The sequence below is a fragment of the Micromonospora echinospora genome (assembly GCF_900091495.1).
GTDB lineage: Bacteria > Actinomycetota > Actinomycetes > Mycobacteriales > Micromonosporaceae > Micromonospora > Micromonospora echinospora.
This window is the reverse complement of sequence record NZ_LT607413.1, coordinates 3735001-3792289: the sequence shown is the minus strand read 5'-3', so window position 1 is coordinate 3792289 and position 57289 is coordinate 3735001. Positions and strand designations below refer to the sequence as shown.

At 72.5% G+C, this 57289-nt stretch carries 49 protein-coding genes and 2 rRNA genes (2 of these 51 running past the window's edge); 13 read left to right on the top strand and 38 right to left on the bottom strand.

Features of this window, described 5'->3' with window-relative positions:
* From GA0070618_RS17265 to GA0070618_RS17255, 3 genes are all read left to right on the top strand, one after another.
* A protein-coding gene (locus GA0070618_RS17265; RefSeq protein WP_088982556.1) for an ABC transporter permease subunit crosses the window boundary here: on the top strand, positions 1–555 show its 3' portion. 234 nt of this gene lie to the left of the window's left edge; the window shows 555 of its 789 coding nt (coding positions 235–789); its start codon lies off the left edge, out of view; the stop codon is at positions 553–555.
* Positions 548–1666, top strand: coding sequence for a PucR family transcriptional regulator (locus GA0070618_RS17260; RefSeq protein WP_088982555.1), 1119 nt, complete (start codon positions 548–550; stop codon positions 1664–1666). Before GA0070618_RS17265 ends, GA0070618_RS17260 begins: the two co-directional genes overlap by 8 nt.
* 187 nt (positions 1667–1853) lie before the next feature.
* Entirely contained in the window at positions 1854–2627 is a 774-nt protein-coding gene (locus GA0070618_RS17255; RefSeq protein ID WP_094977928.1) for a hypothetical protein, read from the top strand.
* A gap of 140 nt (positions 2628–2767) precedes the next feature.
* On the opposite strand, the gene GA0070618_RS17250 is transcribed toward GA0070618_RS17255, so the two are convergent.
* The 7 genes from GA0070618_RS17250 to GA0070618_RS17220 all read right to left on the bottom strand — a co-directional run bounded on the left by GA0070618_RS17250 (position 2768) and on the right by GA0070618_RS17220 (position 9891).
* Positions 2768–3613 (bottom strand): carbohydrate ABC transporter permease, encoded by an 846-nt coding sequence (locus GA0070618_RS17250; RefSeq protein ID WP_088982553.1) that lies wholly within the window; start codon positions 3611–3613, stop codon positions 2768–2770.
* Positions 3613–4596 carry a carbohydrate ABC transporter permease gene (locus GA0070618_RS17245; protein WP_088982552.1) on the bottom strand — a complete coding sequence of 328 codons (984 nt, stop codon included), beginning with the start codon at positions 4594–4596 and terminating at the stop codon, positions 3613–3615. The genes GA0070618_RS17250 and GA0070618_RS17245 overlap by 1 nt, the downstream gene beginning before the upstream one ends.
* Entirely contained in the window at positions 4593–5882 is a 1290-nt protein-coding gene (locus GA0070618_RS17240) for a sugar ABC transporter substrate-binding protein (RefSeq protein ID WP_088982551.1), read from the bottom strand. Before GA0070618_RS17240 ends, GA0070618_RS17245 begins: the two co-directional genes overlap by 4 nt.
* Positions 5883–6040: 158 nt before the next feature.
* Positions 6041–6325: a GlsB/YeaQ/YmgE family stress response membrane protein gene (locus tag GA0070618_RS17235; protein ID WP_088982550.1), complete on the bottom strand. Its 285-nt coding sequence runs from the start codon at positions 6323–6325 to the stop codon at positions 6041–6043.
* 314 nt (positions 6326–6639) lie between these two features.
* On the bottom strand, positions 6640–8520 hold the full coding sequence (gene lepA / locus GA0070618_RS17230) for a translation elongation factor 4 (protein WP_088982549.1): 1881 nt from the start codon (positions 8518–8520) through the stop codon (positions 6640–6642).
* Positions 8521–8747: 227 nt separating this feature from the next.
* Positions 8748–9281, bottom strand: a complete 534-nt coding sequence (locus GA0070618_RS17225; RefSeq protein ID WP_088982548.1) for a DUF4240 domain-containing protein — start codon at positions 9279–9281, stop codon at positions 8748–8750.
* A gap of 28 nt (positions 9282–9309) precedes the next feature.
* A complete protein-coding gene (locus GA0070618_RS17220; protein ID WP_197701766.1) occupies positions 9310–9891 on the bottom strand; it encodes a DUF4240 domain-containing protein in 582 nt (193 codons plus the stop codon).
* Positions 9892–9943: 52 nt separating this feature from the next.
* Between GA0070618_RS17220 and GA0070618_RS17215 the strand changes: the two genes are divergently transcribed.
* Together GA0070618_RS17215 and rpsT are read left to right on the top strand one after the other, a co-directional pair.
* Positions 9944–10948 (top strand): phosphotransferase, encoded by a 1005-nt coding sequence (locus GA0070618_RS17215; protein WP_088982547.1) that lies wholly within the window; start codon positions 9944–9946, stop codon positions 10946–10948.
* A 185-nt stretch (positions 10949–11133) separates the two neighbouring features.
* Positions 11134–11400, top strand: coding sequence for a 30S ribosomal protein S20 (gene rpsT, locus GA0070618_RS17210; RefSeq protein ID WP_088982546.1), 267 nt, complete (start codon positions 11134–11136; stop codon positions 11398–11400).
* Between the two features lie 146 nt (positions 11401–11546).
* On the opposite strand, the gene GA0070618_RS34705 is transcribed toward rpsT, so the two are convergent.
* The 10 genes from GA0070618_RS34705 to pepN form a co-directional block, all read right to left on the bottom strand.
* Positions 11547–12092 carry a hypothetical protein gene (locus tag GA0070618_RS34705; RefSeq protein ID WP_231931773.1) on the bottom strand — a complete coding sequence of 182 codons (546 nt, stop codon included), beginning with the start codon at positions 12090–12092 and terminating at the stop codon, positions 11547–11549.
* Positions 12089–13069: a DNA polymerase III subunit delta gene (gene holA, locus GA0070618_RS17200; protein ID WP_088982545.1), complete on the bottom strand. Its 981-nt coding sequence runs from the start codon at positions 13067–13069 to the stop codon at positions 12089–12091. Before holA ends, GA0070618_RS34705 begins: the two co-directional genes overlap by 4 nt.
* A 147-nt stretch (positions 13070–13216) precedes the next feature.
* A complete protein-coding gene (locus GA0070618_RS17195; protein ID WP_088982544.1) occupies positions 13217–15619 on the bottom strand; it encodes a ComEC/Rec2 family competence protein in 2403 nt (800 codons plus the stop codon).
* Positions 15616–16494: a ComEA family DNA-binding protein gene (locus GA0070618_RS17190; protein ID WP_088982543.1), complete on the bottom strand. Its 879-nt coding sequence runs from the start codon at positions 16492–16494 to the stop codon at positions 15616–15618. Before GA0070618_RS17190 ends, GA0070618_RS17195 begins: the two co-directional genes overlap by 4 nt.
* 164 nt (positions 16495–16658) lie before the next feature.
* Positions 16659–17507, bottom strand: coding sequence for a DegV family protein (locus GA0070618_RS17185; RefSeq protein WP_088982542.1), 849 nt, complete (start codon positions 17505–17507; stop codon positions 16659–16661).
* Positions 17508–17674: 167 nt separating this feature from the next.
* Positions 17675–18343, bottom strand: coding sequence for a histidine phosphatase family protein (locus tag GA0070618_RS17180; RefSeq protein ID WP_088982541.1), 669 nt, complete (start codon positions 18341–18343; stop codon positions 17675–17677).
* Positions 18340–18753 carry a ribosome silencing factor gene (rsfS, locus tag GA0070618_RS17175; protein ID WP_088982540.1) on the bottom strand — a complete coding sequence of 138 codons (414 nt, stop codon included), beginning with the start codon at positions 18751–18753 and terminating at the stop codon, positions 18340–18342. The genes GA0070618_RS17180 and rsfS overlap by 4 nt, the downstream gene beginning before the upstream one ends.
* A gap of 77 nt (positions 18754–18830) precedes the next feature.
* Positions 18831–19460, bottom strand: a complete 630-nt coding sequence (gene nadD / locus GA0070618_RS17170; protein ID WP_088982539.1) for a nicotinate-nucleotide adenylyltransferase — start codon at positions 19458–19460, stop codon at positions 18831–18833.
* Between the two features lie 81 nt (positions 19461–19541).
* The gene (locus GA0070618_RS17165; protein WP_088982538.1) at positions 19542–20573 is read right to left on the bottom strand and encodes a threonine/serine dehydratase; all 1032 of its coding nucleotides are present in this window, start codon (positions 20571–20573) and stop codon (positions 19542–19544) included.
* The gene (gene pepN, locus GA0070618_RS17160) at positions 20570–23083 is read right to left on the bottom strand and encodes an aminopeptidase N (protein WP_088982537.1); all 2514 of its coding nucleotides are present in this window, start codon (positions 23081–23083) and stop codon (positions 20570–20572) included. The genes GA0070618_RS17165 and pepN overlap by 4 nt, the downstream gene beginning before the upstream one ends.
* A gap of 67 nt (positions 23084–23150) precedes the next feature.
* Between pepN and GA0070618_RS17155 the strand changes: the two genes are divergently transcribed.
* Positions 23151–23369 (top strand): DUF397 domain-containing protein, encoded by a 219-nt coding sequence (locus tag GA0070618_RS17155; protein WP_067312494.1) that lies wholly within the window; start codon positions 23151–23153, stop codon positions 23367–23369.
* Between the two features lie 84 nt (positions 23370–23453).
* On the opposite strand, the gene GA0070618_RS17150 is transcribed toward GA0070618_RS17155, so the two are convergent.
* Complete coding sequence (locus GA0070618_RS17150) at positions 23454–23801, bottom strand: hypothetical protein (RefSeq protein WP_231931772.1); 348 nt, start codon at positions 23799–23801, stop codon at positions 23454–23456.
* Between the two features lie 234 nt (positions 23802–24035).
* On the opposite strand from GA0070618_RS17150, the gene GA0070618_RS17145 reads away from it, so the two are divergent.
* Positions 24036–25274, top strand: a complete 1239-nt coding sequence (locus GA0070618_RS17145) for a cytochrome P450 (RefSeq protein ID WP_231931771.1) — start codon at positions 24036–24038, stop codon at positions 25272–25274.
* A gap of 135 nt (positions 25275–25409) precedes the next feature.
* Here GA0070618_RS17145 and GA0070618_RS17140 read toward each other — a convergent pair whose 3' ends face one another.
* Both GA0070618_RS17140 and GA0070618_RS17135 read right to left on the bottom strand, forming a co-directional pair.
* Positions 25410–26585 carry a zinc-dependent alcohol dehydrogenase gene (locus GA0070618_RS17140; protein ID WP_088982535.1) on the bottom strand — a complete coding sequence of 392 codons (1176 nt, stop codon included), beginning with the start codon at positions 26583–26585 and terminating at the stop codon, positions 25410–25412.
* Complete coding sequence (locus GA0070618_RS17135) at positions 26582–27232, bottom strand: SRPBCC family protein (RefSeq protein WP_088982534.1); 651 nt, start codon at positions 27230–27232, stop codon at positions 26582–26584. Before GA0070618_RS17135 ends, GA0070618_RS17140 begins: the two co-directional genes overlap by 4 nt.
* Positions 27233–27492: 260 nt before the next feature.
* Between GA0070618_RS17135 and GA0070618_RS17130 the strand changes: the two genes are divergently transcribed.
* Positions 27493–28233, top strand: coding sequence for a class I SAM-dependent DNA methyltransferase (locus GA0070618_RS17130; RefSeq protein WP_088982533.1), 741 nt, complete (start codon positions 27493–27495; stop codon positions 28231–28233).
* A complete protein-coding gene (locus GA0070618_RS17125; RefSeq protein ID WP_197701765.1) occupies positions 28230–29261 on the top strand; it encodes a glycosyltransferase family 2 protein in 1032 nt (343 codons plus the stop codon). The genes GA0070618_RS17130 and GA0070618_RS17125 overlap by 4 nt, the downstream gene beginning before the upstream one ends.
* 214 nt (positions 29262–29475) lie before the next feature.
* On the opposite strand, the gene GA0070618_RS17120 is transcribed toward GA0070618_RS17125, so the two are convergent.
* The 10 genes from GA0070618_RS17120 to GA0070618_RS17075 form a co-directional block, all read right to left on the bottom strand.
* Entirely contained in the window at positions 29476–30159 is a 684-nt protein-coding gene (locus GA0070618_RS17120) for a DUF3618 domain-containing protein (protein ID WP_088982532.1), read from the bottom strand.
* Positions 30156–30656: a phage holin family protein gene (locus tag GA0070618_RS17115; protein ID WP_414467588.1), complete on the bottom strand. Its 501-nt coding sequence runs from the start codon at positions 30654–30656 to the stop codon at positions 30156–30158. The genes GA0070618_RS17120 and GA0070618_RS17115 overlap by 4 nt, the downstream gene beginning before the upstream one ends.
* A gap of 70 nt (positions 30657–30726) precedes the next feature.
* Positions 30727–31617, bottom strand: coding sequence for a hypothetical protein (locus tag GA0070618_RS17110; RefSeq protein ID WP_231931770.1), 891 nt, complete (start codon positions 31615–31617; stop codon positions 30727–30729).
* Between the two features lie 249 nt (positions 31618–31866).
* Positions 31867–32316, bottom strand: coding sequence for a GNAT family N-acetyltransferase (locus GA0070618_RS17105; protein ID WP_088985596.1), 450 nt, complete (start codon positions 32314–32316; stop codon positions 31867–31869).
* A 70-nt stretch (positions 32317–32386) separates the two neighbouring features.
* Positions 32387–33886 carry a GTPase ObgE gene (gene obgE / locus GA0070618_RS17100; protein WP_088982531.1) on the bottom strand — a complete coding sequence of 500 codons (1500 nt, stop codon included), beginning with the start codon at positions 33884–33886 and terminating at the stop codon, positions 32387–32389.
* Positions 33887–33988: 102 nt separating this feature from the next.
* Positions 33989–34246 (bottom strand): 50S ribosomal protein L27, encoded by a 258-nt coding sequence (gene rpmA, locus GA0070618_RS17095; protein ID WP_088982530.1) that lies wholly within the window; start codon positions 34244–34246, stop codon positions 33989–33991.
* Between the two features lie 11 nt (positions 34247–34257).
* Positions 34258–34572, bottom strand: coding sequence for a 50S ribosomal protein L21 (rplU, locus tag GA0070618_RS17090; protein WP_088982529.1), 315 nt, complete (start codon positions 34570–34572; stop codon positions 34258–34260).
* 316 nt (positions 34573–34888) lie between these two features.
* Positions 34889–37849, bottom strand: coding sequence for an Rne/Rng family ribonuclease (locus GA0070618_RS17085; RefSeq protein ID WP_088982528.1), 2961 nt, complete (start codon positions 37847–37849; stop codon positions 34889–34891).
* A 135-nt stretch (positions 37850–37984) separates the two neighbouring features.
* Positions 37985–38791, bottom strand: a complete 807-nt coding sequence (locus GA0070618_RS17080) for a TIGR03936 family radical SAM-associated protein (protein WP_088982527.1) — start codon at positions 38789–38791, stop codon at positions 37985–37987.
* 97 nt (positions 38792–38888) lie between these two features.
* The gene (locus GA0070618_RS17075; protein ID WP_088982526.1) at positions 38889–40934 is read right to left on the bottom strand and encodes a TIGR03960 family B12-binding radical SAM protein; all 2046 of its coding nucleotides are present in this window, start codon (positions 40932–40934) and stop codon (positions 38889–38891) included.
* Positions 40935–41151: 217 nt separating this feature from the next.
* Here GA0070618_RS17075 and GA0070618_RS35195 point away from each other — a divergent pair, with 217 nt between their 5' ends.
* Entirely contained in the window at positions 41152–42876 is a 1725-nt protein-coding gene (locus tag GA0070618_RS35195; protein WP_269148498.1) for a hypothetical protein, read from the top strand.
* 39 nt (positions 42877–42915) lie between these two features.
* Here GA0070618_RS35195 and GA0070618_RS17065 read toward each other — a convergent pair whose 3' ends face one another.
* Positions 42916–43593 (bottom strand): lysophospholipid acyltransferase family protein, encoded by a 678-nt coding sequence (locus tag GA0070618_RS17065; RefSeq protein ID WP_088982525.1) that lies wholly within the window; start codon positions 43591–43593, stop codon positions 42916–42918.
* A gap of 163 nt (positions 43594–43756) precedes the next feature.
* Positions 43757–46903 carry an isoleucine--tRNA ligase gene (gene ileS, locus GA0070618_RS17060; RefSeq protein ID WP_088982524.1) on the bottom strand — a complete coding sequence of 1049 codons (3147 nt, stop codon included), beginning with the start codon at positions 46901–46903 and terminating at the stop codon, positions 43757–43759.
* Between the two features lie 392 nt (positions 46904–47295).
* Between ileS and GA0070618_RS17055 the strand changes: the two genes are divergently transcribed.
* Complete coding sequence (locus GA0070618_RS17055) at positions 47296–47736, top strand: carboxymuconolactone decarboxylase family protein (RefSeq protein WP_088982523.1); 441 nt, start codon at positions 47296–47298, stop codon at positions 47734–47736.
* 77 nt (positions 47737–47813) lie between these two features.
* On the opposite strand, the gene ndk is transcribed toward GA0070618_RS17055, so the two are convergent.
* Positions 47814–48239 (bottom strand): nucleoside-diphosphate kinase, encoded by a 426-nt coding sequence (ndk, locus tag GA0070618_RS17050; protein ID WP_088982522.1) that lies wholly within the window; start codon positions 48237–48239, stop codon positions 47814–47816.
* 143 nt (positions 48240–48382) lie between these two features.
* Between ndk and GA0070618_RS17045 the strand changes: the two genes are divergently transcribed.
* Entirely contained in the window at positions 48383–50155 is a 1773-nt protein-coding gene (locus GA0070618_RS17045) for a VOC family protein (protein WP_231931769.1), read from the top strand.
* 18 nt (positions 50156–50173) lie between these two features.
* On the opposite strand, the gene GA0070618_RS17040 is transcribed toward GA0070618_RS17045, so the two are convergent.
* The 3 genes from GA0070618_RS17040 to GA0070618_RS17030 form a co-directional block, all read right to left on the bottom strand.
* Positions 50174–50584, bottom strand: a complete 411-nt coding sequence (locus GA0070618_RS17040; protein ID WP_088985593.1) for a DUF4233 domain-containing protein — start codon at positions 50582–50584, stop codon at positions 50174–50176.
* Between the two features lie 65 nt (positions 50585–50649).
* A complete protein-coding gene (locus GA0070618_RS17035; RefSeq protein WP_088985592.1) occupies positions 50650–51921 on the bottom strand; it encodes a bifunctional folylpolyglutamate synthase/dihydrofolate synthase in 1272 nt (423 codons plus the stop codon).
* An 86-nt stretch (positions 51922–52007) separates the two neighbouring features.
* Entirely contained in the window at positions 52008–54626 is a 2619-nt protein-coding gene (locus GA0070618_RS17030) for a valine--tRNA ligase (protein WP_088982521.1), read from the bottom strand.
* 70 nt (positions 54627–54696) lie between these two features.
* Between GA0070618_RS17030 and GA0070618_RS17025 the strand changes: the two genes are divergently transcribed.
* Positions 54697–55383 carry a hypothetical protein gene (locus GA0070618_RS17025; protein ID WP_088985591.1) on the top strand — a complete coding sequence of 229 codons (687 nt, stop codon included), beginning with the start codon at positions 54697–54699 and terminating at the stop codon, positions 55381–55383.
* 165 nt (positions 55384–55548) lie between these two features.
* Here GA0070618_RS17025 and rrf read toward each other — a convergent pair.
* Positions 55549–55665 (bottom strand): 5S ribosomal RNA (gene rrf / locus GA0070618_RS17020).
* Positions 55666–55742: 77 nt separating this feature from the next.
* Positions 55743–57289 (bottom strand): 23S ribosomal RNA (locus GA0070618_RS17015) (it continues 1562 nt past the right edge of the window).

Sequence of the window (57289 nt, the reverse complement as noted above, 5' to 3'; positions counted from 1 at the left end):
CCGCTGCTGGTGCTCATGTGCGCGGTGACCCTGACCGCGCGGACGATCGCCCGGCCCGAGGAGGACGGCAGCATGGAACTGCTGCTGGCCAACCCGCTCTCCCGTACGGCGTTCGCCCGGCAGCGCCTGACCGCCGCCAGCGCGGCTGTCACCGCGGTCGCCGCCATCCCGTTGCTGGTGCTCATGCTCGTCGTCCCCGCAGTCGGCATGGACATCCCGCTGTCCAACGTCGCAGCCGCGTGCGCCGGGCTGGTCGCGCTGGTGTGGTGTTTCACCGGCATCGCGTTCCTCATCGGTGCGGCCACCGGCCGACGCGGCACCGTCCTGGCGGTCACCGGTGTCATCGCCGTGGCGACCTACATGGTCAACGCCATCGGCGGCATGCTCGACGGCTGGGGATGGCTGCGCTGGCTGTCGCCGTTTCACTACTTCATCGGCACCGACCCGCTGCACACCGGCTGGCACCCGGCCGAACTGCTCGGCCTCGCCGCCGTCGGCGCCCTCAGCGCGGCCGCCGGGGTGATCCTCTTCGACCGTCGCGACGTCGGTGTCTGAAACGCGCACCGGTGGCCGCCCGCCCGCGGCGGCCACCGGGGAGACCGCGACCGGCGAACACCTGTGGCTCACCCAGGCATGCCGGGCGCTGCTGGACGACCCGGCAGGTGACCGGCGTGCGCAGGCCGCCGCCCAGCTCGGCGCGCGGGCCGCAGACACCGGCCTGCAACTGCCCGACCTGGTCGGCACCATGCTGCGTGCCGCCGCCGACCGCTGGCAGTACACCGCCGTCGGCCCAGATGACACCGCGACCAGCGTCCATGCGCATGCAGCGGCTGTCCTCGAGACGGCACGGTCGCTGCTCGACGCTCTCCTCGACGGCTACGCCCATCAGACCCACGCCGAACTCGCCCGCCACGACCACGACCGCACCGCCTTCGTCAACGATCTGCTCACCGGCCGCGCCGACCCCGGACGCCTCGCCGAGCGGGCCCACCGCTACGGCATCCGCCTCTCCGCAGCCCACGTCGTGCTCGTCGCCCGAGCAGCCGGCCTCACCGCCGAGGTCGTCCATCGCGTCGACGCCGCGCTGGCCGGCCGGTTCGGCGAAGGCAACATCCTCACTACCCTGCGCGACGGCGACCTTGTCTGCATCAGCGCAGGCGGCCTACGCGGCATCACCGCCGAGCTCGCCCACCGGCTCATCGCCGAACTCGGCGCCGACGGCTGGCAACTCGCGGTCGGCCGCGCCCACCCCGGCCTGGCCGGCCTCGCCACCTCGCTCGACGAGGCCCGCAACACCCTCGACCACGCCACGAAGCTCGGCTTCACCACACCGGTGCTCAACGCCGCCGACCTGCTCGTCTTCCCTGTACTGCTACGCGACCGCGATGCCATCACCGACCTGGTCACCACTGTCCTCGGCCCGCTGACCACCGCCCGCGGCGGCGCCCAGCCCTACCTCGACACCCTTACCGTCCTGTTCGACAACCAAGGCAACTACACCGCCACCGCCCGCCACATGCACCTATCCGTCCGTGCCGTCACCTACCGCCTCGACCGGATCCACGACCTCACCGGTTACCACCCCGGCGAACCTACCCAACGCTTCACGCTGCACGCCGCCGTCCTGGGTGCCCGCCTTCTCGGCTGGCCCTCACTCCAGCCATGACGTCACCGAGGCGGCGCACCGTCCTGAGCCTCACGACCTGCCCACGCGCAACGCAGACCGCCGAGACCAGCGGCCCGGTAACACTGTCGCGCTCACCAGGCGACTGCTCGGAGTTGCGCTCTGGAGGTCAGGGCGCGCCGGCTGCCTACGTCCTTGGCATCTGCATATTGTGGTCGAGAATGCGTACATGGCGATGTCCCGTACCGGAGGCGACGGCGCGGCCGGCCCGCCGCCGGCGCCGGTCCGACGGCCCCGGCCCACCGCGCCGGCGCTGGACTACTACCTGGTCCGCCCCCGGCCGTCGGACGACCGGCCGGCCGCGCCGCCCGAGGGCATCGTCGTCGAGGAGTTCCTGTTCGGCGCGGACCACACGGTGCTCCGGGTGGACAGCGCAGCGTGGACGCCGGGCGGACCGGGATGGTGGACGGCGCCCGCGCTGAGCCGGAACATCCGGGCCGACCCCGAGCTGCGCGGACGGGTCGTCGGGGTGCCTCGCCACCGGGCCGAGGTCGTCTACCGCCAGCTCGGCGGGGCCACGCTCCCGGACGAGGCGACCCTGCGCGGTCACCTGCGGGCGGGAGACACCCGTGCGACGTCGGCTCCGCTGCTGCTGTCCCCGGAGCGGGTCACCCCCGGTTTCCACAGCACCCGGGTCTACCGGGTGCTGTTCGCCAACGAGCTGGGGCCCGACGACCTCGTCGAACTGTCATCGGTGTGGCAGATGGCCGGCACCGATCCGCCCCGCCCGGGCGGGGTGGTCGGCACCGCCCGCCGTCGGGTCGGGGCGGACGTCTTCCGCTGGGAGCTGCGCCGGATCGGCGTGGTCGGAGCGTACTGCCTGGACCTGACCGTCGACCTGGCGACCGGACGGGACGACGGCGTACGGCCGGTGCTGCGTGAGCTGACCACCACGCTGCGCCTGCGGGGCCTGATCCCGGTCACCGTCGAGCGCTTCTCCTGAGTCCGTCCGGGCTTGTCTGCCGTCTGGCTGGCCGGGCAGCCGGACGCTCGCAGTGGGTGGGCGGCGGTTGAGGTGTTTGCAGGGGTCCCCTGCTCCGCAAGAAGCGGTAACAAGGGTCCCCTGCTACCAACCCACCAACCTCAGCCCTTGACCGCGCCCGCGACCAGGCCGGAGACCATCCGGCGCTGGACCACCAGAAAGAAGATGATCACCGGCAGGGTGAAGATCGTGGAGGCGGCCATCACCGGACCCCACGCCGTGTCGTCGCGGCCGAAGAAGAACGTCATCGCCACCGGAAGGGTGTACCGGTCCTGGTCGTTGATGAAGGTCAACGCGAAGATCAGTTCGTTCCAGGCGGTGATGAAGGAGAAGATGCTGGTCGCCACCAGGCCGGGGGCGACCAGCGGGAAGAGGACCTTCCGGAAGATCTGCGCCCGGGTGGCCCCGTCGATCGCCGCCGCCTCCTCCAGTTCCTTCGGTACGGCGGCCACGAAGCCGCGCAGCATCCAGACCGCGAACGGCAGCGAGAAGCCGAGGTAGGTGAGGATCAGGCTGGGCAGCGTGTTGTAGAGGCCGAGCCGCTGGATCATCAGGAACAGCGGGATGACCAACGCCTCCAGCGGGATCATCTGGACGATCAGCAGCATGATCAGGAAGCTGGTCCGCAGCTTGAACCGGAACCGGGCCACGGCCGTGGCGGCGAGCAGCGCCACCAGGCCGCTGAGCAGCACGGTCGCCCCGGCCACCAGGACGCTGTTGAGGAAGAAGTCCGCGAAGCTGACGCCGGGGATCAGGTTGCCGGTGAGGATGCTCTTGTAGTGGGCGAGCGTCGGCTCGGTCGGCACCGGTCGCGGCGTCGAGGAGAAGATCTCCCGGTTCGGCTTCAGCGAGGTCGCGATCATCCAGTAGACGGGGAAGGCCGCGAAGAGCGCCACCAGCAGCCCGGCGCCGTTGAGGGCGATCCGCTTCACGAGCGTGCCGCGCATCACTCCTCCTCCTGCTTGAGCACCATGCGGACGTAGAGGCCGGTCACCACGAGCAGGATCAGGGTGAGGATCACCGCGATCGCCGCGCCGAGGCCGTACTTCGGCGGTGGCGAGAACGCCTCCGCGTACGAGTAGATGGAGAGCATGAACGTCGGCCGGTCCTGGGTGCCGCCGGCCAGCACGAACTGCTGGGTGAAGACCTTGAAGTCCCAGATGGTGGAGAGCACGATCAGGATGCCGAAGACCGGGCGCAGCAGCGGGAAGGTGACCTTCCAGAAGACCCGCCACGGACCGGCCCCGTCCACCCGGGCCGCCTCGTGCAGCTCACTCGGCACGCTCTTCAGCCCGGCGAGCACGCTGACCGCGATGAACGGGAACGAGTGCCAGACCACCACCAGGGTGAGGATGGCGAAGAAGAGCAGCGGGGAGTTGAACCAGCCGTAGCCGGTCCAGTCGGTGCGGCCGAAGAGCGCCTGGGACAGCCCGTCCGGCAGCGCGTTGAACAGCCAGGTCACCAGACCGCTGGTGTCGTCGAAGATCCACTTCCAGACGATGGTGCCGGTCAGTGCCGGGGTGGCCCAGGCGAGCATCACGCAGCTGCCGACGAAGGTCGCCATCCGCTTGCCGAGCCGGTTGAGCAGGAGCCCGACCAGCGTGCCCAGGATCATCGTCAGCGCCACGTTGGCCACCGCGAAGAGCACGGTGTTGCGCAGCACCGTCCGGAAGAAGGGGTCGCTGAGGATCTGGACGTAGTTCTCCAGCCCGATCCACGGCCACTCCCGGTCGCCGCGCAGCTGGCGGACGTTGTTCAGCCGGTGGAACGACATCCACACCACCTGGCCGAGCGGCCAGAGCAGCAGCACGGCGATGATCGCCAGGCAGGGCAGGAGCAGCAGGTACGGGAGGCGGTCCACCCGGGGCCGCCGCCGCGCGGGCTTCTCCCGTCCGGCGGCGGCCTTCGGTGTGTCGGTCAGGGTGCTCACTTGGCGTTGAGGATGCTTTCCATCTCGGCCGCCGCGTCGGCGGTGGCCTGCTCCACCGTCTTCTGGCCCTTCATCACCGAGCTGTTCATCGCCTGGGTCGTCGTCTTGGTCCGGCTGACCTCCACCCACTTCGGGGTGAGAGGCGTGAGCTTGGTGTTCTGGAGGGTGGTGGCGAACGCCGCCATGACCTTGTCGTTGGCGTACTCACCGCCGGCGACCAGGTCCTGGTAGACCGGGAAGAAGCCCAGACTGTCGGCGAAGGTCTTGGCGTTCTTCTTGTTCAGCAGCACGGTGAGGTAGTCCCAGGCGAGGTCCTTGCGCTCGCTGTCCTCCCAGATGCCCAGGTCGGAGCCGCCCGCGAAGGCCGGGGCCGGCTTGCCGTCCGGGCCGGGGATGGGGAAGGTGCCCCAGACCTTCTCGATCTCGGGGTTGTCCTTCTTGATCGCGCCCTGCTGCCAACTGCCGGCGAACGCCATCGCCGCCTTGCCGGTGGCGAACTGGGTGCGGGCGTCGATCTCGTTCCACCCGGCGGCAGCCGGCGGGGCCACCTTGTGCACGGTCACCATGTCGGTCCAGAACTTGACCGCCTTCTGGGCCTCCGGGGTGTTGTAGCCGGACTTCCAGGTGTCGCCCTGCTTGGTGGCGATTTCGGCCCCGGCGCTCCAGAGGAACGAGTAGAAGGGCAGCTCGGAGTTGCCCGGCAGGGCGATGCCGTAGGTGCCCGGCTTCTTCGCCTGGACTGCCTTGGCAGCGGCGACGAGCTGGTCCCAGGTCGTCGGCGGCTGCACGCCGGCCTCGGCGAACCAGTCGGTGCGGTAGTACATCGCCCGCACGCCCGCGTACCAGGGCAGGCCGTACTGCTTACCGTCGAGCTGCGCGTTCTTCACCAGGTCGGGCAGGATGTCCTTGCCGTCGGCCCAGCCGTCCATCCGACCACTCAGGTCGGCCAGCGCCTCCTGCGCGGCCCAGCCCTGCGTCTCGGTGTTGCCCAGCTCGGTGATGTCCGGCCCTTCGCCGCCGGCGAGCGCGGCCTGGAACTTCTTCGGCGCCTCGAGCCACGGGATGTACTGGACCACCACGTCCGTCTCGGGGTGCTTCTTCTTGAACTCGGCCTCGACGCCGTCGAGGAAGGCGGTCTGCGCCTCGCTTCCCTCGCCCATCATCCAGACCGTCAACTTGCTGTTATCAGCTGACTGACCCTCGTCGGAGCCACCACAGCCGGCGATCAACATCGCGGCCGAGGCCACGACGGCGGTGACCGGGGCCAGCCGTTTCCACCTGTTCACGCCACTTCTCCCTCGCGCCGTCTGGCACAAACCTTCTCCGCCGCACCATAGTCGGTAAAATTCCTTTACGACAGGGGTGGCGGCGGAGCGAACGTACAACAGACGGAAGGGGCGCCCGGCCTGGTGGCCGGGCGCCCCTCGTGGGTACGCGGAGATCGTTACCGGTGCGTGACGTGGCGACGACGGCCGACGCCCGACACCAGCGCGACACCGATGGCGGCGAAGGCGATCTGGAGCAGCAGCTCCCGCCAGTCGACACCGGCAGTGGTGGCGAACCCGGCGGCACGGGCCACGATCGTGCCCAGCAGCGCGGCGCCGACACCGATCAGCATGTGCAGCCAGATCGGCATGTTCTGCCGGCCCGGGACGACCAGACGGCCGAGCGCGCCGACGATGAGACCAACGATGAGCGCAGTGATGATTCCCCAGACGGTGAGCTCCACGGTCGCCCTCCTCCAATGTGTTGTCACAAGGTGTGTCGTTCCTGTCGTGACCGCTAAGTTCCCGGGGCGCCGAAATCTCAAACCGGCACAACCGGACATCCGGCACCGAGGCCCGACCGAGGACAACCTGAGAGCGACCTGAGAGCTCGACGAAACCCCAGGTCAGAGCGGAAAAAGGCCGCTCGACCCCGCGCGTCCGCCCACCGGAAAATTCCTTCCGGTACGCGGACCACGGAGTCGAGCGGCCCGTGGGAGCGCTCGACGCGGGTCGATCCGACCCGCCAGTCCGATACGGAGAGTGACTGCCTTCGGCGCTACTTCTTCCCCGCGCCCTTGCCGTCGCCGCCGCTGTCGGAGGAGAGCGCGGCGATGAACGCCTCCTGGGGGACCTCCACCCGGCCGACCATCTTCATCCGCTTCTTGCCCTCCTTCTGCTTCTCCAGCAGCTTGCGCTTCCGGCTGATGTCACCGCCGTAGCACTTGGCGAGCACGTCCTTGCGGATCGCCCGGATGGTCTCCCGGGCGATGACCCGGCTGCCGATGGCCGCCTGGATCGGCACCTCGAACTGCTGGCGCGGGATGAGGGTGCGCAGCTTCGCGGCGATCGTGGTGCCGTAGTTGTACGCCTTGTCCTTGTGCACGATCGCGCTGAACGCGTCGACCGGCTCGCCGTGCAGGAGGATATCCACCTTGACCAGGTCGGACGACTGCTCGCCGGAGGGCTCGTAGTCGAGCGAGGCGTACCCCTTCGTCCGGCTCTTGAGCTGGTCGAAGAAGTCGAAGATGATCTCCGCGAGGGGAAGCGTGTAACGCAGCTCCACCCGGTCGGCGGAGAGGTAGTCCATGCCGAGCAGGTTGCCGCGCCGCCCCTGGCACAACTCCATCACCGCGCCGACGTAGTCGTTCGGGGTGAGCACGGTGGCCCGCACCGTCGGCTCGTACACCTCGGCGATCTTGCCGGTCGGGTACTCGCTCGGGTTGGTGACCACCACCTCCTCGCCGTCCTCCTGGATGGCCCGGTAGACCACGTTCGGGGCGGTGGAGATCAGGTCCAGGTTGAACTCCCGCTCCAGCCGCTCCCGGATGATCTCCAGGTGCAGCAGGCCGAGGAAGCCGCAGCGGAAGCCGAAGCCGAGCGCCCCCGAGGTCTCCGGCTCGTACGTCAGGGCGGCGTCGTTGAGCTTGAGCTTGTCCAGGGCGTCACGGAGGTTCGGGTAGTCCGAGCCGTCGATCGGGTAGAGACCCGAGTAGACCATCGGCTTCGGGTCCTTGTAGCCGCCGAGTGCCTCGGACGCCGGCCGGGAGTTGATGGTGACCGTGTCACCCACCCGGGACTGGCGGACGTCCTTCACGCCGGTGATCAGATAACCCACCTCGCCGACGCCGAGCGCGTCGGCCTTCTTCATCTCCGGGGAGATGACGCCGATCTCCAGCAGCTCGTGCACCGCGCCGGTGGACATCATCTTGATCCGGTCGCGGGCGCTGATCCGCCCGTCGATCACCCGGACGTAGGTGACCACGCCCCGGTAGACGTCGTACACCGAGTCGAAGATCATCGCGCGGGCCGGGGCCTCGGCCTCGCCGACCGGCGGGATGAACTGCCGGACGATCTCGTCCAGCAGGTACGGCACGCCCTCGCCGGTCTTGCCGGAGACCCGGATGCAGTCCTCCGGTTGGCAGCCGATCAGGTGGGCCAACTCCTCGGCGTACTTCTCCGGCTGGGCGGCCGGCAGGTCGATCTTGTTGAGCACCGGGATGACGTGCAGGTCGTTCTCGAGCGCGAGGTAGAGGTTCGCCAGAGTCTGCGCCTCGATGCCCTGCGCGGCGTCGACCAGCAGCACCGCACCCTCGCAGGCGGCGAGCGACCGGGACACCTCGTAGGTGAAGTCGACGTGCCCGGGAGTGTCGATCATGTTCAGGACGGCGTGCTCGCCCTTGCGCTCGCCCTCCCGGACGGTCCACGGCATCCGGACCGCCTGGCTCTTGATGGTGATGCCGCGCTCCCGCTCGATGTCCATCCGGTCGAGGTACTGCGCGCGCATCTGCCGGGGATCCACCACCTCGGTGAGCTGGAGCATCCGGTCGGCCAGGGTCGACTTCCCGTGGTCGATGTGGGCGATGATGCAGAAGTTCCTGATGCGCCCCGGGTCGGTGGCACCAGGAGCGTTCGCGCCGGAGTCGAGCATCGGTGGCACAGCGGTCCGTTCTGGTCGGCGTGACGTGAGCAGGCCGGCGTGACGCCGGCCCCCCTCTATGTTCCCACGTCCTCCCCGACACGGTCGGAGCGCTCCTCCACGCCCTCCCCTCGCGTGGTAGCAGTCGTGGTAGCAGGGGTCCCCTGTTACCGCTTCTTGATGAGCAGGGGTCCCCTGCTACCACCTCAGCCGCCGGCGGCGTCACCGGCGAGCGGGGCGCGGGGACGTCACTCGGCGGGAGGTTCCGTGAAGAGGGCGGCCAGCCGGGGCAGCCGCCGCCGGGCCTCCTCCTCGTCGTCGAAGTCCCAGAAGTCGTTCAGGTCGGGCTGGGCGACCGGGTCCCGGTCCGCCGGCAGCTCCGTCGCGGTGGCCTTCCGGTACGCGTCCCACGGCACCGCCAGCATGTCCTCGCACTCGAACTCCTCGCCGCTGAGCGCGGCGGCCCGCACCCGGGGCAGTTCGGCCAGCGAGTCCGGGTCGGTGACCGCCCGGGCGAACACCGCCCGGCCCTGGGTCATCAGCCAGCCCCGGAAGTACTCGAACCCGTCGTCCGAGGCACCGCCGTTGATCAGGTAGGCCGCGCCCCAGAGGTCGACTCGGTACGAGGCGGCCAGCACCCGCCGCTGGTGGTGCGCGTACCCGACGATCTCTTCTGGGGTCCGCTCGGCGAGCAGCGCGACCGCCCGTGCGGCGACCGCCCCGGGCTCCCCGGCGCCCGCCCGGGCCCGGTCGATCAGCTGCCAGAAGTCGTCGGTCCTCATGGAGTGGCAGTCTGACAGAGCCGCGCCCTCACCTGCCGGTCGCCGGGAACAGCTCGGCGAGCCGGGGGTACCGGCGGGCGAACTCGGCCGGGTCACCCAGGTCCTCCTGCTCGTCCCGCGGGTCCGGGGAGAAGCTGCGCTCCCGGCCGCGCGCCTCGATCGCCTCGTCCAGCCCCTCGTGGACGCCGGTGATCCGCTCGTACGCCTCGCCGGCCACGTAGTCCAGGCTCTCCCAGTCCGGCCACTCGTCGTCGGCCCAGTCCCCGACCGACCGACCGGCGAGGCGGCGCACCTGCGGCACGTCGGCGAGCGTGTCCGGGTCGGCGACCACCCGGTCGAAGGTCTCCCGGCCGAGCCCGACGAGCCAGACCTGGAAGTAGTGGAAACCGTCGTCGGAGCAGTACCCGTCGCAGATCCGCGACGCGGCGGCCCAGAGCCGCCAGGTGTCGGCCCGGCGGCGGGTCTCGTCCAGCCGGAGGGCGAAGTCCACCACCTCGGCGGGGGTGCGCCCGGCGAGGTGGTCGGTGAGCCAGGCCAGCCGTTCGTCGGGCTGCCCGGTGACCGTGGCGGAACCCTCGATCAGGGCCCAGAAGTCGTCGACATCCAGCACGGGGGCAGTGTGCGGGTGCGGTACGACACGATCGCGCGGCACCATGGACGCCATGCGCGCGGTCTCGCTACCCCCGATGTCGTACGCCGTCACCGCCGAACGTCCGTCCTGGGCGGACCTGCCGGCCGGGCTGCGCGGCGCGGTGGCCACGCGGCTCGGCGCGCCGGTGCGGTCGGTCCGGGTCGCGTCGGCCGGCTTCACCCGGGGCTTCGCCGGGGTGCTGGAGACCGCCGACGGCGGACGGGTCTTCGTCAAGGCGGCGTCAACGGCCGACCAGCCCCACCTGGTCTCCTGGTACGCCCGGGAGGCCGCCATCCTCGACCGGCTCCCGGCCGGGCTGCCGGTGCCCCGGCCCCGGTGGACCCTGGAGGCGGCCGGCTGGTTCGCGCTGGGGCTGACCGCGGTGGACGGACGGGTGCCGGAGTTGCCCTGGTCCGCCGCCGACCTCACCGCCACCCTGGCGGGGTACGCGGAGGTCGCCGCCGCGCTCGCCGTGCCCCCGGCCGACCTGGTCGCGGTGGGCCTGCCCCGCCTCGCCGACCTGGCCTACGAGGACCTCACCTGGTGGCGGGAGGTGGCCACCGGGCGGGAGGCCAGGCCGGGCCCCTGCCCCGTTGCCGGCGGCTGGGAGGAGATCCTGCCCGAACTGGTCCGGCTGGAGTCGCTGCTGCCCGGGTACGCCCTGACCGGCGGCCTGGCCCACGGCGACCTCCGCCTGGACAACGTGCTGGTCGACCGGTCCGGCCGGGCGTGGTTCTGCGACTGGACGTGGCTCTGCCAGGGGCCGGCCTGGTTCGACCTGGCCGGGCTGCTGCTCACCGCGTACGGCAGCGGCCTGGACGCGGACGCCCTCTTCGCCGACCACCCGGTGACGGCCGGGGCGCCGCCGGACGCGCTGGACGCCACCCTGGCGGCCCTGTCCGGCTACTACCTCACCGGTGCCAACGCGGCGCCGGGCACCGCCTCGCCGCACATCCGGGCGCACCGCCTCTTCAGCGGCGGTCTCGCCCTCGACTGGCTCGCCGACCGGCGCGGCTGGCCCCGGCCCGCCCGTTGACCCCTGCACCGACCAGCGCGCCGACCACGCAGCGGAACGGGCGTCGGTGCGGGTCGACGGGTGGGATCGCCGCCCGTTTTGGCGCGTCCCGGCGGACCTGGTAGCCTGGCTTTTCGCGCAGCGATGACGCATGCTCGTCGCGCGTAAAGCAGACCGTAACCCGAGTTCTAAGACGAGGCTGTCGCGTGGCGAACATCAAGTCCCAGATCAAGCGCAACCGGCAGAACGAGAAGCGCCGGCTGCGTAACAAGTCGGTCAAGTCGTCGCTGAAGACTGCCGTCCGCAAGTTCCACGAGGCCGTTGCGGCCGGCGACACCGAGAAGGCCACCGTGCTCATGCGGGACGCCTCCCGCAAGCTGGACAAGGCCGTCAGCAAGGGTGTGATCCACGCCAACCAGGCCGCGAACCGCAAGTCCGCGATCGCCCAGCGCGTGCACTCCCTCTCCGCCTGATCCGGCGAGCGTCGATCTGACCGGAAACCCCCGGGCCGAACGGCCCCGGGGGTTTCGGCTTTCCGGGGCACGCCCACACCGATCGACCTGCTCTTTCGTCGCGGTCGACCCGGTGCGCCGGTGCCACGGCGACCAGGTACGCCGGCTCAGGGTCGGGTCGGGCGGTTGTCCGGCTCCACGTGCCACCGGTCGGGTTCGACCGCCGGCCGGCGCGAATCGACCTTCTTCCGGCCGGTCGGCTCGACTCGGTGGACCGACACCACCTCAGCGGGGATCCAGGATGCCCGGCCGGTGGCCGGGTCGACGGGGTGTCCGGCCGGGGTCCTGCCCCGACGGTCCGCCGCGCGGGCGGGCACCGGCGCCCGCCCCACCGCCGGTTCGATCTGCCGACGGAACCGGTCCCGCTCCTGCTCGGGGACGAGGGCGGCGGTGCGGACCACCGAGGCCGCCACGATGTCGTTCAGCTTGACCATCACCGCCACGGCGGCCGGCAGCAGCAGCACCGCCCACCAACTGACCAGTTCGGCGAGGGCGAGCAGGGCGGCGAGCGCCACCGCGCCCTCGAAGAAGAGAAAGCAGAGCACCCCGCCGGGGTTGACGAACCGCAATCCGAGGACCCGCGCGTACAGCGGACGGTACCGCTCCTCGTCCGCCGCGAGGGTCGCCCATCCGGTCCGCGTCGGCCCGGTCACCGGGTACTGCCCTGCCGGGCCGCCGCCACCGAGAAGACCGCTCGTTCCAGCGCGTACGCCCGGTCGTCCGCACCTCCCTTGACCGCCGCGTTGCACTCGGCGGCCACCTGCATCGCGCGTACCAGTCCCTCCGGCGTCCAGCCCCGGGCCCGCTGCTGGGCGGTCCTGATCTTCCAGGCGGGCATGCCGAGGGTGCTGGCGAGCTGGTACGGGTCCCCGCGACCGGCCGAGGCGACCCGGGCCACCGTCCGCACCCCGTCGGCGAGCGCGTCGGCGATCGGGACCGGGTCGACGCCGACGTGCAGGGCCCAGCGCAGGGCTTCCAGGGCGGCGGGCACGTCACCGACCATGACGGCGTCGGCCACGGTGAAACCGCTCACCTCGGCCCGCCCCCGGTAGTAGCGGGCCACCGTGTCGGCGTCGATCCGCCCGTCGGTGTCGGCCATGAGCTGGGAGCAGGCCGCGGCCAGTTCACGCAGGTCGTTGCCGACGGCGGCGAGCAACGCGTGGGCGGCGTCGTCGGTGCACCTGCCCCCGGCGCGCCGGATCTCGTCGCGGACGAAGGCCACCCGTTCCCGGTCGCCCTTCAGCTTCGCCGCCGGGACCACCGTGGCCCCGGCGGCCCGCAGCCCGTCGGCGAACGCCTTGCCCTTGGCTCCGCCCACGTGCAGCACGACCAGGCAGACCTCCGGGTCCGGGTCCTTCGCGTACGCCAGCAGCGCGGTCACCAGGTCCTTGCGGGCGTCCTGGCCGGCACGGAGGATCAGCACCCGCCGCCCGCCGAAGAGGGACGGGCTGAGCATCTCGGCGATCTCGCCGACGGTGAGACTGCCGGCCTGGTACTCCCGGACGTCCACGTCGGGGTCGACGGCGCGGGTCTCGGCGACGGCCTGGGAAACGGCGCGCGTGGCGAGCAGTTCCTCGTCGCCGAGGACGAGCAGAATGGGAGCGAGGCTGGCGGGGGTCACGCCGCCCATATTCGCACGCTCCGGAAGCACATCGTGCCTGCTCGCCGCCGCCGCGACGGCGGAGCCCGCACTCAGCGCAAATCCAGACATATAACTCGATCCGCATCTTTTTCGGGCAATGCATCTGGTGTCGGTGAGGACCGACGGGGATGCGTCCTACCGACGGCGGCCCGGCTCCACGCCCCGTGCCACCACCGCCAGGCGCCCGTCCACGGTCACCACCGCCAGGTCCCCCTCGGTGTCGGTCCGCAGCACCCGGGCACCGCCCCGGGCCAGCCTGGACAACACGGCCGGATTCGGATGCCCGTAGTCGTTGTCGACGCCGACCGGCACCAGCGCCACCGCCGGACGGGTCGCGTCGAGAAAGGCCGGATCCTGGTAGGCGGAGCCGTGGTGGGCCACCTTCAGCACGTCGACCCGGAGCGTTCCGGACGGTGCCCGGTCCAGCATCGCCCGCTGCTCCTCGGTCTCGGCGTCGCCGGCGAGCAGGATCCGCACCCCGTCCACCCGGGCGAGCAGCACCACCGAGTTGTTGTTCGGGTCGGACCGGGTGCCCCGGATCGGGTACGGCGGGCCGAGCAGGTCCAGCGCCACCCGGCCGGCACGGAACGTCCACCCGGCACCGACCGGCGCCACCGGTGCCCCGCCCACCGTCGCCGCCGACCGGACGAGGTCCCGCCCGGCCTCCGGCTCCGGCCATCGTGGGGTCACCACCGCCGACACCCGCCGCGACCGGAACACCCCGCCGACACCGGCGGTGTGGTCGGCGTGGAAGTGGCTGACCACGAGCAGCGACACCTGCCGGACGCCCAGCCGGCGAAGGCAGCCGTCGGCGGCGGCCGGGTCGGGGCCGGCGTCCACCACCACGGCCCGGCCCGCCGCCACCGGGAGCACGACCAGGTCGCCCTGGCCGACCGCGCACACCGCCACCACCCAGCCCGCCGGCGGCCACCCGCTCGCCACCAGGCGCACCGGTAACGCGCCCAGCACGGCGGCGACCCCCACCACGGCGACCGCCCGCCGGACCACCGTCCGCCGGGCGGCCACCAGCAACGCGACGGTCAGCGCCGCCAGCAGCAGCCCGCCGGCGACCCCGCCCGGCCAGGGCAGCGTGCCCGCCGGCAACCGCGCGCCGTACTGGGCGACGCTGACCAGCCACCACGCCGGCCAGCTCGCCAGCCAGGCGACGAACTCGGCGGCGGCCGGCCAGACCGGGGAGAGCACCGCGGACACCACGCCGAGCACCGTGGCCGGCGCGATCGCCGGCACCGCGAGCAGGTTCGCCGGGACCGCCACCAGACTGACCGTGCCGGAGAGCCCGGCGACCACCGGGCCGCAGGCGAGCTGCGCGGCGGCCGGCACGGCGAGCGCCTCGGCCAGACCAGCCGGTACGCCGCGCCGGCGCAGTCCGTCACGCCACCGTGGGGCGAGCAGCAGCAGCCCGGCGGTGGCCAGGACGGAGAGGGCGAACCCGGGATCACCGGCCAGCTCCGGGTCGACCAGCACGAGCACGGTCACGGCGGCGGCCAGGGCGGGCAGCGCAGCCCGGGACCGTCCGGCGGCGAGCGCGGCCAGTCCGATCGCGCCCATGGTGGCCGCCCGCACGACGCTCGGGGACGGTCGGACCAGGATGACGAACCCGACCAGGGCGAGCCCGCAGAGCACGACGGCCAGTCGGGGGCCGGCCCGCGCCCAGCGGGCGAGCAGCAGCACCGCGCCCACCACGATCGCCACGTTGGAGCCGGAGACGGCGTTCAGGTGGGTCATGCCGGTGGCCTCGAAGTCCTCCTCCACGGCCGGTGGCAGCCGGCTGGTGTCGCCGACCACCAGACCGGGCAGCAGCCCACCCGGGTCGTCCGGCAGCGGGGCACAGGCTCGTTGCAGCCCGGCGCGGAGGGTGCCGGCGACGCGCTGCGCCCGGCTGGGCTCACCTAGCGGCGTCGGTGGGCCGCTGGCGGTGAGCACCGCGCCGGTCAGGTCGCCGCCGCGTGGCTCGGCAAGCCGCCCCTCGGCGGTCAGCCGTTGGCCGGGCAGGAGCGGACGCCACGCCGGGTCGGTGGCGAGCACCAGGAGGCGGACCGGGGCGTCGACCCGTCGCCCGTCCGGCCCGGTCACGGTGACCAGGTCGGCCGAGACCAGCAGCATGGCCGGTCGACCGGCCGCGCCCCGGACGGGACGCGGATCGTCCCGGACGACCAGGTCCGCGGTGACCGGGGCACGGGTGTGGGTCAGGGCACGGATGACGGCCGCGTCCCGGGCGGTCAACCGGGCGCTGGTGGCCGCGCCGCCGCAGACCACGCCGAGCAGCACGGCGACGGCGATCCACCCGTACCGCCGGACGGGTTCGCGCGGTCGACCGAGCCGGCCGAGCAGGTGGACGGCGAGCGTGCCGGCGAGGACGGCGGCGACCGTGGCCAGCAGCGCACCGACCGGGGCGGAGAGGTGCAGTCCGGCTAGAGCGGTCAGCCAGGCCGCCCCGGCGAGCCCGGCCAGCCGCAGGTCAGGGGCCGGATCGCCGGCCGGGTGCGCCGGGCCGGGTGCGATGTCGGGGCGGGTCACACCGTCACCAGGTCCTTGAGTTGCTCGTAACGGGCGTCCCCGATGCCCTCGACCTGACGCAGGTCGCCCACCGACCGGAAGCCACCCTGCTGGTCGCGGTGGTCGACGATCCGCTGGGCGAGCACCGGACCGACCCCGGGCAGCGTGTCGAGCTGTGCCACGGTGGCCGTGTTCAGGTTGACCTTCCCGGCCGCCGCCGGCCCGGCCGCGCCGGGTGCCGCTGCGGCGGTGGGCGGACCGGCGCCCGGCGGCGGGGTCACCCCGACGACGATCAGCTCGCCGTCGGTGACCCTGCGGGCCGGGTTGAGCAGGGCGACGTCCACGCCCGGCTGCGCGCCACCGGCCGCCTCGATCGCGTCGGCGACCCGGGCACCGGCGGGCAGCCGGACCAGCCCGGGACGACGTACCCGGCCGGCGACCGCCACCACCAGCTCGGCCGCGCCACTGCCCGACGGCGGCTCGGTGGCGGCGTCGACGGCCGACCCGGCCGACGCGGTCGGCGCCGCCACCGGCTCCACCTGTGGCCGGGACCGCCAGGCCCAGAATCCGGCCCCGAGCACCACCAGGGCCGCGACCACGGCGAGCGCCCGGACGCCCCGTCGCCCCGGGTCGAAGGCGCCCGGACCGGGCAGTGCCGGCATCACCACGCCCGCTGTCGACGCGGCGGGCTGGTCGGATGACGTCGACCGGGGCGGTTCCGGCCCGCTGCTGTCCTCCGGGAGCGGACCGGCGTCCCGCAGGGACGGACGGCCGACAGCCGGGAACGGACGGAACTCTCGGACCGGTGCGACGAACGGCTCGGGCACCCGGCCGCTGCGCACGGGAAGCAGCCGCCGCAGCCGCCGGCCCACCTCGGTCTCCTGGTCGTCGGACACGGCGCGACGGTAGGCCGGCGGACCCCGGGGACGTGGCCCGCGCCGGGTCACCTGTGGACGGGCGAGCCGCCTGTGGACAACGCCCTGATCATGGCCGGATGTGCTAGCGGTCGGGGTCGACGGGCGGCAGCCGTGGCCGGAGCAGGCCGTTCGGGGCCGCCCGCCTACGGCCGCCGGTGCACCACCACCGACGCCAGTCCCGGTCCGGCGTGGGCGGCGACCACCGCTCCCGCCTCGGTGAGGTACGTGTCGTGCAGCCGCTCGCCGAACCGGTCGCGCAACGCGTCGAACAGTTGCTCGGCCCGTTGCGGGGCGGCCAGGTGGTGCACGGCGAGGTCCACCTGGTCGTCACCGGCCGCCTCGACGGCGAGGTCCACCAGGCGGGCCACCCCCCGGCTGGCGGTACGGACCTTCTCCCGCAGCACGATCGCCCCGTCGACCATGTGCATGATCGGCTTGACCGAGAGCGCCGTGCCGAGCAGCGCCTCGGCGGCGTTGATCCGGCCGCCCCGGCGGAGGAACTCCAACGTGTCGACGTAGAACAGGACGCGGGTGCGGTCCACCGCGGCGAGCGCCGCGTCGCGTACCCCGGCGAGGTCGGTGCCCTCCTCGGCGGCCCGGACGGCGGCGAGCACCGGAAACCCGATGCCCATCCCGGCGGACCGGCTGTCCACGACGGCGACCCGGCCGTCGAGTTCGGCGGCGGCGACGCGAGCCCCCTCGACGGTGCCGGAGAGTTCGGCGGAGAGGTGCACGGAGACCACCCCGTCGGCTCCCTCGTCCAGCAGCCGGCGGTACGTGCGCCCGAACTGCTCGGGAGCCGGCCGGGACGTGCTCACCGACACCCGGCGCGCGCCGAGCGCCCGGGTGGCGTCGTCGGGGCGGGTCTCGACCCCTTCCAGGCCCTCCGCGCCGTTGAGCACGACGGTCAGCGGCACCACGGTCAGCCGGTGTGTACGCACCAGTTCGGGTGGCAGGTAGGCGGTGGAGTCGGTGACGACCGCGACGGGCATGCCCGCACGCTAGTCGATGTCGGGGCGGGTCGCCGACCTCGCGCCGGCACCGACCGGTCCCGTCGGCGTCCTACCGGCTGGACCGGCCCCGCCAGCGTCGTACCGGCCGGACCGGGTCGTCGGCCTCCCGTCGGCCTGGAGCGGTCCGGCCCGGGCGACGGTACGGGTCAGACCGCCTCGGCGGACGCCGGGGCGCCTCGCCCGGAGTCGCCGGCCCCGGCGGGAACGCCGACGGCCGGCACCCCGACGTTGTGGGCCCGGAGCTGCCAGCCGCGGACCTCGTCGTGGCGCAGCTCGGTCCAGTGGCAGTTGGCCAGGGAGAGGACGGTGGCCAGCACGTCGTGGCCCCAGCCGAGCAGGTGGCCGCAGCCCTGCCGGGCCCCGCCGCCGTGGGTGGCGACCACCACGGTGCCGCCGGGTACGGCGTCGACGGCGGCCTGGAATCCGCTGCCAACCCGCTTGCCGAGGTCGTCGAGGCTCTCCACCCCGGCGCCCGGATCGGGGTCACCGGCCCGCCAGCGGGCGTACTCGGCGGGAAAACGTTCGATCACCTCGTCGAGCAGCAGCCCCTGCCACTGCCCGAAGTAGCGTTCGCGCAGTCGCGGGTCGGTGCGGACCGGCAGGCCGGTGAGCGCGGCCAGCGCGGCGGCGGTGTCCGCCGCGCGGCTCAGGTCACTTGCGACGATGACGTCCGGGCGGAGTGCGGCGAGCAGCGGCGCGGCGGCCAGCGCCTGCTCGCGGCCCCGCTCGTTGAGGGGCACGTCGGTCTGCCCCTGCACCCGTCGGGCGTTGTTCCAGTCGGTGTTGCCGTGCCGCCAGACGATCAGCCGGGTCATTCGGCAGGAGCCGCGGACCCGGCGGTGGCGTCGGCCTCGACCAGGTCCCGGTCGACGAACGGGACGGTCGGGCAGTCCTTCCAGAGCCGGTCGAGGGCGTAGAACTCGCGTTCCTCGGTGTGCTGGACGTGGACCACGATGTCGACGTAGTCGAGCAGCACCCAGCGGCCGCCCCGCTCGCCCTCCCGCCGGACCGGCTTCGCCTTCTCCGGCAGCTCCAGCAGGCGTTCCTCGATCGCGTCCACGATGGCGAGCACCTGACGCTCGTTCGGGGCGGAGGCGAGCAGGAAGGCGTCGGTGATGGCGAGCTGGTCGCCCACGTCGATGATGACGATGTCCTGCGCCTTCTTGTCGGCTGCGGCCTGGGCGGCCGCGGTCGCCAGCTCGTGGGCGCGGTCGGAAACTGTCACCGTTCTCCTTCGATCAACCGTGCGATCCTCCTAGCGTCTCACACGTGGCGCGGGAGTGACGCGTGAGTTCCGGTCGACTAGCGGACTTCCCGGGACGAACCGGGCGGCTGCGTGCCCTGGTAGAGCCCCCGCTTGGCGATGTACTGCACCACACCGTCGGGAACCAGGTACCACACCGGTTCGCCCCGGGCCACCCTCGCCCGGCAGTCGGTCGACGAGATCGCCATCGCCGGCACCTGCACCAGGCTCACCGTGTCGGCGGGCAGGTGCGCGTCGGAGAGTTCGAACCCCGGCCGGGTGACCGCGATGAAGTGGGCCAGCTCGAAGATCTCGTCCAGGTCCTTCCAGGAGAGGATCCGGGCCAGCGCGTCCGCGCCGGTGATGAAGTAGAGCTGCACCTTCGGGCCGTACTCGGCGTGCAGGTCACGCAGGGTGTCGACGGTGTAGGTGGGGCCGCCCCGGTCGATGTCGACCCGGCTGACCTGGAAGCGCGGGTTGGAGGCGGTGGCGACCACCGTCATCAGGTAGCGGTCCTCGGGCGGGCTGACCGCCTCGTCGGCCTTCTGCCACGGCTGCCCGGTGGGGACGAAGACCACCTCATCCAGCCCGAACCGGTCGGCGACCTCACTGGCCGCCACGAGGTGGCCGTGGTGGATCGGGTCGAAGGTGCCCCCCATGATCCCGATCCGCCGGATGTCTTCCTCCATCCGGAGATCGTATGCCCGTCCGGACGCGGCTGACCTGCCCTGCTCTCCGGGTGCGGCAGCGGTCACAGCGACCGCCGCCGCTCACCTGAGGTCGGCGGGGTCGGTGTTCGCGCCGCAGAGCACCACGGCCACCCGTTCCTCCGGCTCCGGACGGTAGACGCCCGCGGTCAACGCCGCCAGGGCCGCCGCCGCGCCGTGCTCCACCACCAGCCGGTACCGGTCCCACAGCCAGCGACGCGCCGCCACCAGGTCGTCGTCGTCGACCAGCACGGACCGGACGCCGCAGCCGACCGCCACGTCGAAGGCGATCCGGCCGAGCCGGCGCGCGCCGAGCGAGTCGGCGGCCACCCCGGACACCGTGACGTCCGTCGGTCGTCGGGCTGCCAGGGCCGCGTGCAGGGTGGGCGCGCCGGCCGGCTCCACCCCGACCACCCGGGCCAGCCCGTCGAGGGCGGCGGCCACCCCGGCCATCAGCCCACCGCCGCCCACGGCCACCAGCACGGTGTCCACCCCGCCGCTCTGCTCCCACAGCTCCACCCCGAGGGTGCCGGCCCCGGCCACCATGGCCGGCTGGTCGTACGCGTGGCAGAACGCGGCCCCGGTCTCGGCGGCGCGGGCGGTGGCGGCCTGGTGCGCCTCGGCGTACTCCCGCCCGACCTGCACCACGGTCGCGCCGAGGGCGTGCAGCCGGCGGACCTTCGCCGGCGCGGAGATGGTCGGCACGAAGATCTCCGCCGGCACCCCGAGCCGGGCTGCGGCGTACGCCACCGCGACCCCGGCGTTGCCCCCGGACGCGGTGACCACCCCGGCGGCGGTCAGCTCGCCGTCCTCGGCCGCCGACCGGATCCGGTTGACCGCGCCCCGGGCCTTGAAGGTGCCGGTCTCTTGAAGCTGTTCAAGCTTGAACCAGAGCGCACCGGCCCCGTCCCCCGCGTCCCCCGCGTCCCCGCCGGCCTCCGCCGGGTCGACGGCGAGCACCGGCGTACGCCGCACGTACCCGGCGATCCGGCCGGCGGCGGCGTCCACGTCGGCCCGGGTGACGGTGGGATCCCCGTCGGACCGCGCGACGGCGCCGTCCGACGGTGCCGGCGCCGGTCCCGCCGGGCGGGTCATGCCGCCACGACGCGGGCCGTCCGGGCGACCAGGGCCCGCCGCAGGTCGTCGTCGGCGTCGGTGACCACCCGGCGTAGGCCGGGGGTGAGGTCCGCGCGGGCCAGCAGCGCCGCGGCCAACTCCCGGGTCGACGACGCCACGGCGTAGCGGGGGTAGGACAGCTTCGCGACCTGCTCGGCCACCCACGGGGTACGCAGCGTCGCCGCCGCCGGCATCTCGGCGAAGTACCGCGACACGTACGGGTCGGTCAGCTCGGCCTGCTCGGGCTGCCAGAAGCCCTCGGCTGCCGCCTCGACCAGCCGGTTGGACAGATCGGTGTCCCGGGTGACGATCTCCCACGCCCGCCGCTTCGCCTCCGGGTCGGGCAGCGCGGCCCGGCACCCGGCCGCCTCCATCGCACCGGTCGCGCTCGGGTCGGCGACCACCTCGGCGGCGATCTCCGCCTCGCCGGCCGCCCCGAGCACCACCAGCCGGCGCAGCAGCGACCAGCGCAGGTCGGCGTCGACGGTCAGCCCGTCGGGCACCCCGGAGCCGGCCAGCCAGCCGCCGAGCAGCGCGGTGTCGGTGCTGGACACGATCAGCCCCTGGGCTGCGGCGAGTTGGAGCGAACCACCGGCCGGCGCGGCGGCCAGCAGCAGCCGGCAGGCCCCGGCGACCTCGGCCAGGGCGGCGTCCCGGGCCGCTGGTTCGAGGTACCGGTCGATCAGTGGCCGGATCAGCGCCAGCACGTCCTCGACGATGATCACCTCGGTCTCGGCGGGAAGCGCCGCCGCGATCAGCTCGACCACGGCGCCCACCGGCCGTTCCCCGTCGATCGCCGCGTGCAGCGACTCGCCCCAGAGCAGCGCCCGGGCCAGCGGGTCGGCCAGTCCCGGCAGCACCAGCGGCACGGTGTCCGCCGAGGCCGGGTCGAGGCGCACCTTGGCGAAGGTCAGGTCACCGTCGTTGGGCAGCAGCAGCCGGGCCGCCGGTTGCCCGGTCAGCTCGGGCAGGACGGTGCGGCCCCCGTCGGTCTCCGGGTCGAGGTCGACCTCCCGCCGTCGGACCGTGCCGTCGGCCGAGTAGAGCCCGACCCCGATGCGGTGCGGACGCAGCACCGGGTGGGTCTCCGGGGCGGACTGGACGATCGCCACCTCGGTGTACCGGCCGTCAGCGTCCAGGCTCACCTCGGCCCGCAGGGTGTTCACCTGCGCGCGGCGCAGCCAGTGCTCCGCCCAGCCGTCGAGGTCCCGCCCGCTGGCGGCGCTCAGGCTGGCCAGCAGGTCGGCGAGGGTGGCATTGCCGAACCGGTGCGCGGCGAAGTGCGCGTTCAGGCCGGCGAGGAACGCCTCGTCACCGAGCCAGGCGACGAGCTGCCGCAGCACGCTGGCGCCCTTGGCGTACGAGATGCCGTCGAAGTTGAGCAGCGCCTCGGCGGCGTCGGCGACGTCCTCCGGGGCGACCGGGTGCGTCGAGGGGCGCTGGTCGGCGGCGTACCCCCAGGCCTTGCGCCGCAGCGCGAAGGTCGTCCACGCCCGGTCGAAGCGGGTGGCCTCGGCGGTGACCCGGACGCCGAGGTACTCGGCGAAGGACTCGTTCAGCCAGAGGTCGTCCCACCAGCGCATGGTGACCAGGTCACCGAACCACATGTGGGCCATCTCGTGGGCGATCGTGGTGGCGCGCAGCTCACGCTGCGAGTCGGTGACCGCCGACCGGAAGACGTAGTCGTCGCGGATGGTGACCAGACCCGGGTTCTCCATGGCCCCGGCGTTGAACTCCGGCACGAACGCCTGGTCGTACTTCCCGAACGGGTAGCGCTCGGCGAAGAGCTGGTGGAACCGGTCGAGGCACTGCCGGGTGACGGTGAAGATCTCCTCGGCGTCGGCGTCCAGGTGCGCGGCGAGCGAACGCCGGCAGTACAGGCCGAGCGGGATGCCGTCGTGCTCGGTCCGCCGCACGTGGTACGGCCCGGCGATCAGGCTGAAGAAGTACGTGGCCAACGGCGGGGTCGGGGCGAACTCCCAGCGTCCGGGCCGGGGCGTGGTGGCGAGCGGCCCGTTGGCGGCGACCGTCCACTCCGGTGGGGCGGTGACCGAGAGGGTCACCGGGGCTTTCAGGTCGGGCTGGTCGAAGGCGGCGAAGATGCGCTGCACGTCGTCCAGGAAGGACATGGCGTAGAGATACGTCTCGCCGTCGACCGGGTCGACGAACCGGTGCATGCCCTCACCGGTGTTCGAGTACGCCATCTCCGCCTCGACGGTCAGCGTGTTCACGGCGGCCAGCCCGGTCAGCGGCACGCGGTCGTCGACCAGCAGACCCGGGTCGAGGTCCCGGTCGTTGAGGCGGACCCCGACCAACCGGGCGGGCTTGACCTCGACAAATGTCTCCGCTCCGGGGGTGGCCCGGAAGGTGATGGTGACGTGGGAGTGGAAGCGGTCACCGTCGCCGGTCAGGTCAAGGTCCACCTGATAGGACTCCACGGTAATCGACGCGCCACGCGCAGTCGCCTCTACACGGCTCAGGCTCGGCATCCGCTTATCCTGCCCGATGAGGGAACGGACAGCGTTCCCATTACTCCCGGCACTGGAGGAAGCAACAATGGGTCAGCACCCCAAGGGCGATTTCGACCTGTCGCGGGCCGTCTGGCAGCGCGCCGAGGGGGACACCTCCGACAGCGCGGTCGAAGTCGCCTTCGTCGACGACCTGATCGGCATGCGCAACTCGGCCGAGCCGGACGGCCCGGTCCTGGTCTTCACCCAGGCCGAGTGGGACGCCTTCGTCGCCGGTGCGCAGGACGGCGAGTTCGACCTGGACTGACACACCCGCCGCGATCAGGCGCTCGACGACCGGCGACGTGGGGCCCGGCACCCGGGACACCCACGTCGACCCGGTCCTCCCCGGTCAACCGTCGCCGTCGCCCCACCCGAGACCACCGAGACCGGGGCCGTGGTGGAAGCCCGGATGACCGGCCACGTCGGCGCAGCGCTCCCCGTCCGGGCCGACCGCCCCGCAGAACAGCGGCTCCGCCCGGTGCCAGGCACCGGCCGGTGAGCAGGCGGCCCCGCCGAGCGCCACCTCGGGACGGAGCAGGCTCAGCGCCTCGGTGTACTCCACGGCCCGTTCGCGTGCCTCGGTCAGGTGCGCCGCCTCGAAGAGAAGGTGCGCGGTGTAGAGGCGGGGCGGCAGCGGAAGCCGTCGAGCGTCCCGCCGCCCGTCCACCCGCCACCGGGTCGACCTGTTGTCCTTCATGCTGTTCCCTCCCCGTCGCCAGCCGTGCCGCCGGTCCCGCCCAGCCAAGCAGGACCCGGCCCCACGGGGAGGAGCCAGCGGACGAGCCCGTGACTGGCCCACACCACGCCGGACCGGGAATCATCCGCGCCGCCCCGGGTAGACCCAGCCCGGCCGGTGGCCCGCGCCGGCCGGCCGGCAGCGCGTGCGTCGTGCCGGCCCCGCCGCACCCGCGCCGGAGGCGAGTTGTCCCGCATGCCCACCGACCCCCGCCCGGAGAGCACCCTGGCCCTGCTGCGGGACGGCTACCGGTTCGTCACCGACCGCTGCGAGCGGTTGGGCAGCGACGTCTTCCAGACCCGGCTGCTGCTGCGCCGCACCATCTGCCTGCGCGGCCGGGACGGCGCGGAACTGTTCTACGACGAGGAGCTGTTCCAGCGGGCCGGCGCCGCGCCGAGGCGGACGCAGCGCACCCTGTTCGGCTCCGGCGCTGTACAGGGCCTCGACGGGACGCTCCACCGGGAACGCAAGGCCTTGCTGATGTCGGTGCTGACTCCGGACGCCGTACGCCGGCTCGGACAACTCTTCGCCGACGAGTGGCGGGCCCGGATCCCGGCCTGGGAGCGGGCCGGCCGGGTGGTCCTGTACGACGAGGTCGGCCAACTGCTCACCCGGGCGGTCTGCGCCTGGGCGGGGGTGCCGCTCGCCGACCGTGACGTGGCCCGCCGTACCCGCGACCTGCACCGCATGATCGAGGCACCGGCGGCCCTCGGCCCCCGGCACTGGCGGGGACGGTGGGCCCGGCTGCGCGCCGAACACTGGTTGGCCGGGGTCGTGGAGCGGGAGCGGGTCGGCCTGCTGCCCGCTCCCGAGGGCAGCGCGCTGCGGGTCGTCGCCGAGCACCGTGACGCCCGGGACGAGCTGCTCCCCCGGCGGGTCGCCGTGGTCTCCCTGCTCAACATCCTGCGGCCGGCCGTGGCGGTCGACCGGTTCGTGGTGTTCGCCGCGCTCGCCCTGCACGAGCACCCCGGATGGCGGGAGCGGGTCCGCGCCGGAGCGGCCGAGACGGAGCAGTTCGTCCAGGAGGTACGCCGCTTCTACCCGTTCTTCCCGCTGGCCGCCGCCCGGGTCCGCCGTTCCTTCGACTGGCGGGGACACCACTTCCCGCGTGGCCGGCGGGTGCTGCTCGACCTGTACGGCACCAACCACCACCCGGAGCTGTGGCCCGAACCGGGCCGCTTCCGGCCGGAGCGGTTCGCCGACTGGCCCGGCGACCCGTACGCGCTCGTTCCGCAGGGCGGCGGGGACCACTGGACCGGGCACCGTTGCGCCGGGGAGTGGCTCACGATCGAGCTGATGAAGCAGGCGGTGACCCTGCTGACCTCGGCGATGCGCTACGACGTGCCCACCCAGGACCTGACGCTCAGCCTGCGCCGGATACCGGCCCTGCCGGCGAGCCGGCTCGTGCTCGACGGCGTGCGCCGTACCGCCTGAACCGGGCGCGCCGTACCGGCTGGACCAGGGTGCGCCGTACCGGCTGGACCTGCGGGTGTCGTACCGCCTGACCCCGCCCGTCGGGGGCGGAGCCCGCCGGTCCGGTGCCGACCCGACGGCCGGCACCGGACGGGCTCACGCCTGCGGGTGCAACACGGTACGCAGGCAGGCGTCCTGCTTCTTCTCGAAGATCTCGTAGCCGCGCACCCCGTCGGCCAGCGGCATCGGGTGGGTGGCCAGGTAGCCCGGATCCATCTCCCCGGCGGCGATCCGGTCCAGCAGCATGGGGATGTAACGCTGGGCGTGCATCTGCCCCATCCGCAGCACCAGCGCCTTGTTCATCGCCGCGCCGAGCGGGAACTTGTCCACGAAACCGCCGTAGACGCCGACGATGCTGACCGTGCCGCCCTTGCGGCAGGCCATGATCGCCTGCCGGACGGAGGTGGGCCGGTCGGTCTGGGCGCGGGTGGCCTGCTTCGCCCGGTCGTACGCGTACGCCGGGCCGACGTCGTGGGCCTCCATGCCGACCGCCTCGATGCAGGCGTCCGGACCGCGTCCGGCGGTCATCTCCCGCAGTGCCTCCAGCACGTCCGTCTCGGCGTAGTTGACGGTCTCCACACCGAGCCGGTCGGCGGCGGTGGCGAGCCGTTCGGGCAACCGGTCGATCATGACGACCCGTTCGGCGCCGAGCAGTTGCGCGGCACGGGCGGCCATCTGCCCCACCCCGCCGGCCCCCCAGACGGCGACCACCTCACCGCCGGTCAGGGGGCAGAAGTCGGCGGCCATCCAGCCGGTCGGCATCGCGTCGGAGGCGAAGACCACCGAGTCGTCCGGCACTCCGTCCGGGACCTTGAACGCCCCGATGTCCCCGAACGGGACGCGGACGTACTCGGCGTGGCTGCCGGAGTAGCCGCCGGCCGCGTGCGAGTACCCGATGATGCCCGCCGGGGAGTGCCCCCAGAGCTTCTCGGTGAAGACCGGCTGCGGGTTCGAGTTGTCGCAGAGCGAGTACTGCTCGGTGCGGCAGTACCAGCAGCCGCCGCAGGCGACCACGGAGCCGACCACGACCCGGTCGCCGACCCGGAGCCGCCGCACGTCGGGACCGGTCTCCACCACCTCGCCGGTGAACTCGTGGCCCAGGACGTCACCCTCCCGCATGGCGGGGAGATATCCGTTGATCAGGTGCAGGTCGGAGCCGCAGACGCTGCTGGCCCGGACCTTGACCACGATGTCCCCCGCGGCGCGGATCCGTGGCTCCGGCACGTCGCGGACGGCCAACTTGCCGACGCCTTCCCAGCACAGCGCCTTCACGGCCGTCCTCCCGCGATCAGCCTGTCGCGGACCACGTCGGTCGCCCGTTCCTGCCGGGGGCTGCGGCCGGACGGATCGCGGTGGGTGTCGATCACCTGGCCGCACTCGATGAGCGACTTCACCCGGCGCAGGGTGGTCCGCAGGCCCACGTCCGGATCGTCGCCCCGGGCCAGTCCCAGCGCCCGGCGCAGCGGGCCGGCGGAGCGGTAACGCAGCTCGGCGCGGATCTCGGTGCCCCGTCCGCCCGGGGCGGCCACCAGGTCGACGTGCCCCTCCTGGGGCGCCGGGCCGTCGGTGACCTCCCAGCGCAGCCGTCCCGGCCCCGCCACGGTCACGTCCGCCCGCCACTCGGCCCCGCCGTCGCCGGAGGGGTCACGGGCGACGCACCGCCACCGGTTCGGGCCGAGCTGTTCCAGGGTCGCCCACTCGTCGAGAGCCCGGTCGAGCCGCTCCCGGTCGGTCCAGAAACCCACGACGGCCTCCACCGGCCGGTCCACCGTGATCCCCCGGCGTACCACGTACCAGCCGCCGGCCCTCTCCGGTTGTCGTCGGCGCCGCCGGACGCCGACCGCGCGACCGACGCCGACCGCCCCGCCGGTGACGACGACGGCGCCGAGCAGCGTCCACCTCGTCCTGTTGCTGGTCATCACGTCTCCTCCAACCGGGCGTCCGGGGATGGATCGTCCGTATCCCCCGCTACCCGGTCAGGTGGCGTCGAAACGGCCCGTCGGCAACCCGCGCGGGTCTTCCGGGGGATCGCCGCGATCGGCCGACGCCCGCCTGGTCACGCACGTTTGGTGACCCGGATTGCGGGCACCTGCCCGGGCAACCGCCCACCGTCGTCCGGACGACCGCCCGGACACACCGCCGCTACCGGTACCCGACCGGGTGGCACCATCGCCCGGGAGTGCCGTTGTCCTTCGACGCCAGCGAGTACGGTCGGCACGTCGCGGACGTCTACGACGAGACGTACGCCCACCTCACCGCCGACGACGCGGTGGACCGGCTGGTCACGCTCGCCGAGGACGGCCCGGTCTGCGAATTCGGCATCGGCACCGGACGGCTCGCCCTTCCCCTGGTTCGGCGCGGGCTGAGCGTGGCCGGCGTCGAGGGTTCCCCGGCAATGGTCGCCGGTCTGCGCGCGAAGCCCGACGGCGACCAGATCGAGGTGGCCGTCGGAGACTTCTCCGCCGTCCGGGTGCCCGGCGAGTTCGCGCTGGTGCTGCTGGCCTTCAACACGATCTTCGCGCTGCCCGACCAGGCCGCCCAGGTCGCCTGCTTCCGTAACGCCGCCGCGCACCTGCGCTCCGGCGGGAGGTTCGTGGTCGAGGCGTGGGTGCCCGACCCGGGCGCGTTCCGGGCCGGCGCGGCCCTGCGGCCGGTTCGGGTGGCCGAGGACGAGGTGCTGCTGGAGGCAGCCGTCCTGCACCCGGCGGAACAGCGCATGACCACGACCAAGCTGCGGGTCACCGACTCCGGGATCCGCCTGCTGCCGGCCAACCACCGCTACGCCTGGCCGGCGGAACTGGACCTGATGGCGGAGTTGGCCGGCATGCGCCGGGAACACCGCTGGGCGGACTGGGCCGCCCGGCCGTTCACCGACGAGAGTCGCCAGCACGTCTCGGTCTACCGACGGGAGGAGGCGTGAGCGCCCCGCCCCGCCCGGCCCGGCGTCGGGCGATCACCGCCACCCGGCTGCCCCTGTCGTACGTGCTGCCGCTGCGCTGGACCGACGACACCGGGCTGGACGAGCTGACCGGGTACCTGCGGCGGCTCGCCGCGCGGGTCGAGGTGACCGTCGTCGACGGTTCCCCACCAGGGGCCTTCGCCCGGCACGCCACGCTCTGGCGTGGCCTGGTGCGGCACGTCCCGCCCGATCCGGCGCTGCGCGGCGCGAACGGAAAGGTGCTCGGGGTGCTCACCGGCGTCCGCCTGGCCGGGCACGAGCACGTGGTGATCGCCGACGACGACGTCCGGTACGACGACGCGGGGCTGCGCGCCGTACACCGGCTGCTTGACCGGGTGGACCTGGTCCGGCCGCAGAACTACTTCGACCCGATGCCCTGGCACGCGTACTGGGACACCGGCCGGATCCTGCTCAACCGGGCGTTCGGCGCGGACTACCCGGGCACCCTGGCCGTGCGACGCAGCACTTTCCTGGCGATGGGTGGCTACGACCCGGACGTGCTCTTCGAGAACCTGGAGCTGATCCGCACCGTGCGGACGTACGGCGGCACCGAGGCGGCGCCGGCCGGGCTCTACGTCCGCCGGCTGCCCCCGGCCGCCCGGCACTTCCTCGGCCAACGGGTCCGGCAGGCGTACGACGACCTGGCCCAGCCGGTGCGGCTGGCGGTCTTCCTCGCGGTGCTGCCGGCCGTCGGCGCGGCCGTCGTCGCGCGTCGGCCCGGCCCGGTCCTCGGCGCGCTGGCGACCACGGTGGCGCTGGCCGAGGCGGGACGGCGTCGGGCGGGCGGCACCCGGGTCTTCCCACCGGCGACCGCCCTGGCCGCGCCGCTCTGGGTGCTCGAACGGGCCGCCTGTTCCTGGTTGGCGCTGGGGCAGCGGGTGCTCTTCGGCGGCGTGCGCTACGCCGGCACCCGCCTCCGGCTCGCCGCCAACCCACCCCGCGTCCTGCGTGCCCGCCCCGGCCCGCTCCCCTCGTCCCGCCCCACCTGACCCGAGCCCCGGTCGGCCGGGGTGGGGCGGGGTGGGGTGAGGTGGTTGCAGGGGACCCCTGCTCGGCAAAAAGCGGTAACAAGGGGCCCCTGCTACCAACCACCCACCACGTGCACGCCAACGGACCGGGTGCGCACGCAACGGCTCGCGGCCACCTCCGGCGGGTGGCGCCGGGGGTGGCCGCGAGCCGCGGCGTACGGGTCCGTACGGCTGGTCAGTGCCGGACCTGTTCGCGCGCGTGCTGTGCCTGGTCCTTCACGTCGTACGCGGCGGACCGGGTGTCGTCCTTGACCGTCTGCACGGCCTCCTGGGCGGTCGACCGCACCGACTCGGTGGCCTGCTGCGCCGGCTCGCGCAACTGCTCCTTCATCTCGCCGGCGACCTCGCCCAGCTTGTCGGTGACCAGGTGGGAGTGCTCGCGGGCCTTCTCCTTGACCTGGGTGGCGGCCCGCTGCTCCCGCTCGGTGGCGGGCAGCAGCGACGACGCCAGCCAGCCCACCCCGAAGGCGATCAGACCGGCGGCGAGCGGGTTCCCCTGGGACTTGCGCCGCAGCGTCTGCGGGGCCCGGTGCGCCGCGTCCCCCACCGAGGAGGCGGCGGAGTGCGCCGCGCCGCTGACCGAGGAGGCGGCCGAGTGCGCGGCGTGGCCGACGGTGGACGCCGCCGAGGAGGCACGGTCGCCGACCGAGTGGGCGGCGTGTCCGCCGGCGTGGCCGAGATCCGACGCGTTTCCCATCACCTTGTCCCTCACATTCTGCAGGGCGCCACGCGCCCGCTGCTTGCGGTCGTCGACGATGCGGCTCGGGCTGACCTTGTACGCCAACGCGTCCACATCGGAGCTCAGGTTGTTGCGGGTGGCTTCGATCTCGCGGCGGATCTGGTCGGGATCGGTGCTCATCGGGTGACTCCCTCCGGGTGCGGCTTCAGGGCGTCCGGGATCCGCTGCACGCTGTCGTTGGTGCGCCTGAGCCCTCGGACACGGTCGGCGTTCTTCTTGCCCATCGAGTAGAGGACGGCGGCGGCCACGCCCCAGAGGACGGCGACGATCAGGGCCGCCCAGCCGGCGTCCATCACGTTGGACAGCCCGGCCCAGAGGGCGATCGAGAGGAACAGCGCCACCATGTAGCCGCCGAAGCCGGCCCCGCCGAAGAACCCGGCGGCCTTGCCGGCCTTCTTCCCCTCCTCGCGGATCTCGGCCTTGGCGAGTTCCACCTCCTGCCGCATGAGCGTGGAGAGGTCGGTCGTGACCTGCCGCATCAGGTCGCCGACGGATCGGTTGGTGACCTCCTCGGCGGTGTGCGGGTGGGCGTGCCCGTTGAGGTTCGGGTGCTGCCCGTTGAGGTTCGTGGTGGGCTGGTACGCGGGGTCGTACCCCTGGTGCGTCGGCATGCTCACGCCGCCGTCTCCTCTCCGTACGCGCCGGCCGCCCGCGCCCTCGGGCGGGCGTACCGGCTGGTCAGCAGCTTCATGGGCGGGTGACCCCGCTCGACGGGACGCCCGGCAGCGGGTCGGTCTGGTCGACCGGCGGCAGCGGCTGGCCGGTGCCGGTCGGCGGCAGCGGCTCCACGTAGCCACCGCCGGTCGGGGCGGCGTAGCCACCGCCCGCCGGGGCGGCGTAACCACCAGTGGTCGGCGCGGCGTAGCCGCCCGGACGCGGGGGCTGGGCGTAGCCGCCGGCCAGCGGGTCGGCGTAGCCCGGGTCGGGCGTCGCGTACGCGGCCTCCGTCGGCAGCACCGCCGTCCGGTCCGGGTCGGCGACCGGCTGGTACCCGCCCGGCTGCTGGTCGTCGCCGGTGGCGGCGACGTTCCTGGTCAGCCGGCCGGCGAGGACGCCGAGCAGGGCCGCGCCCACCAGGAAGGTGCCGGGGTTGCGGCGGGCATAGTCGCGCACCTCGTGCAGCAGGTCTCCCGGCTGGCGCTCGTCGAGCCAGCCGGCGACGCCGTGTACCCGGTCGGCGGCCTGGTGGGCGAGTTCGGTGACCGGGCCGCCCTGTCCGCCCTGCTGCGCCATGGAACGCATCTCCTCGGCCAGCGACCGCAGCCCGCTCGCGGCACGGCGCTGCTGGTCGGCAGCCTGGCTGGCGAGCTGGGTGCGGGCCTCACCGTAGACGTTGCGGGCCTGCCGGGTGGCCTCACCGATGACCTCCCGGCCCTGGTCCTTGGCCGTCTGGGCGACCGCGCCACCCGCGTGGGCGGCCTCCGCGCCGACCTGCCTGGCCTGCTCACGCACGCCGTTGTCCGAGGTGGACGCGCCGTTGTGCGACTCGTAGGTCGCGGTGTGCGAGCCGTACGAGCCGGTCGGCTCGTATCCGTAGGCGGTACCGTTCGAGGACGTGGTTGCCGGATCGTAAGTCATGGTTTGCCTTCCGTCCGCTGGAGAAACTCGTCGCGGTTCGACTGGGGGGAGTTCGCCGGCTCTCTCGTCGGCTGACTATTGACCTACCCCCGCCTCACGGCTCCATGCCTGCTTTCTTTCCGGTCCGTCCACACCCGCCGGGACGTCGGTCCCCGACGACGTGCGCCGCCGCCGGCAGGTCAGGGACATCGCACACGACGACGCCGCCGACGCACCGGTGGTGGCGTCGGCGGCGGGGAAGAAGAAGGGTCAGGCGGCCAGCGGGAGACGCTTGGCGAAGCAGACGCTGTACGGGTTGTCGACGTACTCGCCGTACACCGGGATCGGGGCGTACCCGCAGGAGATGTAGAGGGCGATCGCGGCCGGCAGGTAGCTGCCGGTCTCCAGGCAGACGGTGTGGTGTCCCTGCTGGAAGGCCAACTCCTCGAGGGCGACCAGCAACTGCCGGCCGATGCCGCGTCCCCGGAACGCCGGGCGGACGTACATCCGTTTGATCTCGCCCGTGCCGCTGTCCAGGGCCTGCACCCCACCGCAGGCCACCGCCCGCTCGTTGAGCACGACCGCCAGGTAGTGGATGTCGTCCCGGGTCACGGTGGCCTGCCCGTCCAGTCCCCCGTCGGCTTCCCGCAGCTCCCGCTGCTGCGCCGTGACCAGGGCGGCGATCTCAGGGTCGCCGGCGGGGCGCATTTCGATCCGCATCCCGCCACGGTAGGTTGGCCGGATTTCCCGCAGGTTTCCGCCGGTGGACCCGGTCACGGAGCGCAGCCGGCTATTCGGCGTCGTCGCCCGCGTCGTCTGCGGACCCGGCCTCGACCTCGACCCTGGCCCCGGCCTCAGCCACAACCCCGGCCTCGATCTCGTCCGCCGGGCGCTGCCGGCGGGCCTTGCGGGCGGCGAGCCGGTCGGCCGCCGAGGCCCGGTTCGACTTCTCCTCCAGCCGGACGTCGGTGCCCCGGTTGCCGGGAACGAAGTCGACCCCGGCGTAGAGGGTGGGCTGCCAGTCGAACTCGCGCTCCCCGATCCGCACCAGGTCGCCGGGCTGCGCGCCGGCCTTGGCCAGCTTCTCCTCGACGCCGAGCCGGGCCAGCCGGTCGGCGAGGTAGCCGACCGCCTCGTCGTTGTCGAAGTTCGTCTGCCGCACCCAGCGCTCCGGGCGCGTGCCGCGCACCACGTACGAGCCGTCGGGCTGCGCCTCGATGGTGAACCCCGCGTCGTCGACGGCGGTCGGCCGGATGACGATCCGGGTCGGCTCGACCGGCGGCGCCGCCTGCCGGGCCTGATCGACCAGATCCGCCATCGCGTACGTCAGCTCACGCAGCCCCTCCCGGGTCGCCGCGGAGACCTCGAAGATCGGCCAGCCACGGGCCTCCAGGTCCGGCCGGACGATCTCGGCAAGGTCCCGCCCGTCCGGCACGTCGACCTTGTTCAGCACGATCAGCCGGGGCCGCTCCTCCAGCCCCCCGTACGCGGTCAGCTCCGCCTCGATGGTGTCGATGTCGGCCGCCGGGTCCCGCCCCGGCTCCAGGGTGGCGGTGTCGACCACGTGCACCAGCACCGAACAGCGCTCGATGTGCCGGAGGAACTCCAGCCCCAGCCCCTTGCCGGTGGCCGCGCCCGGGATCAGGCCGGGCACGTCGGCGACGGTGAAGGTGCGCTCGCCGGCCTGGACCACCCCGAGGTTCGGCACCAGCGTGGTGAACGGGTAGTCGGCGATCTTCGGCTTGGCGGCGGAGATCACCGAGATCAGCGACGACTTGCCGGCCGACGGGTAGCCGACCAGTCCGACGTCGGCGACGCTCTTCAGCTCCAGGACGACGTCGAGCTCGTCACCGGGCTCGCCCAGCTCGGCGAAGCCGGGCGCCTTGCGCCGGGCGTTGGCCAGCGAGGCGTTGCCCCGGCCGCCCCGGCCGCCCCGGGCCGCCTCGAAGGTGGTGCCCGCGCCGACCAGGTCGGCGAGCACGGTGCCGTCGGGAGTCTGCACCACGGTGCCGTTGGGCACCTTGAGCACCAGGTCGCGGCCGTTGGCCCCGTCCCGGTTCGAACCCGCGCCGCCCTTGCCGTTGTCGGCCTTGACGTGCGGACGGAAGTGGAAGTCGAGCAGCGTGTGCACCTGCGGGTCGACGACCAGCGAGACGCTGCCGCCGTGTCCGCCGTTGCCACCGTCGGGGCCGCCGAAGGGCTTGAACTTCTCCCGGTGGATCGAGACACAGCCGTGCCCGCCGTCGCCGGCCCGCAGATGCAGGACGACCCGGTCCACGAACATCGTCACGTCGTCAATCCTCCCCGCGGGATACCCGCGACTACCCACCTGTTGCACGAAAAAGACGAAGCGGGCCGGGACACCAGGTCCCCGGCCCGCTTCGTCGGAAGACTACTGCCCCGCCGGTACGATGCTGACGGTCTTGCGACCGCGCTTGGTGCCGAACTGGACCGAGCCGGCGGCCAGCGCGAAGAGCGTGTCGTCTCCGCCACGGCCAACCAGGTCACCGGGGTGGAACTTGGTGCCACGCTGCCGGACGATGATCTCGCCGGCGCTGACGACCTGACCACCGAAGCGCTTCACGCCGAGCCGCTGGGCCGCGGAGTCGCGACCGTTACGCGAGCTGGACGCACCCTTTTTGTGAGCCATTGGAGGACGACCTACTTCCCGCTGGAGATGCCGGTCACCTTGACCTGGGTCAACGGCTGGCGGTGACCCTGGCGCTTGTGGTAGCCGGTCTTGTTCTTGAACTTGTGGATCCGGATCTTCGGGCCCTTGGTGTGCGCGGCGATCTCGCCGGACACCGCGACCTCGGCAAGCTTCGCCGCGTCGGTCACCAGGTCGTCACCGTCGACGAGGAGCACCGCGGTGAGCTTCACCGCGTCGCCGGGGGCACCGGCGAGCTTCTCGACCTCGATCACGTCGCCCTCGGCGACCTTGTACTGCTTGCCGCCGGTCTTGACGATCGCGTACATCGGAGGCGGACTCCCTGTCGTTGAGGCTGCTGGCGGTCGTTCCCGCGGCGGCTCACCGGGCGTGGAAGGCGCGGCGGCTCGGGCAGCGAGAACTCGGCGCACCAAAGTACGCCGCAGGCAAGAGTACGCCATGCCCGACCCCGGCCCCAAACCGGGGCCGTACCCCCCGTCCGGCCCCACCTCGGACGGGAGCCCGCACGGGGGCACCGGCCCTTCCGGGGACGCCGGGCATCCGGCGCACGGCACAGGGCCCCGTCCGCCGGCGGGTACCGGACGGGCAGGGCCCTGTGCTGCGTACGGGCTGCTCAGCGACGGGTCACGGCCGGGTACGCCGTCGCGCGCCGCCACGCCGGGACCGGCGGCGACCGCCGCCCGCCTCGGCGAAGTCGTCGTCGCCCTCGCCGTCACCCAGGGCGTCCGGGTCGTCGGCGGCGGCGAGCCGGGCCGACTCGCCGCGCTGGGCGTCGGCCACCGCCGGGGCCGCCGCCGTGTCGGCCTCGTACCGGGACAGGTCGTAGCCCATGGTGTCCTGGTACTGGTCGGCCGGGGTGTCGGTGACCTCGACCTCGACGGCGCTCCGCTCCGGCGCGGCCGACTTGCGTCCCCGCCGGCGCGTCGACGTGCCGTTCTGCTCGGCGGGCGCCGGGGTGGCCGGAGCCGACGCGGCGACCGCCTTGGTCTTCTCCGGCGCGCCGCCGCCGGAACGCGGCTTCTCCGGCACCGGCTCGGTGTGGATGATCAGGCCCCGGCCCTTGCAGCACTCGCAGGTCTCGCTGAACGCCTCCAGCAGCCCCGCGCCGATCCGCTTCCGGGTCATCTGCACCAGGCCGAGCGAGGTGATCTCGGTGACCTGGTGCTTGGTCCGGTCCCGGCCGAGGCACTCGGTCAGCCGGCGCAGCACCAGCTCCCGGTTCGACTCCAACACCATGTCGATGAAGTCGATGACCACGATGCCACCGATGTCCCGCAGCCGGAGCTGGCGGACGATCTCCTCGGCCGCCTCCAGGTTGTTGCGGGTGACCGTCTCCTCCAGGTTGCCGCCGGCACCGGTGTACTTGCCGGTGTTGACGTCCACCACGGTCATCGCCTCGGTCCGGTCGATGACCAGGTGACCGCCGGAGGGCAGGAAGACCTTCCGGTCCAGCCCCTTGAGGATCTGCTCGTCGATGCGGTAGGTGGCGAAGGCGTCGGCGGTGCCGGTGTGCCGGCGCAGCCGCTCGACCAGGTCCGGTGAGACGTGCGACAGGTACGACTCGACCATGTCGTACGCCCCGTCGCCCTCGATCACCAGCTCGCGGAAGTCCTCGTTGAACAGGTCCCGCACCACCCGGATGACCAGGTCAGGCTCCTCGTAGAGCAGCACCGGGGCGCCGCCCTCGGCCGCCTTGACCTGGATGTCCTCCCACTGCGCCTGGAGCCGCTTGACGTCCCGGGCCAGCTCGTCCTCGCTGGCGCCCTCGGCGGCGGTCCGGACGATCACGCCCGCGCCGTCCGGCACCAGCTTCTTCAGCACGTCCCGCAGCCGCTTGCGCTCGGTGTCCGGCAGCTTCCGGCTGATGCCCGAGGCGTTGCCGTTCGGCACGTAGACCAGGTGCCGGCCGGAGAGCGCGATGTGACTGGTCAACCGGGCGCCCTTGTGACCGATCGGGTCCTTGGTGACCTGCACCAGCACCGAGTCACCGGACTTGAGCGCCTGCTCGATCGACCGGGCCCGCCCCTCCAGGCCGGTGGTGTCCCAGTTGACCTCACCGGCGTACAGGACCGCGTTGCGGCCCCGCCCGACGTCGACGAAGGCCGCCTCCATGCTGGGCAGGACGTTCTGGACCTTGCCCAGGTAGACGTTGCCGGCCATGGTGCCGGAGGAGTTGCGGGTGACGTAGTGCTCGACCAGGACGCCGTCCTCCAGGACGCCGATCTGGGTGCGGTCGCCGCGCTGGCGGACCACCATCACCCGGTCGACCGCCTCCCGGCGGGCCAGGAACTCCGACTCGCTCAGGATCGGCGGTCGGGTCCGCCGCTGCTCCCGGCCGTCGCGGCGGCGCTGGCGCTTCGCCTCCAGCCGGGTCGAGCCGGAGACGCCCTGCACCTCGTCGACGGTCTTGCGCGGCTCGCGGATCTTGACCACCGTCGGGACGCCGTCGTCCGCGGTCGTCTCGACGTCGCCCGCGCCACGACGACGGCGGCGACGGCGACGACGGGTCAGCCCGTCGCCGTTCTCGTCCTCCTCCTCGTCCGACTCGGCCTCGGCCTCGGTCTCCTCCTCGGCCTGGGCCGACTCCTCGGCCTCCTCGTCCTCGGCCTCGTCGGCTCCGCCCCGGCCCCGGCCGCGACCCCGACGGCCCCGGCGGCGGCGACGCCGCCCACCGGCGGTCTCGTCGTCCTCGTCCTCGTCCTCGGCGGCCTCGTCCTCGACCTCGGCGGTGGGCTCCTCCTCGACCTCCACCTCGACCTCGACCGGCTCGACCTCGCGGCGCGCACGCCGACGGCGGCGGGTGGTCTCGGTCGGCTCCTCGGCGGCGGGCTCCTCGGCCGGCGGGGTCACCCGGACCGGTGCCGTCTCGGGCTCCGGGGCCATGAAGAGCACGGCCGGCGGGGTGAGCGCGGCCCGGCGACGACGGGTCGGCTTCTCCTCCACGGGCGCGGCCGGCGGTTCGGCCGGAGCGGACACCGCCACCCCCGGTGGGACCTCGCCGGAACGGTTCTCCGCGCCACTGGTCGCGGCCGGCGGCTCGCCCGTGCCGATGTCTTCCCCGGCCTCCGCCGCCGGTGCCGCGTCCGTCTCCCCCGCCTGCGCCGGGGCCGGCGGGGTCACCACCGGCGGCACGCTCTCGGCCGCCAGGGCGGCCGGCTCGACCGGCGACGTGGGGACCGACTCGGCGGCCGGGGGCTCGGCGGCCTTCCGCCGCCGCGTCCGGGTCACCTTGACCGGCGGTACGACCTCCGCGCCGGCCTCCGTCACCTCGGCGGCCACGACCGGTTCCTCGGCGGCCTTCGGGCTGGTCGCCTTGCGGCGGCGACGGGTCTTCGGGGCCGTGTCCAGCTCACCGGCGACCGGGGCGAGTACCTCCGCCTGGGGGGCCTCGGAGCTGGTGGAGGCGGTGCCGCTGGCCGCGTCGACCGGGGCCTCGGTCTGTTCCGGCTGGTTGAGCGGCGCGGCCCGGCGCCGGGTGGTCCGCCGTCGCGTCGGGGTGACGGCGGGAGTGTCAGTGGTCTCGGCGGTCTCGGCGGCCGGCTGTGTGCCGGTCCGTTCGCCGCCCTCGGGCTCGTTCTCGAGCATGGACGTTCTCCAGTTCTGGCTGCCCCGGGCGCGGGTGAGCGCTGCCACGCAGGGTTGCCGCAAATTTTTTTCCGCGGGCACGCGAGGTGCACGCCCGTCGAAGTCTGCCTGCCTGAGAACCGACCGGATGTCCGGTCAGCGCTCAACGATGGTTGCCCTGTCGCGGTCCGCCTCCAACGGATCCGCGATCGCGCCCTGCGCGGTCAACGTGCCCTGCGCCAGCCGGGTCACCCGTGGCGACACCGGCGGCTCCAGGTCGGCCACCACGCGGAGGCCGGAAAGGACGTCATCGGGTCGAACGGACGGGGTGACCTGCCGAACGACCAGTTCGAGTATCGCACACGGCACGCCGGTGACCTCGGAAGGCGTCTCCGCCGGCTCGCGGACCCCGATCCGGAGCACCGCGGCGCGGGCGTCGAACGTACGCCGTCCCTGTTTCGTCATCCGCTCGACCAGCACCTCCTCGGCGGCGGTGAAGGCGTCGACCGCCCGGTGCAGCGTGACCGGATCGACCCCGGGCAGCTCGATCCACCAGTGGGACGCCTCGATCCGGTCGGCGAGGCTCCCGCCGCCGGCCACCACCGCGTCGAGCACGTCGAGGCCGGGTGAGAGCGCGGCGTCCAGCGCGGTACGCAGCTCGCCCGGGTCGACCGGGGCGCGCAGGCCAATCTCCAGGTATTCCGCCTCGCTGGCCACGCCGGTCGGGGCGGCGCTGGCGTACGAGATCTTCGGGTGTGGGGTGAAGCCCTGGGAGAAGGCGATCGGCACCCCGGCCCGTCGCAGCGCCCGCTCGAAGGCCCGCGCGAAGTCCCGGTGCGAGGTGAACCGCAGCGGTCCCCGCTTGGCGTACCGGATGCGGACGCGCTGGACGACCGGCGCCTGCCCGCCCTCCGGCTGTGGTTTCTTGTTGATCGTCGTGCTCCTCGGAATGTCAGTACCCATCGATCACGCCAGTCATTGTCGATGACACGCACCGTGACGACAACTCCATGATCAGCCCAGTCCGGTCCCGGCGCACGACGAGCGCGCCGGGAGGTCGCTACTGGGCGGCCGGGGAGGGTACCCGCAGGCCGTCACCGGTGATCGGGGTGAGCGGGAGCAGTTTGCGCCCGGTCGGGCCGATCTGGATCTCGGTGTCCATGGACGGGCAGACGCCGCAGTCGAAGCAGGGCGTCCACCGGCAGTCGTCCTGCTCGTACTCGCTGAGCGCGTCCTGCCAGTCCTGCCAGAGCCAGTCCTTGTCCAGGCCGGAGTCGAGGTGGTCCCAGGGCAGGACCTCCAGCTCCTCGCGCTCCCGGGTGGTGTACCAGTCCAGGTCGACGCCGAAGGTCGGCAGCACCTCGGCGGCGGCGTCCACCCAGCGCTGGTAGGAGAAGTGCTCGCTCCAGCCGTCGAAGCGGCCGCCGTTCTCCCAGACCCGCCGGATGACCGCGCCGACCCGCCGGTCACCCCGGCTGAGCAGGCCCTCGATCAGCGACGGCTCGCCGTCGTGGTACCGGAAACCGATCGCCCGGCCCAGCGAGCGGTCCGCGTTGATCGCCTGCTTGAGCAGCTTGAGCCGGCCGTCGATGACCTCCGGGCGCTCCATCGGCGCCCACTGGAACGGGGTGTGCGGCTTCGGCACGAACCCGCCGATGGAGACCGTGCAGCGGATGTCCTTCGAACCGGTCGCCGCCCGGCCGGCCCGGATCACCTCGTGCGCCATGTCCGCGATCTCGAGCACGTCGTCGTCGCCCTCGGTGGGCAGGCCGCACATGAAGTACAGCTTCACCTGCCGCCAGCCGTTGGTGTACGCGGTGACCACGGTGCGGATCAGGTCTTCCTTGGAGACCATCTTGTTGATGACCCGCCGGATCCGCTCCGACCCGCCCTCGGGGGCGAAGGTCAGGCCGGTCCGTCGGCCGTTGCGGGACAGCTCCTGGGCCAGGTCAATGTTGAACGCGTCCACCCGGGTCGACGGCAGCGAGAGCGACACGTTCGTGCCCTCGTACTGCTGGGCGAGGCCGGAGCACATGTCGCCGATCTCGGAGTGGTCGGCCGAGGAGAGCGACAGCAGGCCCACCTCGTGGAAGCCGGAGAACTCCAGCCCCTGCTGCACCATCTGCCCGACCGTGGTGATCGACCGTTCCCGGACCGGGCGGGTGATCATGCCGGCCTGGCAGAACCGGCAGCCCCGGGTGCAACCCCGGAAGATCTCCACCGCGTACCGCTCGTGCACCGTCTCGGCGAGCGGCACCAGCGGCTTCTTCGGGTACGGCCAGGCGTCCAGGTCCATCGTCGTGCGCTTGTGCACCCGGAACGGCACGTCCGCCCGGTTCGGCACGACCCGCTGGATCCGGCCGTCCGGGAGGTAGTCCACGTCGTAGAAGCGCGGCACGTAGACGCTCTCGGTGCGGGCCAGCCGGAGCAGCAGCTCGTCCCGCCCGCCGGGCGAGCCCTCGGCCTTCCACTCCCGGACGATCGTGGTGATCTCCAGGACCGCCTCCTCGCCGTCACCGAGCACGGCGGCGTCGACGAAGTCGGCGATCGGCTCCGGGTTGAACGCCGCGTGCCCGCCGGCCACGATCACCGGGTCGGCGTCGGTCCGGTCGGCGGCGAGCAGCGGGATACCGGCCAGGTCGATCGCGTTGAGCAGGTTGGTGTAGCCCAGCTCGGTGGAGAACGAGACGCCGAACACGTCGAAGTCGCGCACCGAGCGGTGCGCGTCGACGGTGAACTGCGGGACGCCCTGCGCCCGCATCAGCCGCTCCAGGTCCGGCCAGACCGCGTACGTCCGCTCGGCGAGCACGTCGGGCAGCTCGTTGAGCACCTCGTAGAGGATCTGCACGCCCTGGTTGGGCAGGCCCACCTCGTACGCGTCGGGGTACATCAGGGCCCAGCGGACCGTCGCGGCGTCCCAGTCCTTGACCACCGCCCCCAACTCACCACCGACGTACTGGATGGGTTTGGTCACCTGGGGCAGCAACGGCTCCAGCCGGGGCCAGACCGACGGCTCCAGGTCGCGGCGCGGCGTCGGACGCGCCGAGCTGGAGCCGTCGCCAGAGTTCGCCACGGCGGGGCGCGGCGTGGTGGACGGGACGCTCATGACGCCCAAGGGTACGCGCCCGCCGATCCGGGTCCGCCGGACCGGGTGGACCGAGCCGAAAGGACGACACGGGAGCGGTCGGTCACCGCGGCCCGCTCTGCCGGTCGACACCGCCGCACGTCGTGACGCGGCGGGACATCGGGGTACGGGGGGCGCGAATGGCCCCGGTTGGCGTACCGGTACTAACCTCGCAACGGCGCGAGAGGAGATTACCGCGATGCCGGAACCGCAGCCGGGAGCAGAAGGACCGGCCGCCGGGAACACGCCGGCCCCACCACCGTCCGTGACGGAGGCCCGGGAGCAGGTGGTTCCCGGCGAGCCCGACCCCTCCGCCGTCCCCGCCGAGCGGACGCTCGAGCAGACGTCCGACGGCCCGGCCGCCGAACCCGTGACCGAGGAGAACCCGGCGGGAGCGGACCGGACCGCCGTGGACACGGCCCGCCCTGAGGTCACCTCCACCGCGTCCGGGACAGCCCCACCGCGCGGGGCCGCCAAGGTCCCCGCCCCCGCCGAGCGGAAGTCCGCGCCGTCCGCGCCCGACCCGACCCGGATCGACCCGGTCCGCGTCGACCCGACCGCGCCGGAGCAGGGCAGACCCGACGCCACCCGCATCGACCGCGCCGGCCCCGATCCGACGAAACTCGACGCGTCCCCCGCCGTCCCGCCCGCGCCCCGGTGGAGCGGGTCGGCGGCGGTGCCGCCGCCCAAGCCGAAGAAGCGCGGTTGGGGTCACTCCGCCGAGCCGACCCCGCCTCCCGTGCCTCCGCCCACCCCGCCGGAGAGCCTGGCACCGGTCGACCCGTGGGCCGGGGTCGACACCGGCAGCTGGGACCTGAACGCGGGTTACGAGCCGCTGCCCCCCACCCGGATGTACCCGGCCGCGACGGACTCCCCAGCCTGGACGCCGCCGGACCCGCCCGCCCCGGCCTGGGCCCCACCGCCGGTCACCCCGCAGCCCCCACCGGTGGCGCCCGTCTCCGGGCAGCCGGTCTCCCCGCCGCCCGCACACCCGGTGTCACCGCCCGCGCCGGCCCGTCCGGTGTCGCCGCCCCCGCAGGCGCACTCAGTCCCGCCACCCCCGCAGGCGCGTCCCGTGTCGCCGCCGGCCTTCCCCCCGCCGGTCGCCCGGCCGGTGTCGCCACCGGCCTTCCCGCCACCGGTCCCGGCACCGCAGGCCCGCCCGGTCTCCGCACCGCCACCGGCACCGGCCCGCCCGGTCTCCGCACCACCACCGCCGGTCTCCGCACCACCACGCCCGGTCTCCGCACCCCCGCCGGCGCGGCCGGCGGCCCCACCACCGCAGCGGCGAAATCCCACGCCGCCCCCGGTCGGTCCGCCGCCCAATTGGCAGGCCCCACAGGGGTACGCTCCGCCGCCGCCCCGCAAGAAACGACGCTGGCCGGCCCGCATGCTGATCATGAGCCTGCTCTCGATCGCCTGCTGCTGCGGTTGCCCCGCCTGGTTCGGCAAGCCGATGTGGGAGCAGTACCCGGCCGGCGCGACCCTTCCGCCGCAGGTGGCCGACCTGCGGCTCCAGACCGACGCCCGCAGCGAGCAGACCGCCGACGAGCTACGCGGCGAGGTGGAGACCGAACACGCGTTGGCCGAGGAGGTCTTCGCCGGGGTCTACAGCACCCCGCAGGGCAAGACCGTCACGATCTTCGGCAGCACCGGTTTCCGGTTCACGCCCGAGTCGGACGCCGAGGAGGAGCTGACCCGGCTGACCCCGAAGTACAAGCTCGGGACGCAGCAGGTGGTCGAGACCGACGTACGCGGGGAGCACCAGCGCTGCGCGGTCGGCCGCTCGGGCAGTGTGGACGTGGTGGTCTGCACCTGGGCCGACCACGGCAGCATCGCCAGCGGGGTCTTCACCCGGCTCTCGCTGTCCGACAGCGCCACCCTGCTCGGCACCCTGCGGGAACAGATCGTCACCCGGCAGTGACCCCGTCCCCGGCCGGGTAACCGCGACGCGCGGACCGGATCAGCCGGCGGGCTGGCCGCGGGGCGGGGCGTAGCGGGGGACGTACTCCTGGCCGGTGAGCTTCTGGATCTCGCTCATCAGCTCGTCGGTCATCGCCCGCAGCGAGGTGCGGTCGTCGGAACGGCCGGTGAAGTCCAGCGGCTTGCCGAACCGGACGGTGATCTTCCCCGCGCCGAGGCGGGGCATCCGGGCGCCGATCGGCTGCACCCGGTCGGTGCCGATCATGCCCACCGGGACGATCGGCACACCGGCCGAGACGGCGAGCCGGGCCGCGCCGGTGCGGCCCCGGTAGAGGCGGCCGTCCGGCGACCGGGTCCCCTCCGGGTAGACGACGACCAGGTCGCCGCCGCGCAGCGCCGGGATCGCCGCGTCGAACGCGGAGAGCGCGGCCCGCCCACCGGCCCGCTCCACCGGGATCGCGCCCAGCCCGGTGAGCACCGACTTGGTCAGCTGTCCCCGGAACCCGGTGCCCTTGAAGTATTCCGACTTGGCCCAGAAGGCGAGGTGCCGGGGAATCGTCGCGCCGAGGAACAGTTCGTCGGCGACGGAGAGGTGGTTGCCGGCGAGGATCGCGCCGCCCTGCTCCGGTACGTGCTCCAGTCCCTCCACGGTCGGGCGCCATCCCCACCGCAGCAGGTTCCCCACGGTGTACTGGCCGATGGTGTAGAGAGGCGGCACGGGTCCTCCGGCGGTCGTACGGGTTCAGGCGGTGTCACGTTAGCCGACGGCCCGCCGGTGTCCGGCGGCCCCCGCCGAGTCGGCCGACGGGCGGGACCCGGGCCGCCGGGGAGGGCCGCGACCTGCGAATACGACCCTCCCCGTCGACCAGTGTCCGGGTTGCTCACACCCGGCGTACGGCCACCGTCACCCGGTCGCCCTCGCCGACCTCGCCGGTGAACCCGTCGACCGCGTCGGCGAAGTCCACGGACTCCGCCAGCACCTCCCCGGCGACGAAGTCGCGGTACGCCGACACCGCCGTCCGGACCTCGTCCGAGGCGGACAGCACCAGCGTGATCCGGTCCGACACGTCCAGGTCGGCGTCCCGGCGGGCCTGCTGCACCACCCGGACGACGTCCCGGGCCAGCCCCTCGGCGGCCAGTTCCGGGGTGACGGCGGTGTCCAGCACCACCACCCCCTCACCGGCGGGCAGCGGCGCGGAGTGCTCCGCGTCGGCGGCGACCAGACGCAGCTCGTACTCACCCTCGGCGAGGGTGACCCCGGCCGCAACCGGGGCGCCGTCGACCAGTTCCCACTCCCCCGCCTTGACCGCCTTGATGACCTGCTGCACCTGCTTGCCGACCCGGGGGCCGAGCGCCCGGGGCACCACGGTCAGCACCTGCTGGCAGTAGGAGGCCACCGCGTCGGTGAACTCCACCGCCTTGACGTTGACCTCGTCGGCGACCAGGTCGCCGAAGGGACGCAGCGCGGCGGCGGCCGGCGAGGCGACGGTGAGCCTCGCCAGCGGCAGCCGGACCCGCAGCCCCTTCGCCTTGCGCAGGGACAGCGCCGCCGAGCACACGTCCCGGGTGGCGTCCATCGCCGCGACCAGGTCGTGGTCGGCCGGGAACTCGTCGGCCGACGGCCAGTCGGTCAGGTGGACCGACCGCTCACCGGTCAGCCCGCGCCAGATCTCCTCCGCCGTCAACGGCGCCAGCGGCGCGACCACCCGGCAGAGCGTCTCCAGCACCGTCCAGAGCGTGTCGAAGGCGTCGGCGTCGCCGGACCAGAACCGGTCCCGCGAGCGCCGCACGTACCAGTTGGTCAGCGCGTCCAGGTACGACCGCACGGTGGCGCAGGCCCCCGAGATGTCGTACGCGTCCATCTGCGCGCCGACCGTGGCGACCAGCTCGTTCGTCTTCGCCAGCACGTACCGGTCGAGCAGGTGGGTGGAATCCGTGCGGCGACGGGCGGTGTGCCCGGCGGCGTTGGCGTAGAGCGAGAAGAAGTACCAGACGTTCCAGAGCGGCAGCAGCACCTGCCGGACGGAGTCCCGGATGCCCGCCTCGGTCACCGGCATGTCCCCGCCGCGCAGCACCGGCGAGGACATCAGCATCCAGCGCATCGCGTCCGACCCGTACGAGTCGAAGACGTGGTACACGTCCGGGTAGTTGCGCAGGCTCTTGGACATCTTCCGGCCGTCCGAGCCGAGCAGGATGCCGTGGCTGAGGCAGTTGCGGAACGCCGGCCGGTCGAACAACGCGGTGGCCAGCACGTGCATGGTGTAGAACCAGCCCCGGGTCTGCCCGATGTACTCGACGATGAAGTCGCCCGGGTAGTGGTGCTCGAACCAGTCGGCGTTCTCGAACGGGTAGTGCACCTGGGCGAACGGCATCGAGCCGGACTCGAACCAGCAGTCCAGCACCTCCGGCACCCGGCGCATCACGGACTTCCCGGTCGGGTCGTCCGGGTTGGGGCGGACCAGCTCGTCCACCGCCGGCCGGTGCAGGTCGGTCAGGCGTACGCCGAAGTCCCGCTCGATGTCGGCCAGGGAGCCGTACACGTCGACCCGGGGGTAGTTCGGGTCGTCGGACTTCCACACCGGGATCGGCGAGCCCCAGAACCGGTTCCGGCTGATCGACCAGTCCCGGGCGTTGGCCAGCCACTTGCCGAACGAGCCGTCCTTGATGTGCCCCGGGGTCCAGTTGATCTGCTGGTTCAGTTCGACCATCCGGTCCTTGAACCGGGTCACCGCGACGAACCAGGACGACACCGCCTTGTAGACCAGCGGGGTGTCACAGCGCCAGCAGTGCGGGTAGGAGTGGGTGTAGGTGTCCTGCTTCAGCACCACCCCCCGCTCCTTCAGCTCCCGGATCACCGGCTTGTTGACGTCGAAGACCTGCTCACCCTGGTACGGCGGGACCAGCGCGGTGAACCGGGTGTGGTCGTCGACGGTGACGACGGTCGGGATGCCGGCGGCGTTGCAGGTGTTCTGGTCGTCCTCACCGAAGGCCGGGGCCAGGTGCACGATCCCGGTGCCGTCCTCGGTGGTGACGAACTCCGCGCCGAGGACCTGGTACGCGTTCGGCCCGGCCTGCTCGACCAGGAAGTCGTAGAGCGGGGTGTAGAACCGCCCCACCAGATCCGCGCCGCGCACCGTACCGAGGAGCTCGTACTCCTCCAGTTCCTTGGCGTACGCGCCGAGCCGCGCCGCGCCCACCACGTACCGCTCTCCGTCGCGTTCCAGTACCGCGTACTCGATGTCCGGGCCGACGGCCAGGGCCAGGTTCGACGGCAGGGTCCACGGCGTGGTGGTCCAGACGCCCAGCCGCACCGGGCCGCGCACCAGCTCCGGGGCGGTCTCGTCGGGGGTCAGCGCGAACCAGACCGACAGGGTCGGGTCGTGCCGGTCCCGGTAGACGTCGTCCATCCGGGTCTCGGTGTTCGACAGCGGCGTCTCGCACCGCCAGCAGTACGCCAGCACCCGGAAGCCCTCGTAGACCAGACCCTTGTCGTGCAGGGTCTTGAAGGCCCACATGACACTTTCCATGTAGTCCAGGTCGAGGGTCTTGTAGTCGTTGGCGAAGTCGACCCAGCGGGCCTGGCGGGTGACGTACCGCTCCCAGTCGTGGGTGAACTCCAGCACCGAGGTGCGGCACGCCTCGTTGAACCGGGCCACGCCCAGGTCGAGGATCTCCGCCTTGCTGGTGATGCCGAGCTGCTTCTCGGCGACCACCTCGGCGGGCAGGCCGTGGCAGTCCCAGCCGAAGCGCCGCTCCACCCGCCGCCCACGCATGGTCTGGTAGCGCGGCACCACGTCCTTGACGTAGCCGGTGAAGAGGTGGCCGTAGTGCGGCAGGCCGTTGGCGAACGGCGGGCCGTCGTAGAAGACGTACTCGTTCTTCCCGTTCTCGCCGGCGGAGCGGGTCTCGACGGACGCTTCGAAGGTCTTGTCGGCCGTCCAGTGCTCCAGGACCCGGCGCTCGACCGCGGGCAGGTCCGGGCTCGCCGGGACACCGGCGGCGGTCGCGTCGTGCAACGGATAGGCCATCGGGGGTGCACTCCTCAGCAGCAGCTCACGGTTCGTGGGTCTGCGAGGACGAGCCGTCGCCGGGTGACGCCGTCGTCGGCGTCCCGGGTCGGGCCCGCGGTACCACCCCGCTTGGCGGCCGAGAACGACCGCCCGCTCGTTGGCCGGCTGTGACGGGCCGGACCCGTCCGGTTCTACTCGGACGCGACGCGTCCTTTCTTCCGGAGGCTCACCGGTGATGGCCGGGTCGTCGCCTGTGCCGACAAGCGTACTCGACCGGGTACGCCCCCCGCCGCCGAGTAACCGCCCCGCCGGCTCGACGGCCCGGGGTGACGCGGCTCTCACCCGGGGCCGGTCACACCCGGGCGGGCCGGCCCGTCAGGTCGGTGCAGGACACGGACGAGGGAGGACCCATGCAGGCACGGATGAACGTGGCCCAGGTCGCGCCGGAGGCGTACCGGGCGGTACTCGGGCTGGAGAAGTACGTCCGCGCAAACGTCGAGCACCGGGTGCTGGAGCTGGTGAAGCTGCGCGCGTCGATGGTGAACGGCTGCGCCTTCTGCGTCGACATGCACAGCCGGGAGGCGCTCGACGCGGGCGAGTCAAGCCGTCGGCTGTTCGCGGTCGCCGCCTGGCACGACGCGCCCTTCTTCGACGAGCGGGAACGGGCCGCGCTGGCGCTCACCGACGCGGTCACCCGGCTCGGCGAGCACGGCGTACCGGACGAGGTGTGGGACGAGGCGACCCGGGTCTTCGCCGCGAAGGAGGTGGCCGACCTGGTCCTGGCCATCGCCACGATCAACGTCTGGAACCGGATCTCGGTGACCACCCGCACCCAGCCGCCCACCGACTGAGGTGGTGGCAGGGGTCCCCGGTTACCGCGTTTCGCGTAGCAGGGGGCCCCTGCAGGCGCCCGGGAAGGCCGGGACGCTCAGCCGAGCTCGGGGAACCAGAGCGCAATCTCCCGCTTGGCGCTGTCCACCGAGTCGGAGGCGTGCACCAGGTTCTCCCGGTTCGACAGGGACAGGTCACCCCGGATCGTGCCGGCGGCGGCCCGGCGTCCGTCGGTCGCGCCGATCAGCCCGCGCACCACGTCGATCACCTGGTCGCCGGAGAGCACCAGGGCGACCAGCGGCCCGCCGGTCATGAAGTCCTTCAGTGGCGGGTAGAACGGCTTGTCGACGTGCTCGGCGTAGTGCTCGTCGGCCAGCGCCGCGTCCATCGTCCGCGACACCAGGGCGTCGATCCGCAGGCCCTTGCGCTCGAAACGGGAGAGGATCTCGCCGACCAGGCCGCGCCGGACCGCGTCAGGCTTGATCAGTACGAGCGTGCGCTCGTCCGGGCTGATGCTGGACACGCTGGTTTCCTCCTGTGCGCGGAATTCGGTACGGCTCGGTACGGTCAGCCTAGCGACCCGGCCCCGGCACCGGCGCGGCGGATGCTTCTTCCTTCCGCCGCTGTTCCGGCCTAGCCTGGCCCTTGACCCTCGGGAGGTCCACAGTGGCGAATGGCGGAAACCGGTCGATCGCGCCGGTGCGGAAGCTGATCGCGGCGGTGCTGGGCACCGTGGCGACCTTCGTGGTCCTGTTCGGGCTCGGCATGACGAGCTGGTCGATCGTCGCACTGGGCGTGGCGCTGGTGGCCCTGTGCATCGCACTGGCCACCTTCAAGACCGGCGGGCGGGCCTGGGTGATCGGCGTCGGGCACGTGCACAGCGCCTCCGAGCCACCCACCTCGTATTCCTTCGGCCGCTGCGAGTTGCAGCTCGTCATCGACGCCCCCGGGCTGCCGCCCCGGTCCAAGAAGATCATCGAGCCGCGGGTGCCGGTCGCCAAGTGGCCCGCGATCGGGCAGACGCTGCCCATCCGGGTCGCCCTCGACGACCAGCGCCGGATCCGGGTGCTCTGGGACGAGGTCCCCACCCACGCCGAGACGGCCGCGACCGTGGCCGACCTGCCGCCGGAGTACGCCGGCGCGGATCCGCTCGACGAGGTCCTCATCCAGCAGGACGCGCCGCCGTGGGCCGAGCGCGGCCCGGACGACGACTACCGCGACGCACCCGGCCCGGACCCGCTCCTCGACGACCTCGGCGACGACCGGGAAGCGGTGGTGGTCCACCAGCGTCCGGGCGGCCCGGTGGTGCTGGAGGGCACCCTCGTGGAGTCGCCCGCCCCGCTGCCCCGCCGGGCCACCCCCGCCCCGCGCCCGCCCGCCGAGGACGGCCCGCCGATGACGTACGGCGACCCGTACGCCGGCCCGCCCGACGACCCGTACGCCACCCGGCCGCTCCGCCCGTACCGGGACCCGTACGACGACCTGCCCGGCGACCCGGACCTCGACAGTCCCGCGTCCCCGTACCGCGACCCGTACGGCGAGACCCCGGGCGATCCGGGCACCCGTCCCGCCTCCCCGTACCGCGATCCGTACGACGAGGCCCCCGACGACCCCGACGCGATCCGCGCCGCGTCCGCCCCGCGCGACCCGGACGGCGAGCCCTCGCCCGAGCGGGTCGAGCCGGTCGCGGCGGACGAGCCGACCGTGACGATCAGGAGGACCGAGGCGGACGAACCGATCGAGCCGGTCAGGCGGGCCGGGGCGGACGAGGCCGACGAGCCGACCGAGCGGGTCGAGTTCATCGGGTCGCCCCAGCCGGTCCAGCCGACGGACCAGGGCACGTCGACCGCGCAGGACCCGTCAGCCGAGCGGGCCACGTCGACGGGGCAGGGCACGCCGGCCGGGGCACCGGGCGGCACGCCGGTCGTCCCCGTCCGGCAGCGCGTCGACGAACCGATCGTCGATCCGGTCGACATCCCCCTGGACGCCCCCGACGACGAACCCGCCGCCGACGACCTGGACGAGGCGATCTTCGGGTACGACGCGGGGGCCGGCACCGCCACCCCGATCAGCGGCGTCGGGATCACCGTGCTCGTCACCGACCTGGACCGGTCGATGGAGTTCTACCGGGACACCCTGGGCTTCACGGAGGTCGACCGGGGCCCGGGCAACGCCGTCCTCGCCTCCGGCAGCACCCGGCTGGTGCTGCGCGAGGTCAGCGAGGCCGCGCCGATCAGCCGCCGGCTCGTCCACGTCAACCTCGAGGTGGACGACATCCAGGCCGCGTACGACCGGCTGCGCGAGTCCGGCGTCCGCTTCACCTACGCCCCGAGGGTGGTCAACCGGGGCGCGAAGCTGGACGTCTGGGCCGCCGCCTTCCGGGACCCGGACGGCCACGGCATCGCGCTCACCCAGTGGCGCACCCGCGCCGACGCCTGAGCCCGTCCGGCGGGCCGGTCAGCCCAGGATCACCCGCCGGACGTGCAACGCGTACGCCCACACCAGGCCGAAGATGACGCCGAGCGCCGCCAGCGACAGGTGCAGGAACCCGCCGAGCGCGAGCACGACCTGCAGCAGGGTGCCCAGGTGCCACGCCCAGCGGCGGCCCATCAGGCCGGCAAGCAGCACCGCCATCACGGCCAGGCCGACGATCAGGCCGATCGCGGCACCGCTGAGCTGGCCGCCGAGCACCCGGATCGGTTGGATCGCCAGCAACAGCACCAGCGCCTCCAGGGCCAGCACGGCGGAACCCAGTCCGCGTACCGCGCGCTCCGGGTTACGCAGCCCGGAGCGGCGGCCGGCTGGTGGCAGCGCCCCGTCCGGACCGGACGCTCCCGCGTCCCGCTCCCCGGGCGGGCCGCCCGGCATCTCCGGCCCGTCCGAACTCCCGGTGCCCGGCGCCGGGTCCGGCCGGTGGCCCGGCTCGGCGCCGCTCACCGCTTCAGCAGCCGACGGGCGTCGGCCACCGTCACCACCGACCCGGTGATCAGCACGCCCACGCCACTCAGCTCCCCCGGTACGTCGGACTCGGCGAGCGCGACGGCCGCCTCGATCGCGTCCGGCATCTCCTCGGCGCTCTCCACCCGGTCCGGGCCGAAGACCTCGGCGGCCAGCGCGGCCAACTCCGCCACGGGCATCGCCCGGGGTGAGCTGTTGCGGGTCACCACCAACTGGTCGACCACCGGTTCCAGCAGCTCCAGCAGGCTCGCCGCGTCCTTGTCGGCGAGCACCGCGACCACGGCGACCAGCTTGCTGAACGCGAACTCCTCCTGCAACGCGGTGACCGTGGCGGTCATCCCGTGCGGGTTGTGCGCGCCGTCCAGCAGCACCGTCGGGGCCGTCCGGACCCGCTCCAGCCGGCCGGGCGAGCTGGCCGTGGCGAAACCCTCCCGGACGGTCTCCATGTCCAGCTGACGCTTCGCGCCCGCGCCGAGGAACGCCTCGACCGCCGCCAGCGCCACCGCCGCGTTCTGCGCCTGGTGCGCGCCGTGCAGCGGGACGAAGACCTCGTCGTACACACCGCCGAGGCCCTGGAGGGTCAGCACCTGCCCGCCGACCGCCACCGATCGCCGCAGGACGCCGAACTCGGCCCCCTCCCGGGCGATGGTCGCGTCCACCTCGGCGCAGCGTTCCAGGATCGGCCGGGCGGCCTCCTCGTCCTGAGCCGCGGAGATCACCGTGGCGCCCTTGTGGATGATGCCCGCCTTGGCCAGGGCGATGTCCTCGATCGTGTCGCCGAGCCACTCGGTGTGGTCGAGCCCGATCGGGGTCAGCACGCACACCCCGGCCTGGATCACGTTGGTCGCGTCCTCCGCCCCGCCCAGGCCGACCTCCACCACCGCGACGTCGACCGGCGCGTCGGCGAACGTGGCGAACGCCACGGCGGTGGTCATGTCGAAGTAGGTCAGCGGCTCGGCGGACCGCTGGTCGACCAGCGCGGCCAGCGGCGCGATCTCCCGGTACGTGCCGACGAAACGCTCCTCGCCGACCGGCTCCCCGTCCAGGCTGATCCGCTCCCGGACGGTCTCCAGGTGCGGGCTGGTGTACCGGCCGGTGTGCAGCCCGAACGCCCGCAGCAGCGAGTCGATCATCCGGGCGGTCGAGGTCTTGCCGTTGGTGCCGGTCAGGTGGATCGACGGGTACGCCCGCTGCGGGCTGCCGAGCAGGTCCAGCAGCATCTCGATACGGTCCAGCTCGAACACCATGCGGGTGAAGCCACGGCCGGCGAGTTCCGCCTCGACGGCGGCGAAACCCGTCCGGTCGGGACTGCCGGTGCGGTCGGTACGGTCGGTCACGGGAGCAGCGCCTCCAGGGCAGCGTCGATCCGGACGAGGTCGGCCTCGGCCGCCGCGAGCCGGTCACGGATCTTGTTGACCACCGGCTCGGGGGCCTTGCCGACGAAGGCCGGGTTGTCCAGCTTCGCCCGCGCCTGCGCGACCTCCTTCTCGGCCGCCGCTCGGTCCTTGGTCAGCCGGGCCCGCTCGGCGGCCACGTCGATTGAGCCCCGGGTGTCCAGCGCGACCACCACCTCACCGGGCAGGGTCAACGTGGCGCTGGCTTGGAAGTCCTCCCCGGCCGCGTCGAGCCGGACCAGCGAACGGATCAGCCGCTCGTGCGCGGCCACGCCCGCCCCGACGAGCCCGTCGAGCCGGGCGACCACCCGCTGGGTCGGCCGCAGCCCCTGGTCGGAGCGGAACCGGCGGATCTCGGTCACCACCCGCTGGACGGTGCCGACCTCGCCCTCCGCGGCGTCGTCGACCAGCGTACGGTCGGCCACCGGCCAGCTGGCCGCCAGGAGCGTCTCGCCGCCGCTCAGCGCGGTCCACAGCTCGTCGGTGACGAACGGGATGACCGGGTGCAGCAGTCGCAGCAACTGGTCGAGCACGTGGCCGAGCACCCGGCGCGTGGCGTCGGCCGCCGCGCCGCCCTCGGCGAGCACCGGCTTGCTCAGCTCCACGTACCAGTCGCAGACGTCGTCCCAGGCGAAGTGGTACAGCAGGTCGCAGACCTTCGCGAACTCGTACGCCTCGAACTGCGCGTCCACCTCGGCGGTGACGTGCGCCAGCCGGGACAGGATCCACCGGTCGACGGTCGACAGCTCGGCGGCGGCCGGCAGCGGCCCGGTGGTGTGCGCGCCGTTCATCAGCGCGAACCGGGTGGCGTTCCAGAGCTTGTTGCAGAAGTTCCGCGAGCCCTGGCACCAGTCCTCGCTGACCGGCACGTCCCCGCCCGGGTTCGCGCCCCGGGCCAGGGTGAACCGGGTGGCGTCCGCGCCGTACCGGTCGATCCAGTCCAACGGGTCGACCACGTTGCCGAACGACTTCGACATCTTCTTGCCGAACTCGTCCCGGACCATGCCGTGCAGGGCCACCACGTCGAACGGCGGCTTGCCGTCCATCGCGTAGAGGCCGAACATCATCATCCGGGCTACCCAGAAGAAGAGGATGTCGTAGCCGGTGACCAGCACGCTGGTCGGGTAGAACTTCGCCAGGTCCGGGGTCTGCTCCGGCCAGCCCAGCGTGGAGAACGGCCACAGGCCGCTGGAGAACCAGGTGTCCAGGACGTCCTCGTCCTGCCGCCAGCCCTCGCCGGTGGGCGGTTGCTCGTTCGGGCCGACGCAGACCACCTCGCCGTCCGGGCCGTACCAGACCGGAATGCGGTGCCCCCACCAGAGCTGACGCGAGATACACCAGTCGTGCATGTTGTCGACCCAGGCGAAGTACCGCTTCGACAGCTCCGCCGGCTCGATCCGCACCCGGCCGTCGCGCACCGCGTCGCCGGCCGCCTGGGCCAGCGGGGTGGTGTTGACGAACCACTGCAACGACAGTCGCGGCTCCACCGTCGTACGGCACCGCGAGCAGTGCCCCACCGCGTGCACGTACGGCCGCTTCTCCGCGACGATCCGGCCCTGCTCGCGCAGCGCCGCCACGATCGCCGGGCGGGCCTCGAACCGGTCCAGCCCCTCGAACGGACCGTGCGCGGTGATCACGCCCCGCTCGTCCATCACGGTCAGGGCCGGCAGGTCGTGCCGCTGGCCGATCTCGAAGTCGTTCGGGTCGTGCGCCGGGGTCACCTTGACCATGCCGGTGCCGAAGGACGGGTCGACGTGCTCGTCCCCCACGATAGGGATGCGCCGTCCGGTCAACGGCACCTCCACCTCGGTGCCGATCAGGTGCTTGTACCGCTCGTCGTCGGGGTGCACCGCCACCGCGGTGTCGCCAAGCATCGTCTCGGCCCGGGTGGTGGCCACCACCACGTCGTCGCTGTACCGGATGGAGACCAGCTCGCCGTCGTCGTCGGTGTGTTCCACCTCGATGTCCGACAGCGCGGTCAGGCAGCGCGGGCACCAGTTGATGATGCGGTTGGCCCGGTAGATCAGCCCGTCGTCGTAGAGCTTCTTGAAGATCGTCTGGACGGCCCGGGAGAGCCCCTCGTCCATGGTGAAACGCTCGCGGTCCCAGTCGACCGAGTCGCCGAGCCGGCGCATCTGGCCGAGGATCGCGCCGCCCGACTCCGCCTTCCACTGCCAGACCCGCTCGACGAACTTCTCCCGGCCGAGATCGTGCCGGGAGAGCCCCTGGGCGGCGAGCTGCCGCTCCACCACGTTCTGGGTGGCGATGCCCGCGTGGTCCATGCCGGGCAGCCAGAGCGCCTCGAAGCCCTGCATCCGCTTACGCCGGACCAGCGCGTCCTGGACCGTGTGGTCGAGGGCGTGCCCCATGTGCAGCGAGCCAGTGACGTTCGGCGGCGGGATGACGATGGTGAACGGAGGCTTGTCACTCTGCGCCGACGCCCGGAAGTGGCCGCCGGCTACCCACTGCTCGTACCGTCGCTGCTCTACCTCACCCGGCTGGTACTGGGCGGGCAGTTCGGGGGCGTCGGGGCGTCGGGCATCCAGTCTGTCGGTCACTCGTCAAAGTCTACGGAGCGCTTCGGCGGACCTGACGTGCGCCACCGGTGGTTCGCGTACGGTGGCGGACATGTCCGACGCACACCTGTCCGAGCGTTCGTCGTCCGACCGGTCGGAGCAGATCGACCTCACCATGGAACCGATCCGACTCGGCCATCCCACAGCGGACGACGAGGAGAGCAGGCCGCGCGCGCCCCGCTCGCGGCGCTGGAAGGTCGCCATGGGCGCGGGGCTCGCCGTCGGGCTGCTCGGCGCCGCAGTCTTCGGCACCTTCGGCTGGCGGGTGGCCCAGCAGAAGGACACCGACCTCACGGTACGTCCCGAGGTCGCCGGCCTCCGGCAGGACGACAGCGAGCGGGCCCGGAGCACGGCGGACTACCTGCGCAGCGGGTTCGCGGCCAGCATCGCGCTGGACCGGAGCCTCGGCGTGGTCTACCAGGATCCGGCGGACGCCCGGAAGTCCGTGCTCGTCTTCGGCGGCACTACTCTGCTCTGGCAGCCGGAACGCGAGCTGAACACCCTGTTCGAGATGATGACCGACGAGACCGGAGCGGTGGAAGGGCTGCGTGAGGTGCCGGCCGGACGCCTCGGCGGGGTGATGAAGTGCGGCACGACCAGCGGTGAGGGCGGCGACTTCGCGGTCTGCGGTTGGGCCGACCACGGCAGTGTCGCGATGGGGATGTTCCCCGGCCGGCCCGTCGACGCGGCAGGCACGCTGTTCCGTCAGATCCGTGAGGGCATCCAAACCCGCTCGTGACCTCGTCGAGGCACCCGCACCGTCCCCAGCGCCGGCCTGGTCCTCGGCGAGCAGGCCGGCAGAGCCGATGGAGAGCCCACGGGCAACCCCCGGCGGGGTGTCGCAGAACAGCCCGGGAAATACAACGAGGGTCACCCTGACAACAGGGTGACCCTCGTGAAAGAAGTCCGGCGGTGTCCTACTCTCCCACACCCTCCCGAGTGCAGTACCATCGGCGCTGGAGGGCTTAGCTTCCGGGTTCGGAATGTAACCGGGCGTTTCCCCTCCGCCATGACCGCCGTAACACTATCGACATATCAAACAACCGGGCGGGTTGTTCGTTAGCCGTGAATCACACAGTGGACGCAAGCAGAATGTTTGTAGTCAAGTCCTCGGCCTATTAGTACCGGTCAACTGAACCCGTTACCGAGCTTACATTTCCGGCCTATCAACCCAGTCGTCTAGCTGGGGGCCTTACCCCTCCAAAGAGGGTGGGATACCTCATCTTGAAGCGAGCTTCCCGCTTAGATGCTTTCAGCGGTTATCCCTTCCGAACGTAGCTAACCAGCCGTGCCCTTGGCAGGACAACTGGCACACCAGAGGTTCGTCCGTCCCGGTCCTCTCGTACTAGGGACAGCCCTTCTCAAGTATCCTACGCGCACGGCGGATAGGGACCGAACTGTCTCACGACGTTCTAAACCCAGCTCGCGTACCGCTTTAATGGGCGAACAGCCCAACCCTTGGGACCTGCTACAGCCCCAGGATGCGACGAGCCGACATCGAGGTGCCAAACCATCCCGTCGATATGGACTCTTGGGGAAGATCAGCCTGTTATCCCCGGGGTACCTTTTATCCGTTGAGCGACACCGCTTCCACACGCAAGTGCCGGATCACTAGTCCCGACTTTCGTCCCTGCTCGACCTGTCAGTCTCACAGTCAAGCTCCCTTGTGTACTTGCACTCAACACCTGATTGCCAACCAGGCTGAGGGAACCTTTGGGCGCCTCCGTTACCCTTTAGGAGGCAACCGCCCCAGTTAAACTACCCACCAGACACTGTCCCTGAACCGGATCACGGTCCGAAGTTAGATACCCAAATCAACCAGAGTGGTATTTCAAGATTGCCTCCACCCGTACTGGCGTACGGACTTCACCGGCTCCCACCTATCCTACACAAGCTAATTCGGATACCAATGTCAAGCTATAGTAAAGGTCCCGGGGTCTTTCCGTCCTGCCGCGCGTAACGAGCATCTTTACTCGTACTGCAATTTCGCCGGGCCTGTGGTTGAGACAGTGGGGAAGTCGTTACGCCATTCGTGCAGGTCGGAACTTACCCGACAAGGAATTTCGCTACCTTAGGATGGTTATAGTTACCACCGCCGTTTACTGGCGCTTAAGTTCTCCGCTTCGCCCCGAAGAGCTAACAGGTCCCCTTAACGTTCCAGCACCGGGCAGGCGTCAGTCCATATACATCGAATTACTTCTTCGCATGGACCTGTGTTTTTAGTAAACAGTCGCTTCCCCCTGCTCTCTGCGGCCATACAACGCTCCACCCGCGCGGGGCTTCACGTCTCCGGCCCCCCTTCTCCCTAAGTTACGGGGGCAATTTGCCGAGTTCCTTAACCACAGTTCGCCCGATCGCCTCGGTATTCTCTACCTGACCACCTGTGTCGGTTTGGGGTACGGGCCGCTAAGAACTCGCTAGAGGCTTTTCTCGGCAGCATAGGATCACTGACTTCACCTGAATCGGCTCGGCATCACGTCTCAGCCCTATGGTGTGCGGATTTGCCTACACACCGGCCTACACGCTTACCCCGGCACAACCACCGGCCGGGCTCAGCTACCTTCCTGCGTCACCCCATCGCTTGACTACTACCCGCCAGGTTCCCACGCTCCCCAACCGCAACCCGAAGGCATTGGCCAGTTTGG

What these genes read in the sequence shown, in the direction of transcription:
- GA0070618_RS17255 (WP_094977928.1), top strand. Translation starts at nt 1,854, where the DNA reads ATGGCGATGTCCCGTACCGGAGGCGACGGCGCGGCCGGCCCGCCGCCG.
- GA0070618_RS17250 (WP_088982553.1), bottom strand. Translation starts at nt 3,613, where the DNA reads ATGCGCGGCACGCTCGTGAAGCGGATCGCCCTCAACGGCGCCGGGCTG.
- GA0070618_RS17225 (WP_088982548.1), bottom strand. Translation starts at nt 9,281, where the DNA reads ATGAGGACCGACGACTTCTGGCAGCTGATCGACCGGGCCCGGGCGGGC.
- GA0070618_RS17215 (WP_088982547.1), top strand. Translation starts at nt 9,944, where the DNA reads ATGCGCGCGGTCTCGCTACCCCCGATGTCGTACGCCGTCACCGCCGAA.
- holA (WP_088982545.1), bottom strand. Translation starts at nt 13,069, where the DNA reads ATGGGCGGCGTGACCCCCGCCAGCCTCGCTCCCATTCTGCTCGTCCTC.
- GA0070618_RS17185 (WP_088982542.1), bottom strand. Translation starts at nt 17,507, where the DNA reads ATGCCCGTCGCGGTCGTCACCGACTCCACCGCCTACCTGCCACCCGAA.
- GA0070618_RS17180 (WP_088982541.1), bottom strand. Translation starts at nt 18,343, where the DNA reads ATGACCCGGCTGATCGTCTGGCGGCACGGCAACACCGACTGGAACAAC.
- nadD (WP_088982539.1), bottom strand. Translation starts at nt 19,460, where the DNA reads ATGGAGGAAGACATCCGGCGGATCGGGATCATGGGGGGCACCTTCGAC.
- GA0070618_RS17165 (WP_088982538.1), bottom strand. Translation starts at nt 20,573, where the DNA reads ATGACCCGCCCGGCGGGACCGGCGCCGGCACCGTCGGACGGCGCCGTC.
- pepN (WP_088982537.1), bottom strand. Translation starts at nt 23,083, where the DNA reads ATGCCGAGCCTGAGCCGTGTAGAGGCGACTGCGCGTGGCGCGTCGATT.
- GA0070618_RS17155 (WP_067312494.1), top strand. Translation starts at nt 23,151, where the DNA reads ATGGGTCAGCACCCCAAGGGCGATTTCGACCTGTCGCGGGCCGTCTGG.
- GA0070618_RS17150 (WP_231931772.1), bottom strand. Translation starts at nt 23,801, where the DNA reads ATGAAGGACAACAGGTCGACCCGGTGGCGGGTGGACGGGCGGCGGGAC.
- GA0070618_RS17145 (WP_231931771.1), top strand. Translation starts at nt 24,036, where the DNA reads ATGCCCACCGACCCCCGCCCGGAGAGCACCCTGGCCCTGCTGCGGGAC.
- GA0070618_RS17135 (WP_088982534.1), bottom strand. Translation starts at nt 27,232, where the DNA reads ATGACCAGCAACAGGACGAGGTGGACGCTGCTCGGCGCCGTCGTCGTC.
- GA0070618_RS17120 (WP_088982532.1), bottom strand. Translation starts at nt 30,159, where the DNA reads ATGAGCACCGATCCCGACCAGATCCGCCGCGAGATCGAAGCCACCCGC.
- GA0070618_RS17110 (WP_231931770.1), bottom strand. Translation starts at nt 31,617, where the DNA reads ATGACTTACGATCCGGCAACCACGTCCTCGAACGGTACCGCCTACGGA.
- GA0070618_RS17105 (WP_088985596.1), bottom strand. Translation starts at nt 32,316, where the DNA reads ATGCGGATCGAAATGCGCCCCGCCGGCGACCCTGAGATCGCCGCCCTG.
- rpmA (WP_088982530.1), bottom strand. Translation starts at nt 34,246, where the DNA reads ATGGCTCACAAAAAGGGTGCGTCCAGCTCGCGTAACGGTCGCGACTCC.
- rplU (WP_088982529.1), bottom strand. Translation starts at nt 34,572, where the DNA reads ATGTACGCGATCGTCAAGACCGGCGGCAAGCAGTACAAGGTCGCCGAG.
- GA0070618_RS17085 (WP_088982528.1), bottom strand. Translation starts at nt 37,849, where the DNA reads ATGCTCGAGAACGAGCCCGAGGGCGGCGAACGGACCGGCACACAGCCG.
- GA0070618_RS17080 (WP_088982527.1), bottom strand. Translation starts at nt 38,791, where the DNA reads ATGGGTACTGACATTCCGAGGAGCACGACGATCAACAAGAAACCACAG.
- GA0070618_RS17075 (WP_088982526.1), bottom strand. Translation starts at nt 40,934, where the DNA reads ATGAGCGTCCCGTCCACCACGCCGCGCCCCGCCGTGGCGAACTCTGGC.
- GA0070618_RS35195 (WP_269148498.1), top strand. Translation starts at nt 41,152, where the DNA reads ATGCCGGAACCGCAGCCGGGAGCAGAAGGACCGGCCGCCGGGAACACG.
- ileS (WP_088982524.1), bottom strand. Translation starts at nt 46,903, where the DNA reads ATGGCCTATCCGTTGCACGACGCGACCGCCGCCGGTGTCCCGGCGAGC.
- GA0070618_RS17055 (WP_088982523.1), top strand. Translation starts at nt 47,296, where the DNA reads ATGCAGGCACGGATGAACGTGGCCCAGGTCGCGCCGGAGGCGTACCGG.
- GA0070618_RS17040 (WP_088985593.1), bottom strand. Translation starts at nt 50,584, where the DNA reads ATGCCGGGCGGCCCGCCCGGGGAGCGGGACGCGGGAGCGTCCGGTCCG.
- GA0070618_RS17035 (WP_088985592.1), bottom strand. Translation starts at nt 51,921, where the DNA reads ATGGTGTTCGAGCTGGACCGTATCGAGATGCTGCTGGACCTGCTCGGC.
- GA0070618_RS17025 (WP_088985591.1), top strand. Translation starts at nt 54,697, where the DNA reads ATGTCCGACGCACACCTGTCCGAGCGTTCGTCGTCCGACCGGTCGGAG.